Source organism: Chryseobacterium sp., from assembly GCF_019236175.1.
Lineage (GTDB): Bacteria > Bacteroidota > Bacteroidia > Flavobacteriales > Weeksellaceae > Chryseobacterium.
Map to the genome: position 1 here is coordinate 288357 of NZ_JAFAJM010000024.1, position 57671 is coordinate 346027.

At 37.1% G+C, this 57671-nt stretch carries 36 protein-coding genes (2 of these 36 cut by a window edge); 28 read left to right on the forward strand and 8 right to left on the reverse strand.

Annotation, left to right across the window (positions count from 1 at the left end):
* The 9 genes from JO178_RS21255 to JO178_RS21295 form a co-directional block, all read left to right on the forward strand.
* Positions 1-179: the 3' end of a hypothetical protein gene (locus tag JO178_RS21255; protein WP_291940309.1), read on the forward strand. Its footprint begins 262 nt before the window's first position; 179 of the gene's 441 nt are visible here — the last part of the coding sequence; its start codon lies beyond the left edge, outside the window; the stop codon is at positions 177-179.
* Between the two features lie 135 nt (positions 180-314).
* Positions 315-1109 (forward strand): thymidylate synthase, encoded by a 795-nt coding sequence (locus JO178_RS21260; protein ID WP_291940311.1) that lies wholly within the window; start codon positions 315-317, stop codon positions 1107-1109.
* An 81-nt stretch (positions 1110-1190) separates the two neighbouring features.
* The gene (locus JO178_RS21265) at positions 1191-1409 is read left to right on the forward strand and encodes a hypothetical protein (protein ID WP_291940313.1); all 219 of its coding nucleotides are present in this window, start codon (positions 1191-1193) and stop codon (positions 1407-1409) included.
* 23 nt (positions 1410-1432) lie between these two features.
* Complete coding sequence (locus JO178_RS21270; protein ID WP_291940315.1) at positions 1433-3943, forward strand: M1 family metallopeptidase; 2511 nt, start codon at positions 1433-1435, stop codon at positions 3941-3943.
* 172 nt (positions 3944-4115) lie between these two features.
* Entirely contained in the window at positions 4116-5444 is a 1329-nt protein-coding gene (locus JO178_RS21275; protein ID WP_291940317.1) for a hydroxymethylglutaryl-CoA synthase, read from the forward strand.
* A gap of 415 nt (positions 5445-5859) precedes the next feature.
* The gene (locus JO178_RS21280) at positions 5860-8733 is read left to right on the forward strand and encodes a SusC/RagA family TonB-linked outer membrane protein (protein WP_291940319.1); all 2874 of its coding nucleotides are present in this window, start codon (positions 5860-5862) and stop codon (positions 8731-8733) included.
* A gap of 18 nt (positions 8734-8751) precedes the next feature.
* The gene (locus tag JO178_RS21285; protein ID WP_291940321.1) at positions 8752-10188 is read left to right on the forward strand and encodes a RagB/SusD family nutrient uptake outer membrane protein; all 1437 of its coding nucleotides are present in this window, start codon (positions 8752-8754) and stop codon (positions 10186-10188) included.
* A gap of 687 nt (positions 10189-10875) precedes the next feature.
* Positions 10876-13800, forward strand: a complete 2925-nt coding sequence (locus tag JO178_RS21290; RefSeq protein ID WP_291940323.1) for a SusC/RagA family TonB-linked outer membrane protein — start codon at positions 10876-10878, stop codon at positions 13798-13800.
* Between the two features lie 22 nt (positions 13801-13822).
* On the forward strand, positions 13823-15220 hold the full coding sequence (locus JO178_RS21295) for a RagB/SusD family nutrient uptake outer membrane protein (RefSeq protein WP_291940325.1): 1398 nt from the start codon (positions 13823-13825) through the stop codon (positions 15218-15220).
* A 157-nt stretch (positions 15221-15377) separates the two neighbouring features.
* Here the strand turns inward: JO178_RS21295 and JO178_RS21300 are convergent, their stop codons facing one another.
* A complete protein-coding gene (locus JO178_RS21300) occupies positions 15378-16304 on the reverse strand; it encodes a helix-turn-helix domain-containing protein (protein WP_291940327.1) in 927 nt (308 codons plus the stop codon).
* 179 nt (positions 16305-16483) lie between these two features.
* Between JO178_RS21300 and JO178_RS21305 the strand changes: the two genes are divergently transcribed.
* The 3 genes from JO178_RS21305 to JO178_RS21315 all read left to right on the forward strand — a co-directional run bounded on the left by JO178_RS21305 (position 16484) and on the right by JO178_RS21315 (position 19719).
* Complete coding sequence (locus JO178_RS21305) at positions 16484-18013, forward strand: aldehyde dehydrogenase family protein (protein ID WP_291940329.1); 1530 nt, start codon at positions 16484-16486, stop codon at positions 18011-18013.
* Positions 18014-18221: 208 nt separating this feature from the next.
* Entirely contained in the window at positions 18222-19256 is a 1035-nt protein-coding gene (gene adhP, locus JO178_RS21310) for an alcohol dehydrogenase AdhP (RefSeq protein ID WP_291940332.1), read from the forward strand.
* A gap of 79 nt (positions 19257-19335) precedes the next feature.
* On the forward strand, positions 19336-19719 hold the full coding sequence (locus JO178_RS21315; RefSeq protein WP_291940334.1) for a DUF779 domain-containing protein: 384 nt from the start codon (positions 19336-19338) through the stop codon (positions 19717-19719).
* 23 nt (positions 19720-19742) lie between these two features.
* On the opposite strand, the gene JO178_RS21320 is transcribed toward JO178_RS21315, so the two are convergent.
* Complete coding sequence (locus JO178_RS21320) at positions 19743-19904, reverse strand: hypothetical protein (RefSeq protein ID WP_291940336.1); 162 nt, start codon at positions 19902-19904, stop codon at positions 19743-19745.
* 358 nt (positions 19905-20262) lie between these two features.
* Positions 20263-21462 carry a dicarboxylate/amino acid:cation symporter gene (locus JO178_RS21325; RefSeq protein ID WP_291940338.1) on the reverse strand — a complete coding sequence of 400 codons (1200 nt, stop codon included), beginning with the start codon at positions 21460-21462 and terminating at the stop codon, positions 20263-20265.
* A 93-nt stretch (positions 21463-21555) separates the two neighbouring features.
* On the opposite strand from JO178_RS21325, the gene JO178_RS21330 reads away from it, so the two are divergent.
* From JO178_RS21330 to JO178_RS21340, 3 genes are read left to right on the forward strand one after another with little or no spacing between them, the layout of a single operon-like run.
* Complete coding sequence (locus tag JO178_RS21330; RefSeq protein ID WP_291940340.1) at positions 21556-22467, forward strand: J domain-containing protein; 912 nt, start codon at positions 21556-21558, stop codon at positions 22465-22467.
* A gap of 3 nt (positions 22468-22470) precedes the next feature.
* Positions 22471-22773 (forward strand): chaperone modulator CbpM, encoded by a 303-nt coding sequence (locus JO178_RS21335; RefSeq protein ID WP_291940342.1) that lies wholly within the window; start codon positions 22471-22473, stop codon positions 22771-22773.
* Between the two features lie 35 nt (positions 22774-22808).
* On the forward strand, positions 22809-23339 hold the full coding sequence (locus JO178_RS21340) for a hypothetical protein (protein WP_291940344.1): 531 nt from the start codon (positions 22809-22811) through the stop codon (positions 23337-23339).
* A 51-nt stretch (positions 23340-23390) separates the two neighbouring features.
* On the opposite strand, the gene JO178_RS21345 is transcribed toward JO178_RS21340, so the two are convergent.
* Together JO178_RS21345 and JO178_RS21350 are read right to left on the reverse strand one after the other, a co-directional pair.
* Complete coding sequence (locus JO178_RS21345) at positions 23391-24374, reverse strand: pyridoxal-phosphate dependent enzyme (protein WP_291940346.1); 984 nt, start codon at positions 24372-24374, stop codon at positions 23391-23393.
* A gap of 120 nt (positions 24375-24494) precedes the next feature.
* Complete coding sequence (locus JO178_RS21350; protein ID WP_291940349.1) at positions 24495-25724, reverse strand: FtsX-like permease family protein; 1230 nt, start codon at positions 25722-25724, stop codon at positions 24495-24497.
* Positions 25725-25728: 4 nt separating this feature from the next.
* Between JO178_RS21350 and JO178_RS21355 the strand changes: the two genes are divergently transcribed.
* Entirely contained in the window at positions 25729-26925 is a 1197-nt protein-coding gene (locus tag JO178_RS21355; RefSeq protein WP_291940351.1) for a DUF1343 domain-containing protein, read from the forward strand.
* Here the strand turns inward: JO178_RS21355 and JO178_RS21360 are convergent.
* The 3 genes from JO178_RS21360 to JO178_RS21370 are packed head-to-tail and all read right to left on the reverse strand — an operon-like array spanning position 26922 to position 28952.
* Positions 26922-27128 (reverse strand): hypothetical protein, encoded by a 207-nt coding sequence (locus tag JO178_RS21360; RefSeq protein WP_291940353.1) that lies wholly within the window; start codon positions 27126-27128, stop codon positions 26922-26924. The two genes, JO178_RS21355 and JO178_RS21360, sit on opposite strands and share 4 nt — an antisense overlap.
* 4 nt (positions 27129-27132) lie before the next feature.
* The gene (locus tag JO178_RS21365; protein ID WP_291940355.1) at positions 27133-27759 is read right to left on the reverse strand and encodes a DUF3575 domain-containing protein; all 627 of its coding nucleotides are present in this window, start codon (positions 27757-27759) and stop codon (positions 27133-27135) included.
* Positions 27760-27776: 17 nt separating this feature from the next.
* Positions 27777-28952 carry a thioredoxin fold domain-containing protein gene (locus JO178_RS21370; protein WP_291940356.1) on the reverse strand — a complete coding sequence of 392 codons (1176 nt, stop codon included), beginning with the start codon at positions 28950-28952 and terminating at the stop codon, positions 27777-27779.
* 240 nt (positions 28953-29192) lie between these two features.
* Between JO178_RS21370 and JO178_RS21375 the strand changes: the two genes are divergently transcribed.
* From JO178_RS21375 to JO178_RS21430, 12 genes are all read left to right on the forward strand, one after another.
* A complete protein-coding gene (locus tag JO178_RS21375) occupies positions 29193-30776 on the forward strand; it encodes a histidine kinase (RefSeq protein ID WP_291940358.1) in 1584 nt (527 codons plus the stop codon).
* 130 nt (positions 30777-30906) lie between these two features.
* Entirely contained in the window at positions 30907-33471 is a 2565-nt protein-coding gene (locus JO178_RS21380; RefSeq protein ID WP_291940360.1) for a zinc-dependent metalloprotease, read from the forward strand.
* A 6-nt stretch (positions 33472-33477) separates the two neighbouring features.
* Positions 33478-36816 (forward strand): SusC/RagA family TonB-linked outer membrane protein, encoded by a 3339-nt coding sequence (locus JO178_RS21385; RefSeq protein ID WP_291940362.1) that lies wholly within the window; start codon positions 33478-33480, stop codon positions 36814-36816.
* A gap of 12 nt (positions 36817-36828) precedes the next feature.
* Positions 36829-38151: a RagB/SusD family nutrient uptake outer membrane protein gene (locus JO178_RS21390; protein ID WP_291940363.1), complete on the forward strand. Its 1323-nt coding sequence runs from the start codon at positions 36829-36831 to the stop codon at positions 38149-38151.
* 74 nt (positions 38152-38225) lie between these two features.
* Positions 38226-38987 (forward strand): LytTR family DNA-binding domain-containing protein, encoded by a 762-nt coding sequence (locus JO178_RS21395; RefSeq protein WP_291940366.1) that lies wholly within the window; start codon positions 38226-38228, stop codon positions 38985-38987.
* A 122-nt stretch (positions 38988-39109) separates the two neighbouring features.
* Entirely contained in the window at positions 39110-40567 is a 1458-nt protein-coding gene (locus JO178_RS21400) for a hypothetical protein (protein WP_291940367.1), read from the forward strand.
* A 352-nt stretch (positions 40568-40919) separates the two neighbouring features.
* On the forward strand, positions 40920-41426 hold the full coding sequence (locus JO178_RS21405) for a M15 family metallopeptidase (RefSeq protein WP_291940368.1): 507 nt from the start codon (positions 40920-40922) through the stop codon (positions 41424-41426).
* Between the two features lie 331 nt (positions 41427-41757).
* Positions 41758-43905 (forward strand): hypothetical protein, encoded by a 2148-nt coding sequence (locus JO178_RS21410; RefSeq protein ID WP_291940371.1) that lies wholly within the window; start codon positions 41758-41760, stop codon positions 43903-43905.
* A gap of 29 nt (positions 43906-43934) precedes the next feature.
* Complete coding sequence (locus tag JO178_RS21415) at positions 43935-45710, forward strand: hypothetical protein (protein ID WP_291940373.1); 1776 nt, start codon at positions 43935-43937, stop codon at positions 45708-45710.
* Positions 45679-46257: a hypothetical protein gene (locus JO178_RS21420; protein ID WP_291940375.1), complete on the forward strand. Its 579-nt coding sequence runs from the start codon at positions 45679-45681 to the stop codon at positions 46255-46257. Before JO178_RS21415 ends, JO178_RS21420 begins: the two co-directional genes overlap by 32 nt.
* A 418-nt stretch (positions 46258-46675) precedes the next feature.
* On the forward strand, positions 46676-53524 hold the full coding sequence (locus tag JO178_RS21425) for a hypothetical protein (RefSeq protein ID WP_291940377.1): 6849 nt from the start codon (positions 46676-46678) through the stop codon (positions 53522-53524).
* Between the two features lie 14 nt (positions 53525-53538).
* Positions 53539-57671: the 5' portion of a hypothetical protein gene (locus JO178_RS21430; RefSeq protein WP_291940380.1), read on the forward strand. It continues 2044 nt past the right edge of the window; the window shows 4133 of its 6177 coding nt (coding positions 1-4133); its start codon is at positions 53539-53541; its stop codon lies beyond the right edge, outside the window.

The window sequence follows — 57671 nt, forward strand, 5'->3', positions numbered from 1 at the left end:
TAAAAACCAATAAAGGACTTTTTTATGTAGGGGCTTCAATCGGAGAAATTGTTTCTGATAATCAGAAGATCATGACCGTATCAGCAGAATCACCGCTTGTTAAGATGATGTATGGTAAAAAGGTTGGTGAGTCATTCACGATCAATACTATTGATCAGCATATCGAAAATATCTGGTAATATATCATTGATCTACACGCCAGATATACAGTTGTTTAATAGAAATTGGATATAGCATTGATAAAAAGCATTCATAAAAATGAGTGCTTTTTTTGATGGTTTTTACTAAATTTGGAGCATAAAATTCCTTTCAAAATGCAAAATTACCTGGACCTTTTACAGCATATTTTAGATAATGGCACCGATAAAACCGACAGAACGGGTACCGGAACGAGAAGTGTATTCGGATATCAGCTGAGATATGATCTGTCAAAAGGCTTTCCTTTGGTGACGACTAAAAAAGTGCATCTGAAATCCATTATTTATGAGCTGCTTTGGTTCCTGAAAGGAGATACAAATATCAAATACCTTAAAGATAACGGAGTAAGCATCTGGGATGAATGGGCGGATGAAAACGGTGACCTGGGTCCGGTATACGGAGCACAGTGGAGAAGCTGGAATGGAGCAGACGGAAAAATTGTGGATCAGATCTCAGAAGTGATTGATCAGATTAAAAAGAATCCGGATTCAAGAAGACTCATTGTTTCTGCATGGAATGTGGCAGAAATTCCGAATATGGCACTGGCTCCCTGTCATGCATTATTTCAGTTTTATGTAGCAGATGGTAAATTGTCTTTGCAACTGTATCAGAGAAGTGCAGATGTTTTCCTTGGTGTACCTTTCAATATTGCAAGTTATGCCCTTTTACTGATGATGGTGGCACAGGTTTGCGATCTTGAAGTAGGAGACTATGTGCATAGTTTCGGGGATGTTCATATTTATAATAATCATTTTGAGCAGGTAAACAGACAGCTTTCAAGAGAACCAAGATCCCTTCCGGTTATGAAGCTGAATCCTGAAATCAAAGATATTTTTGATTTTAATTTTGAGGATTTTACATTGGAAAATTATGATCCGCATCCGGGAATTAAAGCTCCGGTAGCTATTTAATATCAATACATCAATATAAAGTGGAGCTGTAAACTCCACTTTTTTTGTACCTTTAGTAGCGAATATCTTACCTATGTTATCATGAAATATTTAAAAGTAAATCTTGAAGAAACAGCAGACGCTGAGGTCTTAAAAAATACTTTACTGCAATTGAAAGGAGTTGCTTCAGTTGAAATTGTAGATGATGAAAATCCTGAAAGCGAGCTGAAAAAAGCTTTTGCCAAAACAAAAGAACAGCTGAAGAAGGGAGATTATGAAACCCTGGTCAATGATATTTTTGAAATCATAATTAAAAAATAATTCTAAAAAAATAAAATAGACGAATGAAAAAAGCCATTTTATCCATTGCTATACTTGGAGTTTTATTTTCTGCCCATGTATCGGCACAAACTGATACTTCAGGGAGAGAAAAGGTATACAGAGCCACTCATACCAAACTGACAGAGCTTAAACATACTAAGCTGAAAGTGAATTTCGATTATCAGAAAGAACAGATGAACGGAGAAGAATGGCTGACAGCTTCGCCTTATTTTTATCCTACGAATGAATTGACACTGGATGCCAAAGGAATGCTGATTCATGAAGTTGCGCTGGATATCAATGGAAAAAGAACTCCTTTAAAATATGATTATAAAGATGAAACTTTAAAAGTTACACTGGATAAAACCTATCAGAAAAATCAGGATTATACAGTTTATATCAAATATACAGCGCGTCCCAATGAGGTAAAGCAAAAAGGGAGCATGGCTATTAACGATGCAAAAGGATTGTATTTCATAAACCCGCAGGGAACAGAACCTGATATGCCGACGCAGATCTGGACGCAGGGGGAGACTGAATCTTCTTCCGCATGGTTTCCTACAATCGATAAACCGAATCAGAAAACCACTCAGGAAATCTATATGACAGTTCCTGATAAATACGTAACGCTTTCGAATGGTATTTTGAAGGATTCACAAAAGGAAGCAAACGGGTTGAGAACGGATCACTGGGTAATGGATAAGAGGCATTCCACTTATCTTTTCTTTATGGGAGTAGGAGAATATGCCGTTGTTAAAGACAAATGGAAAAATATTCCGGTAGATTATTATATCGAAAAAGATTATGAGCCTTATGCTAAGCAGATCTACGGGAATACACCGGAAATGATCGAATTTTTTTCCAAAAAAATGAATTATGATTTCCCTTGGGCAAAATATGCGCAGATCTCAGGAAGGAACTATGTAAGCGGTGCAATGGAAAATACAACAGCAACGCTGCATGGAAGTGATATCCTTCAAAAACCGGGACAGCTGATTGATGAAAACAAATGGGAAGATACCATTGCTCATGAATTATTCCACCATTGGTTCGGTGATCTTGTAACGGCAGAAAGCTGGAGTAACCTTACCGTAAACGAGTCGTTTGCCAATTATTCGGAATACTTATGGAATGAATACAAATACGGAAAAGATCAGGCAGATTATCATCAGATGACAGACGTTAATATGTATATTCACAATCCGTCTGATTTTAAGAAAAACCTGGTCCGATTTAATTATGATTCCCGTGAAGATGTTTTTGATCTGGTGACTTATCAAAAAGGAGGCGGTATCCTTCATATGTTAAGAAACTATCTTGGAGACGATGCGTTCTTTGCCGGAATGAATGATTATCTTAAAACCAATGAATATCAGAACGCAGAAGCCCATCAGCTGAGGCTGTCTTTTGAAAAAGTTTCCGGAAAGGATCTGAACTGGTTCTTTAATCAGTGGTATTTCGGAAGCGGAAATCCAAAGATTAATTCTTCGTTTACCTTTGAACCTGTGAAAAAGCAGGTTGCTGTAACCATTAATCAGACTCAGGATCAGCCTTTCGAGTTTCCGCTGGCAATTGATGTCTATGATAACGGAAAACCTAAAAGATATAATGTCTGGGTGAATGCTGAAGCAAAGAATACATTTAACTTCGATGTATCTAAAACACCGGATCTGATCAATATTAATGCAGATGGTATTTTAGTGGCTGAGGTTACCGATACAAAAACACCGGAACAGAATCTTCTTCAGTTTACAAATTCTAAAGAATTCAAGAGCAGATATAAAGCATTAACCGGAGTTAAAGATCAGGTTGGAAAAAATCCTGCAGCAGTAAAATTGTTGTCGGCAGCTTTAAAAGACCCGTTCTTTAGGGTAAGAATCAAAGCACTGGAATTGATGGATCTTTCCAATCCGGACCAAATGAAAGCATTGGGGGCAGATGTTGAAAAACTGGCTTCCGGAGATCCTAAAACATTAGTTCAGGCTGCAGCAATAGGAGCTTTGGCTAAAACAAAAGATAAAAAATACCTTCCGGTATTCGATAAAGGGCTCAATGCAGTTTCCAATGCCGTTAAAGGAAGTTCTTTAAGCGCTGTTCTTACCGTTGATCCTTCCCGTGCTAATGCACTGGCAGACAAGATTGATCTGGATGGTGCTTCAGACGAGCTACAGGCGCAGCTGGTTCCCATTATTGTAAAGAATAAAGTAGTTTCTCAAATGCCAAAAATTGCTCCTATTGCCGCATTTTATCCGTTTATTAAATTCCAGAATCCGGATTTAGGAAAGGCGGGAGAAGATGGTTTCAACTGGATTATGAGTTCGGATAATCTGAAAGCTACCGAGAGTGTTACCAAAATTTTAGGCTATGCCAAAAATCAGATGGGAGACAATCCGCAGGCTAAAATGATGATTGTTCAGATGCTGAAAGACGGACTGAACAAAAAGATGGATCTTCTGAAGCAAAATCCGCAAAATGCTGCGAGTATCAATAAGCAGATTGATCTTATCAATAAAGCCATTGAAAATTTTAAATAAATCCACAGAATTTATTGTTCAAATCATAGCAGTATCACCTTAGGTGATGCTGTTTTTTTATGAGTCTTATCTCTGGGAAATAGTAAAACTGTTATAAAATAGGTAAAAGTCATAAGATATTCAACGATTATTCAGGCTACATTCTCTAAATTCGTATAAAAATTAGAATAGAATGACATTTGGAATTGAGGCGGCAAGCTATTATGTACCCGGTTTGTATTTAGAAATTAAGGATTTAGCTGAAAAAAGAGGTATAGAACCGGCAAAGCTGGAAAAAGGATTAGGTTTACATAAGATGGGGCTTCCCGATGTTCATGAAGATGCAGCTACATTTGCGGCTGAAGCACTCTTAAAGCTTATCAAAGATTATCAGATAGACCCAAGGGAAATTGCAAGAGTGTATTTGGGAACCGAGAGCGCTCTGGATGCTGCCAAACCTACAGCATCTTATGCCGTACAAATGGTAGAAAAAGTATTGGAAGAAGAATTTGGACCAAGATGCTTTAAAAACTGTGATATGGTAGATCTTACTTTTGCATGTGTAGGAGGAGTGGATGCATTGCATAATTCTCTTGATTTTGTAAGAGTAAATCCGGATAAAAAAGCGGTGGTCATCGCCAGTGATTATGCAAAATATGAATTGGCTTCATCGGGAGAATATACCCAGGGAAGCGGAGCGGTTGCTTTACTGGTTTCATCAAAACCGGACCTGCTGGAAATTGAAAATAACTGGGGAATAGCTTCCGAAAGTGTTTTCGATTTTTTTAAACCCAGAAGATCTTATAAAAAAGAAGACCTGAATAATGCACCTCAGGCTTATCCGGATACTATTGAGGTATTTACTGATGAACCTGTCTTTGACGGACAGTATTCCAACCAGTGTTATCAGGACCGGATCAGGGAAGCATATCAGCATTATAAAGAGATTACAGAAAAAACAAAACCTTATGAAAACTGGAAATATATTGTTTTCCACCTTCCGTATGCTTTCCACGGAAAAAGAATATTTACAGAGATCTATAGTATGGAGAATGAACTTCCCCATACGACCGCAGATGAACAGAAAACGGTGGCAAAATCAGAAAGTTATCTGAACCTGATCAGTAATACAATAGAGAAAACGCAGAGGGCTTCTTCTGAAATAGGAAATATGTATACCGCCTCTATCTTTATGGCGCTTCTTTCTGCATTGCAGACTTCTTTCGATGACAACGAAGAGCTGTCAGGAAAAGAAATCGGATTTTTCGGATACGGAAGCGGTTCAAAATCAAAAGTATTTGCCGGAAAAATATCTGAGAACTGGAAGAAGGTAGCAGAAAAGTGGAACCTGTTTGAGCATCTTGGTAACAGAACTTCTATCAGTTTTGATACTTATGAAAAGTTACACAGAAAACAATTGTCTCAATCTGTCAATGCAGATTATAAGGGATTCGGACTTACTTCCATAGAGAAAGAATCTCCTGTTTTAGCCGGAGCAAGATATTATACTTATCAGGGATAACATCCTTATGAGAAATTGCATAAAGCATTCCAATTATTGGGATGCTTTATTTTTTTTGTCTTTTTTAGGTGGTTTTTTTGTTTTTTATGTATGTATTTTACTGTTTTTATATTGAGATTATATAAAGTGAATGTTTGTTTTTTTTATCAGAAAGGTTGATTGTGTTATTTTTTTTTATTGATTGTATGAAATCAGTGTAAGATGAAGGAATTTTTAATGCTTGTTAATATTTTGTTAATGTGCTGTTGTTTTGAATTTTTTAAACTCTTTTTGTAAAAATACCAGTTGATGTAATGAAATAGGATGATATAATTGAAATTAATACTTTTTAACTCATTGTTTTTCAGTCTTTTGTGTTTTGCTATTTTTTGTTCTTATTAACATATTTGTCATTGAATATTAAAATATGTTAAATATGAATGTGAAATTACGGGTATTAAGTGCCGGAGTGCTGTTCTTTATAGGGCGGGCTTCCTATGCACAAAAAATTAAGAACGATACTATTTCTAAAGAGAATAAGATTGATGAGGTATTCATTACCGGGGCTTATGGAATTAAAATAACTCCTGAGCAATCTACAGGTTCTCTTGTTAAAGTATCGGGAAGTATACTTGATAAACCATCTGCTGTTTCCGTTGATAATATTTTGCAGGGCACTGTAGCGGGATTAATGTCAAATGCCAACTCAGGGCAGCCAGGAGCATCAACCATTACATTGATTCGAGGAATATCTTCATTGACATCTGGAAATGACCCATTATATATTATTGATGGAGTTCCGGTTCAGTCAGGTGATATTTCCGGAGCATTAACAACTCAAAATGCTTTGTCATTAATCAACCCTGCTGATATCCAGGATGTTCAGGTGTTGAAAGATGGTGTTGCAACTGCTATTTATGGGTCAAGGGGAGCTAATGGAGTGATTTTAATTACGACAAAGTCAGGTAGGAAAGGTAAATCCAGCTTGCAGTTTGTCAGTGAGATAGGGACATCAAATGTTGCTTTTGATAAACTAAATTTATTAAATGCTCAAGAAAATGTAAACTATTTAGGTCAGGCATTGTATAATAGGTACCCCAATACAGATCCTATAAAGGGTTTTGTTAATCTTAATAGTGCTATTGCCTATGCTAAATCTGATATTTTGGAGTGGGATGGAGTGACAGACACTGATTGGAGAAAATTAACAAGAAGAAATTCTCCGATAATGAATCGATATAATTTAAGTTATTCCGGAGGCTTTAAAGATTTTACTTTATATGCCTCATTAGGATATTTAAAACAGGAAGGATTATCATATGATGCAATTTTTGACAGGTATACAGGAGCAATTAAAGCAAACTGGAAAGCTACAGATAGATTAAATATTACTTTTTCAACAAACTTGTCAAGAACGATACAGGCCGGACCATCTGATGCTTCATCTTTTTCGAACCCTGTTTTCTCAGGAACTCTTCTTTCTCCTACGCAAAATCCTTATTTGAGTGATGGAAATTATAACCTAAACCTGATTTATTTAAGCCCTCAGTTTAATCCACTTGCATTAACAGGGACTAATGTAACCAAGGGAGCATTTGATAAAATATTGACCTCTATAAATGTTGATTACAAAATTTTTCCTTATTTAACTTTTAATTCCAATTTTGGTATTGATAATACTTCAGGAGATGAATTTACTTATTGGAATCCGGATTTTGGAGACGGATATGAACCTTCTAATGCAAATGGTAATGGATATTATTATAAGAGTATAAGGAATTTTTTTACTTGGAACTGGTATAACTTTTTAAACTTTAACAAGACATTTGCTGGAATACATGATATTTCCGCATCGCTAGGGATAGAATCTACAAAGAGAACATCAGAATATAACACATTTTCAAAAAGAGGATTTCCAGCAGGTACGAGAATTAAATATGCCGATGCTGCAGCTAATGTTACCGGAGCAACAGGTAGCACTGAGGCATGGACGCTTGTAGGCTATATTGCAAGAGCCTCATATACTTATAATAAGTTTGCAACCATTACTGGGTCTGCAAGAAGAGATTCTTATTCAGGATATACAAAAGCAGGGAATTTTTTTGGGGTAGGAGTTAGCTTTGATTTAGGAAAAATGAATTTCTTACCGTCTTATATTAATTCATTGAAACTTAGAGCAAGTTATGGAGAAAATGGTAATCAGGCGGTATCTCCATATGCTAAATATCCACAATATACTTTAGTTGGAAATTATCTTCAGACCAATGCAGGATATATCTTAACCCCGGGCGCACCTGATGGATTATTATGGGAAAAATCTAAAAAAAGAAATATTGGATTAGATTTCTCATTAGGAACAATAGGAAGTATTTATGGTACTTTTGATGTATATTCTAATATTAACCCTGATCAGGTGTATAATGTGCCAATTTCTCCTTCTACAGGATTTAGTTCAATCATCAGAAATCAGTCGGAGGTAAAGTCTAATGGTTTTGAAGCTTTATTAGGCTACAGAAAAAGTTCAGAGTCAATTACTTGGGATATCAAAGTGAATTATTCTTATAATAATTCCAAGGTAACATATATAAAAGGAGACTCTACTCCTACTGTTATTGACGGATTGAAAGCATTTTTTCCTGGCCATAACCCAACTGAGTATTATACAAGATTATGGGCAGGGGTAGACCCTTCAAATGGGGATCCGTTGTGGTATACGGACGCATCAAGAACTGCGACTACAAATGATATGAATAAAGCACAATTATCATTTACCGGTCAGAAAGCTTTACCTACGCACATCGCCAGTCTAATCAATGAATTTACTTATAAAGGTGCAAAACTGTCATTTATGATAACTTATCAGGGGGAGTACTCTGTATGGGACAGTTGGGGATTCATATATGAGTCAGATGGGAAATATCCGACGGTGAATACAACACCGGAATCTTTGTACGATTCCTGGAGTCCTTCTAATCCTAATGCCTCAAGACCTAAACAAATATATGAAGGTAACAGATCTTCCAATGCAAATTCAACAAGATATTTATATAAAGGTGATAATATCCGGTTAAGAAATGTTGAATTAGGGTATACATTTAAAGGTTCTGAGCTTAATATCTCCGGCGTTAAAGGAATCTACGCTTACGTAAGAGGTGTTAATTTGTATACGTATGCGTTCGATAACAAGTTACGTTTTGATCCGGAGGCTAATTCAAGAGCCTTTAAGTACACGGTGTCGAACTTAGGCGTTTTTGATATGACTCAACTCAATATGAGACAGTTTATTTTCGGTATTCAGGTTGATTTCTAATAATTTAAATTTAAAAAAATGGAAAAAATAAAAATCTTATTAATAATATTAACAGGACTTGCGGTAAGTTCTTGTAAAAGTGAATTTTCAGAAGAGTTGCCGCCGGTTACGCTTCCTTTGGATCAGGCAATTACCAATGAGAAGGTATTAAATACGGCTGTAAATGGATTATATGGATTATATCAGACATATTATGATCAATCTAGTGAATCCCTTAATTCTTATGGAGCTCTGATTCCTACTTTGCAGGAATTACTTGGAGATAATGCTTTCGTAGTATTAATACACTCTAACAGATTTTCTGCAACAAAAGATCCCAATCTTACTTTTTATACCCAGAACAGTGATGATATAGCAACAGTATGGAGAACTTTATATAGAATTATTGGTAATGCTAACTTTGTACTTAACTATGAAGGAAAAATTACTGATGATCCGAATACGCCGGGTACGCCGGAGAATCAATTTGGTCAGGCTTACGCGGTAAGAGCTATGGCTTATTTTACATTGGTAACATTATTTAGTGACAACCTGAATAGCTCAAATCCTGACGTTGGAGTTCCTATGCCTTTAAAGTTTAAACCGGGAACAAATCTTCCACGATCCAGTGTGAAACAGGTCTATGATCAGATATTTACTGATTTAACAAGTGCAAGCACCAGAATTGGGACAGGTAACGGCAATAAAAAGTTTAATGCAGCGGCAATAGATATGTTATTCTCAAGATATTACTTGGCCATTAAAAACTATGCCCAGGCTAATACCTATGCTCAGAAAGTTCTTGACAATACAGCCTATACTTTATTACCTTCTTCAGGTGTTGCAGATTTTTTTTCTGTAGGAGGAGAAAATAATAATGAAATTATTTTCCAGATAGATTATAATGCACTGGATTTACCGGGAGACAATGATGGTATTACGGCTACATGGTCATCAGTAGGAAGGTATAAACAAAATTTTGCTACTCAGGCATTCTTTAGTAAACTGGGACCAAAAGATGTAAGAAGAGGTACTTGGTATAGAAATACAGGCTACGTTCAAACGCTGAATGATGATCCTAAACCTATAGATGTGATGAAGTATACTGTAACAGATAGAGATATTGTTGTAATAAGAAAAACAGAAGCCGTATTTAATCAGTTAGAGGCTTTATATTATACCAATCCTGCGGATGCTTTATTCAAGTTAAATGCTTGGATGAAAGCAAACAGAGATACTGATTATGCTTATGTGGGCACAGGGATAGATTTATTAAAGGAAATTTTAATACAGAAGAATCTTGAAATGTTTTTGGAGGGTTTCAGATATAGTGATTTAAAAAGAAATGGGTTAGGCTTTAAAAACCCTCAAACTCAGGTAGAGCTTACCCCATCTATGGTCCAGTTTAAAGCCTTTCCGGTATCTCAAACTGAACTAAATACTAATACATTGTTATCTCAATATCCTGGTTATTAAGAAATAGAGTTTTATAATTGTTTCAGAGGCTGCCTTTTAGGCAGCTTTTTTTATGGGCTTATGTTTCGGTATTTCGGGAAGCGTGATTAAAAATATATAATCCGTTTTTATTAAAAAGAAGGGATAATTTTCAAAATGCGATAGGTTGATATTTTTTATAATTTTTTAAGTCTTAATTTTATTAAATTCTTAATTATTGTTTAAAATGTCTGAAACCCCTTTCAATACTGGGTTTTTTTATAATTATCACGTTTTCAGATGTGAAATTATTTTTTTTGAAAGGCTTGAGGATTTTTCTAGTGAATGATGTTTTTTATGGTTTTATTAAGTATTTTTAGGTAAAATATGTAGAATTTTTATCGCATTTACTATTTTGATTGAAATATAACATGTTGATTTTAATTAATATTTTAAATCATATTTGATTTAATGGTTAATATTTTTCGTTAAAATTAATTATTTAATTAATGAATGCTGTTTTTTTAACCGGGCTGTTTTTTCGATAAAAAATTTTATTTGGCGATTTTACTATGTATATTTTTGTTAAAAAAAGTGTTTTAGGTGTATTTTTTACATTTTTTATGTTTTTATTTTAAATTTAATTTATTAACCGATTTGTTTTTTAAAATTGAGAATATTAATATTTATTAACATATTTGCTTATTGAAAATATTAAAATCTGTTAATATGAATGTGAAATTACGTGTATTAAGTGCAGGAGCACTGTTTTTTTTAGGACAGGTTTCCTATGCACAAAAGGCCAAAAAGGACACTGCAACTACTCAGATTGACGAAGTAGTAATGGTAGGGTTTGGTCAAAAAAAGACAGTAAAGGAACTTACGGGAGCAGTAGGAACTGTTTCAGGAAAAACATTAGCCCAGAGTTCTTCATCTGCCTCAATTGAAAGAGCCTTAGCAGGAACAATTGCTGGTGTTCAAACAGGAGCAGCATCAGGACAGCCTGGAGGATTTGCCTCTATTCGTGTAAGAGGGGTGAGCTCAATCAACGGTAATAATAACCCGATCATCATCATGGACGGAGTTAGAATTAACCAGGGAGATTTGACTCAAAACTCTACAACAGCGAATATCCTTGCTAACTTAAATAGCTCAGACTTTGAAAGTGTTACCATCTTAAAAGATGCTGTATCTACAGCGATCTATGGAGCTGATGCAGGGGCAGGGGTTGTTATTATTACAACCAAAAAAGGGACTAAAGGAAAACCTAGGTTCAATTTAAGCTTTGAACAAGGTGTTGCGTATACGGCAATTAAAATGCCAAAAGGACTAAGTACGCAGGAATGGAAAGATTTAATGGCGGTTCAGCTGGCCAATAACCCATCAAGAGTAGCTGCCAATCCGGGATTAACCGCAGCAATGGTACCAAGCTTAGCTCTTAATGGTAATTTTGGTGGTCTATACCAATATATCTATTCTCAGGATCAGGATACAGACTGGTTAAACGCAATCCAGAATAAAGGAGGTGGACATTTCCAGACTTTTAACGGTTCCATTGCCGGAGGAAATGATAAAATGTCTTACTACTCTTCATTAGGATACTATGATCAGAACAGTATTGTGAGAAACTCATACTTCAAAAGAGTTTCCAATACCAACCGTATCGAGTATAAAGCAACGGATAAATTTACCCTTTCAACGGATATCCAGTTGTCTTATTCAGAGATCAGTACGCTGAATACAGGGGGAGCATTCTCAAACCCGATGATTGCTTACCTGTTCAACTATCCTATCGATCCGGTATATAACCCGGACGGAAGCTACAACCTGGGAGAGCAGGGAAGTCTTTCCAATGGACTATTCAACTCTGCATTCCTACAGACTGTAAACTATCAGAAAGCAAAAACAGCAAGAGCTTTTGCTAACCTTCAGGCTGAATATAAAATCTTAAACAATCTAACATACAGATTCGTTTTTGCACCTGAATACATCAACATCGAGGAAGATTCTTATAACTCTCCTCTACATGGTGACGGATACAACTACAAAGGAAGATTGTACTCTTATGATACAAGATATTTCAACTTCAACGTACAGAATATCTTATCCTATAACACAACTTTCGGAGATAAGCATAACTTCAATGCCAGTGCAATCCAGGAAGCGTATTCCAGCCAGCAAAGAACAATCGGAGGGGGGGCAAGTACTGTAGGTGCTCCTTTCTTGAGAACATTAGACAGTTTTGTAACTCCAATTGCAACAATTGGAAACAGATATAAAAACTCGAGAGCGGGATATGCTTTAACAGCTCACTATGACTATGATAAGTTATTATTGTTAGATGCTTCCTTAAGAAGAGATAAGTTATCTAACTTCTGGCCTGGACAAAAAGCAGGTACTTTCTGGTCAGTTGGAGCAGGAGTAGATTTAGCAAGATTAGATGTATTGAAATCTTCTAAGACTATTTCTCAAATGAAGTTTATCATTTCATACGGTCAGGTAGGAAACCAGCTGCCTAACTATATGACTCCATATACGCTTTACAGATATACAACCAACTATGATGATAATGCAGGAGCATCTATTATCAATGTTGATAATCCAAACTTAAGCTGGGAAAAAGTAAATCCGTTTAACGTTGGATTGGATGTAGGATTATGGAATAATAATTTAACGATCAGCGCAGCGTACTACAACAAAAAGACAAAATCTTTAGCGACGTTTGTACCACTTTCTCCTTCTCAGGGAGGTTTATCTGAAACATCTCCTGGGGGAGGTACCGTTTCAAGTGCAAGAATCGAGAACGTTGGAGATATGGTGAACAAAGGATTTGAATTAACAATCAATGCTAATATCATCAATAATCCTGACGGATTCAGCTGGAAATTAGGCGTAAACGGAACATTTAACAAGAATGAGATTACAAGCCTTTACGGAGGATCTGATGTAATTTCAGGAACGAATATCTTAAGAGTAGGAGAGGCAGTGAACTCTTTCTATATGAGAAAATGGGCAGGAGTGGATCCTTCTAACGGTAACCCGCTATGGTATATCAACGGAGTAGACGGAGCTACTACTTCAGATTACAACCAGGCGCAAAGAGCTGTTCAGGGAACCAGAATGCCTAAGTTCTTCGGTGGAGCTAATACACAGTTAGCTTACAAAGGATTTACAATAGATGCACAGATGAGTTTTGGATTTGGAAACAAAATCTATGATTCTTGGGCAAACTACCTATTCAGTGACGGACAATATACTTCCAACTATCCTGGATACGGAGCACAGTTAGATTACTGGACCCCTAACAACCCTAACGCTCTGAATCCAAAACCTATCGAAGGTGGAAACAGAGGAACAGGAACTACAAGAGCTAACTCAGCATCTTCAAGATTCCTATACAAAGGTGATTACTGGAGATTAAGAACTTTAAAAGTAGCATACAACTTTAAAGGAGATCTTTTAAGAGGTACAGGTTTGAATAACGTAGAAATCTATTTATTAGGAAATAATATCTGGACAAGCTTATCAGATAAGCATCTTCAGTACGATCCGGATCTTCAGTTAGGAGGAACATCTACCGCTTTAGGGGGAACATCCAACTTGGATTTACCGGCATTGAAAACGTACAGTTTAGGTGTTAACTTAACTTTCTAATGTAAATTTTAAATCAAAAAAAATGAAAAAACTATTTTCAGCTAGTATATTAGCCCTGTCTTTGGCACTTGTCACTACTTCTTGTAGTAATGACTTCGTAGAGACAACTTTTTACCAGGAAAAACAAGCTGCTCCTATTGGAAGTATTGAAGAATTAACTTCTTTTATCAATGGAACATTTGCTAAAATGAGGTCTATCAATTATTATGGAAGAAACTTCCTTGCCTATGCTGAAGTTCACACAGACGAAGCATATACTACAGGAGCTTCAGGACGTAACGTAGCCTGGGGAACGTATTCTTTCACATCTTTGGATGGTGATGTAACCGCTACCTGGAGAGATATTTACTTAACTGTTGCCAATGCCAATGTAGTTATCAATACCCCTGATACAGGTTTAACTTGGGGAGAAAGCTCAGATCCGGCAGTTATTAAAGATATGACCAGATATATTAAAGGTCAGGCATATGCAGTGAGAGCTCAGGCTTTCTTTGACTTGCTAAGATTATACGGTCAGCAGTATTCAGGAGGCAGTCTGGGAATCGTATTGCCTTTGGTGTACGACCCTAATGCCAAAATGAAGAGAGCTAGTATTGCAGAAACACAGGCTCAGATTGAGAGTGACTTTGCTAATGCTATCCTTTATATGAATGATGATACTGAAGAAAATAACGGTTCTCCGGTATATCTTAACCCATACAGTGTTAAGGCATTAATGTCAAGATATTATCTTTATAAAGGAGATTATGCTAAAGTGAGACAGTATGCTGGAGACGTAATCGCTTCAGGAAGTTATTCTGTAATCCAGTCCGGAGATCTTTTAAAATCATTTGCTTCTAATGCCAATTCAAATAGTGTTTTTGAAATTGCAGTAGGTACCGCTTCAGCGCTTTCATTTGATAGTTATTCTAACCTTGTGAATAGTGGCGGATATCAGAATATCAGAGTATTGCCAAGTGTGGTAAGCTTATACAGCAGCAATGACCCGAGACTGAAATTATTAACGTCGAGATATTTAAATGGAAAGTTCCCTGATATTACAGGAGCCGGAAATATTAAAATGGTAAGATATGAAGAAGTATTGCTAAATGCTGCAGAAGCTGAACTGAACGGAGGTTCTGCTGCCAATGCACTTACTTATTACAATACCCTGATCCAGGCTAGAAGCCAGACTCCTGCAGCAGCAGTTACCTTGAATATGGTGAAAACTGAAAGAATCAAGGAATTGGTAGGAGAAGGATTCAGATATTGGGATTTATTAAGATGGGGACAAACAATTCCTTATTATAATACATCCGGTGTTGCCGATGCAGCACAAAACAAAACGATTCCGGATAAGAAATTAACATTCCCTATTCCGCAATCAGAAACTAACGTAGCAGGGACTTTGGTAGTATCAAACCCTGGTTATGATAATTAACAAATTTTAATTTAACCCAGAAGAGGCTGTCTTTTTAAAAGGCAGCCTTTTTTATTTGGATAGAGTGTTTCGTTTTTGAGCATCATCTTATTCCTGATATCTTTAAAGATAACAGGAAAACTGAAGACACTATATGATCAGATATGGGGAAGTAAGTCTATTCAGAAATAATGATCTTATTCTGATAACTTTTAGGAGTAGTGCCTTCCAGTTGCTTGAAGACCCTTGTGAAGTAATTGGTATCGGAAAATCCGGTCTGATAGGCAGTTTCTTTTATACTGTTCTGATCTGCCAGCAGCTCTTTAGCTCGGTTGATTCTTTCCTGAAGAATAAATTCATTAGGAGAAGTTCCCAGCTCATCCCTGAACATTTTAAAGAAATTGGATTTGCTGACATACGCCAGTCTGGCTATACTGTCAATAGAAAGCTTCTGATGAAGATTTTTTTTGATATAATCTACTACAAAACCTATTCTGGATTTATTCTTTACCACATTTTTTTCTACCATGCTTCTCGCCTGCGTTTGCATCAGGCGGATTAAAAGTTCTTTGAGAGCAAAATCAGCCATGATGTCTTTCTGGGAATTATCATCCATAGCAATTCTCATAATGTTATTGGTAGCAGAAGCTAATGCCTGATTGTTGAAAAGGAAATATTCGTCCAGCTGGATATTCCACTGTGAAGTTTCATCCACTTTGGGAAGATGGTAGTTCAGGTGATTGAGAGAGTCTTCAATAAAATCAGGGTTTAAGCTTAAAGAAATACACTGAGTAGGAGTTTCGTCGGCCTCAGGAAAATTAATTACCATGGTTTCTCCGGGAGCTACCAGAATGCTTTCTCCGGGGAAGTAATCAAAATAATTGGTTTTATTGTCCAGCTTCATATGTTTCTTGCCTCTGAGCATAGCGGTAAATGCAATATTTTCAAAATGAAGTTTTACATCAAAAGCCGTTTTGTGGGTCTCATATATACTGAATTCACAGTTGTTTAGATTGAATTTCGTCTGATTTTCAATAATGTTTACTAATCTGTTTTCCTTAGTTAATTCAGGAGTATCTAATAAATATTTATTATTGTTATTCATTTCTAAACATTTTTAAGGAGCACGTAACTCAAATATAGAGATTTTGACCCGATGTTGCTGTTAATAAAATTATAAAATTGAATTTCTGTAGTATTCTGCACTTTTTTTATACGATTGTGCTATAGGTTTCTATGCTGTACGTGTAATTTGGCATTACAGAAAATTTTAAAAATACTAATATGAGCACGATTACAGAACCGAGATCAGAGACCCTTCTACAGCGTCCTGAATTCAAAAACAAATATGATAATTATATTGACGGTACATTTACACCACCGGTGAACGGACAGTATTTTGATGTCGTTTCTCCCGTAGATGGTAAGAATTTTACCAAAGTAGCCCATTCCTCCAAAGAAGATCTTGAACTGGCTGTGAATGCTGCTGAAAAAGCATTCCGGTCCTGGAAAAATACCTCATCTACAGAAAGAAGTATTATCCTGAATAAAATCGCAGACAGAATAGAGCAGAATCTGGAATATCTCGCTATCGTAGAAACAGTAGACAACGGTAAAGCAGTAAGAGAAACACTGGCGGCAGACTTACCACTGGCGATTGACCATTTCAGATATTTTGCATCAGTGATCCGTGCAGAAGAAGGATCCCATAACGAACTAGACAAAGACACCGTCTCTCTTATTGTTCACGAACCGCTGGGAGTGATCGCACAGATCATCCCATGGAACTTCCCGATTCTGATGGCTGTATGGAAACTTGCCCCCGCATTGGCAGCAGGAAACTCTGTGGTTTTAAAACCTGCAGAAAGCACCCCGGTTTCCATTATGGTCCTGATGGAACTCATCGGTGATCTTCTGCCCGCAGGAGTTGTTAATATCGTTAATGGCTTCGGAGCAGAATTGGGAAGAGCACTTGTAACCAATCCGAAAGTGGCCAAAGCCGCATTTACCGGATCTACCGCTACAGGGCGTCTTGTGATGCAGTATGCCACAGAAAATATCATTCCTGTAACCCTCGAACTGGGTGGGAAATCACCAAATGTTTTCTTTAATTCAGTGATGGATGCAGATGATGAATTTTTAGATAAAGCCATTGAAGGAGCCGTACTGTTTGCCCTCAATCAGGGAGAAATCTGCACTTGTCCGTCAAGGCTTCTCGTACAGGAAGGCATTGCAGATGCGTTCATCGAAAGGGTAATCGAAAGAGTAAAAGCCATTAAAGTAGGAAATCCGTTGGATAAAACCGTGATGATGGGAGCTCAGGCTTCTCAGATTCAGAAAGATAAAATACTCTCTTACATCCAGCTCGGAAAAGAAGAAGGTGCGCAAGTGCTGGTGGGCGGTGATGTTAACAACCTGGGTGAAGATCTTGATAAAGGATTCTATATCCAGCCCACGATTTTCAAAGGAAACAACAGGATGAGAATTTTCCAGGAAGAAATTTTCGGCCCTGTACTCGCTTTTACCACCTTTAAAGACGAAGAAGAAGCGGTGAAAATTGCCAATGATACCATTTATGGACTTGGAGCCGGAGTATGGACAAGAGATGCTCATCAGCTGTACAATATTCCGCGTCAGATTGAGGCCGGAAGAGTATGGGTCAATCAATATCATTCCTATCCGGCGGGAGCCCCTTTCGGAGGATATAAGCAGTCCGGAATAGGAAGAGAAAACCATAAAATGATGCTTGATCACTATCGCCAGACTAAAAATATGCTGATTTCTTACAACAAAAATAAATTAGGCTTCTTTTAATATTTATTTAGGACGTGCCCGGTTTGCCCTGATCAGAATCAGGGCAAACGGTCGGGCTATTCAGGGCTCCACTTCGTTTCGGTGCTTTGCACCGGCTCGTTCCTCGCCGCCCTTACTATCCCTCACGCAGAAAAATACCAGACTTTCCGGTATTTTCAGTCCTGAAAAAAATAATAACCCCAAATAAACGCAATCCAAAACATACAATATGATTCCAAAAACAATGAAAGCTGCCGTAGTTCAGGGCTACGGGCAACCCCTGAAAATTGAAGAAGTGCCCGTAAGAGAACCCGGAAGATATGAAGTACTGGTAAAAGTAATAGCCTGTGGCGTTTGTCATACAGATTTACATGCTGTAGACGGAGACTGGCCCGCAAAACCTAAAATGCCGCTGATCCCCGGACATGAAGGAGTAGGAATCGTAGTAGCCTGCGGGCCGGAAGCTTTCGTAAAAGAAGGAGATGCCGTAGGAGTTCCCTGGCTCTACAGTGCCTGTGGATGCTGTGATTATTGTATCACGGGGTGGGAAACCCTATGTGAAGCCCAGCAGAATGGTGGCTATAGCGTAGATGGCGGTTTTGCAGAATATGTTATTGCAGATTCCAGGTATGTAGGGCATTTAAAATCAGATGTCAACTTTCTGGAAATAGCTCCCATTTTATGTGCAGGAGTAACCGTGTATAAAGGATTAAAAGAAACAGAAACAAAACCCGGAGAATGGGTCGCTATTTCAGGAATCGGAGGATTGGGACATGTCGCTGTACAATATGCAAAAGCAATGGGAATGCATGTTGCAGCCATTGATGTTGCAGATGATAAGCTCGATCTGGCGAAAAAATTAGGCGCAGATCTTGTGGTTAATGCCAAAAATACGGATCCCGGAGAATATTTACATAAAGAAGTAGGCGGAATGCATGGTGCACTGATTACCGCAGTTTCTCCAATTGCTTTTAAACAAGGAATTGATGTATTGCGAAGAAAAGGAACCATCGCACTCAACGGGCTTCCTCCAGGATCATTTGAACTTCCGATCTTTGAAACCGTATTAAAAAGAATAACCGTGAGAGGCTCTATTGTGGGAACCCGCAAAGATCTGCAGGAAGCACTGGATTTTGCCAATGAAGGACTGGTAAAAGCTACCGTAACCTCAGCAAAACTGGAAGACATCAACGAAGTATTTGATAAAATGAAGAAAGGGCAGATTGACGGCAGGATCGTGCTGGATATTGCCGGCTCAAATTAGCCATGATGGATAACGAAGTCCGGCTTATGGAATGCCGGACTTTTATTATTGTTGTACAAATCATGAAAAATAATTAAAAATGGAAGAAAAAACAGCAAGGCTTTCCGCAACAGAAAAAGCCCTTGAAGTCATCCGGGAACTTGAAAATAAATACGGTCCCCTGATGTTTTATCAGGCCGGAGGTTGCTGTGAAGGTACACAGCCGCAATGTTTTGAAAAAGGAGGGTTCTTCCCCAGAATGAATGATGCCATGATCGGAACAATCAACGGACATGAATTCTGGATAGACAGAGATTTATTCGAATACTGGAAATATTCGCATTTCACACTGGATGTTACAGATGGTTTCGGCCCCGGAGGTTTCTCCCTGGAAACCCCGTTGGGAAAAACGTTTAAAGTTCAATACAGACTTTTCACTCCCGACGAATATAACAATCTGGAACCGGTAAAAAGAAGCGAATAGAATACTAATAAACCGTCTCTGGGTTAGGGTTTTTGAGCAATATAAATAAGTTCTCTCTCGAATTCATATTTTCCTCTTGCAATGCCTCTTTTTAAAATAAAATACCGGAGTATTGCTATCGCTGTTACAATGACAACCACAAAAATATCCTGATCATCTCCTGCATTGGAAAAAGCGATCAGCATACAAAAACAGAAAATGAAAATCCCGTTAAGAATTTGGAATGCCGACGGATGTACTTCCAGACTGACTGATGACTTTCCGTTTCATCTGAAATACTTCCGTGAAAAACAGGATTACTTCTGTTTATATCAAATAAACGCATCCTTCTTTTCATCGTAAAACAATCCTCATCTATCATTCCCCGGTATTGAAGTGTCTTTTTCCATTGAGATAAAAGAGGTGTTGGTTTTATAAGTGATCTTCCGCAACTACTGAATCAGTGCAGGTTTACCGATATTCACTTCAATCCTGGAGCTGTCATAGAGCCCGATACCTTTAAAAAAAAGAATTCATTTCAAAAATAATAGTTACAAATGATGATCAGACCTTCACAAACCGGTTGACAAACATGGCAGCTACAATATCTCCTACTGCATTCAGTACCGTTGCCAGAGGATCTACCAGTGTTCCGATAATCATTACAGCAGGAATGGCTTCCTGAGGAAGTTTATATACTGAGATCATCAGCATTTCGCCAATATATCCGCCATTGGGAATTCCTCCGGCTACAATGCTTACAAAAACCGTAATGCCTAAAGCCAGTAAAAGATTAGACGGATCAAAAAAATCTTTTCCTATAATGAGAAAGGCTACATAAATTTTGATAATGGAAGACATCGAAGACCCGTTTTTATGAAGGGTTGTTCCAATAGGTATCACCAGATTGGCAATAGAATTCGGAATACCAATTTTAGAAGCCGCCTGTAAATTAGCCGGCATTGTCGCAAAACTGCTGCATGTACTTATTGCAGTCAGGGTAGGATAAATGGCATTTGTCCAGAAACTTTTTATCCCTTTATAGCCATTAGCCATAAAGGCGTATAATGAAAAGAATACCAGAAAATAAATAATTCCGGCAATATAATATAGCCCTAAAGGTTTAGCATAAAAACCGAAAAGCTGAGGTCCCAGCGTGGCAACCTGATAAGCGAAATAAGCTCCCAGACCCACCGGAGCCAGTTTCATAATCAGTAAAAGAAGCTCCTTCATCACTTCGTATCCGGAAGCAATAAAAATTCTGAACGGTTCTCCTTTTTCTCCTGTCTTTCGGGCTGCAAACCCCGTCATAAAAGCAAATATAAGAAGTGCCAGCATATTTTGTCTTGAAAAGAGTGCCGTAAATTCTCCCACTGTGAAAAAACCTACGATTCTGTCACCCCAAGTATCGCTGTTGGCCGTTTCGGTAATCATTTCAGAACTTCCCGAAACTCCTGATACAGGAAAAAGATAAACGGCACAAATGGTAAAAACGGCAGCTGTCAAAATAAAAAATAAAAAGGTGAGGGCCATGATGAAAATAATCTTCCCGAATTTCGATTGTTGTTCTAAGGAAGCAATCGAATTGGAAACAGCAAAGAATACCAGAGGAACTACACTCACGAAAAGAAGATTAAGGAAAATATCGCCTAAAGGTTTAATGTAGTCTACAATACCGGGAGCTGTAATGCCTATAATGCTTCCCACGGTAATTCCTAGGAGTAAAAATATAATTCCTGAATAGTTTTTTAAAACCTCGTTCATGCGGTGCTTTTTATCAAAGATAGGTTTATTTTTAACATTTTCTTATATACCTTTCAAAGGTAAATTTCATAAATTTGGGTAAACATCGTTTCTATGGCTTATATAGATTATTATAAAATTTTAGGCGTAGATAAAAGCGCAACACAGGATGATATTAAAAAAGCCTATCGAAAACTGGCCAGAAAACTACATCCTGATCTCAATCCGGACGACAAAGAAGCAGAAAGACAGTTTAAAGAACTGAATGAAGCTAATGAAGTCCTCAGTAATCCGGAAAACCGGGCAAAGTATGATAAATACGGAGAACACTGGAAACACGGCGAAGAATACGAAAAAGCCCAGCAACAGCAAAGACAGTATCAGCAGCAGAATAATTATAACGGGGGATACTCCGGTGCTGATTTTGGAGAAGGTGAAGATTTTTCAGACTTCTTCCAAAGCATGTTCGGCGGAGCAGGAGGTTTTGGTAAGAGCTCAAGAGGCAGTGCTTCCGGAAAATTTAAAGGACAGGATGTTCAGGCAGAACTGACCCTGAATCTCAGAGATGCTGCCAAAACACATCCGCAAACCTTTGAAATCAATGGTAAAAAAGTGAGAATTACGATTCCTGCAGGGGTCTATGACGGGCAGCAAATTAAATTAAAAGGACATGGAAATCCCGGTTTTAACGGAGGCCCTCAGGGAGATCTGTATATAACCTTCAATATTCCTGTGGATCCCGATTTTGAGAGAATAGGAGACGACCTGAAAACTAAAGTCACCATAGATCTCTATACTGCTGTTTTAGGAGGAGACGTTAAAGTGCATACATTAGACGGTAGTGTCAGTCTTAAAGTAAAACCGGGAACTCAGAACGGAATGACGGTAAGACTGAAAGGAAAAGGATTTCCGGTGTATAAAAAAGACGGACATCATGGTGACCTTTTTGTAACCTATGAGGTAAAGCTTCCGGTAAACCTTACCGATAAACAGAAAGAACTTTTTGAACAACTAAAAAATTCCTAAGCTATGAGTGAAAGAATATCACGGGAAGAACTCGTAAAAATTTATAATATAGAAATTACTTTTTTTAATGAGCTTGTGGATTATGGTTTGCTGAATGTTCAGATTGAAAATAATATCCATTATCTGATGTATGAAGATCTGCCGGATCTTGAAAAATTTTCCAACTGGCATTATGATCTGGATGTTAATCTTCCTGGTCTGGAAGTGATTTATCATATGCTGAAAAAGCTGGATACACTGAAAAAGCGAAATAGAGAGCTTATGCACAAACTTTCTGCAATAAGTGATCAATATGAAGATATTTAGTTTAGCTTTGTAACTTTTTAAAGCAAACTATAAATATGAGTGAGGAAAAGGTAATTATTATAAGACCTGACAGAAAGACTTTTGAAGATATTTATTTTAGTGGTAACCAGGGGAGTCTGCTTTTCTCACCCACTACTAAAAGTAAAACCATAACCACGACTGTTGCGGCAGTTATTTTATGTATAGCATTTCTTATAAAAGATAGTCTGAGTAAAGATAGTGTCGGGATTTTATATTTCCTGAGCTTTATATTTTTATTGTGTGCTATCTTTCTTTCAGTAAGCATTAATAAAGTTTCAAGATGGAAAAAACAGGTGGATCATTATCTGAATGTGCTTGAAAAGTGTAAAGTCTACGAAATAAGAATCGATTCTCTTTTCTTTACCGTTAGTATTGACGGAAATAAAGAAAACAGCGAGTGGAAAGATTTTGAGTATTTTGATTCCAATGATCAGTTTATAACGCTGGAAGGCAAATACAGCTATATGTTTCCCAAAAAAGCAATGAACGAAAAGGACTATAATTTCCTTAAAAAAATAATGAAAGAAAACGTTAATAAAGAATAAAAAAATCAGAGCCAGCAGCTCTGATTTTTTATTTTATGAAGATCACAGATCTTAGTCTAGCCATCCCATTTCCTTCATCCATTCGTCATTGTAGATTTTCCCTACATATCTTGAACCATGATCATGAAGTAAAACAACAATAACATCATCTTTAGTAAACTGATCTTTCATCTGAACCAGAGATGCGATAGCACTTCCCGCAGAATAACCACAGAAAATCCCTTCTTCTTTAGCTAATTTTCTTGCGTAAACAGCTCCGTCTTTATCTGTTACTTTTTCAAAATGATCAATCACAGACATATCATAGTTTTCAGGAATGATATCTTCCCCGATTCCTTCAGTGATGTAGGTATAAGCGTGATCATAGTGAAGTTCTCCGGTTTCGTGGAACTCTTTAAGGATGGAACCGTAGGTATCCACCCCGATTACTTTAATATCCGGATTTTTCTCTTTGAAGAATGTTCCACATCCTGTAATGGTACCTCCTGTTCCGGCACCTACCACAAAGTGAGTCAGTTTTCCTTCAGTCTGTTCCCAGATTTCAGGCGCTGTAGATTCGTAATGAGCAGCTCTGTTTGATAAATTATCATATTGGTTGACATACCATCCGTTTTCTGTTTCTTTAGCCAGTCTTTTAGATACTGAATAATAAGAACGGGGGTCTGTAGGTTTTACATCGGTAGGACATACAATAACTTCAGCACCTACTGCACGAAGAATGTCACATTTTTCTTTGGATTGTTTAGAGTTGGTCACAAAGATACATTTGTAACCTTTGATGATCGCTGCAAGAGCCAGTCCCATTCCGGTATTACCTGAAGTCCCTTCAATGATAGTTCCTCCGGGTTTTAATCTGCCGTCTTTTTCAGCATCTTCGATCATTTTAAGAGCCATTCTGTCCTTTACGGAGTTTCCGGGATTGAAAGTCTCTACTTTTGCTAAAACCAGTGCAGGGAAATCTTCTCCCAATACATTATTAAGTTTTACCAGTGGTGTATTCCCTATAGTTTCAAGGATATTTTTTGCGTATTTCATAAATGTTTTATATGCGGTGCAAAGATAAGGCTTTTAAAATTATCTGTGCAGTGGATCTTAAGGCTGAGACCAGTGGAAAGCCATTCGAAAAGAGAATCTTTAATCAGCAACTATTCATTTTTAATTATACTTAATTGCTTTTACCGGAGAGATTTTACTGATCAGGTAACTTGGAATAATTAACGCCAGACCTGAAATAATAAGAATTCCTACAGAAATGGAGATAATTGCAATCGGATTAAGGTCTACGGGAACTGTACTTACATAATAATTTTCAGGATTCAGTTTGATGACTCCAAAGAACTTCTGGATCAGAATAAGTCCCAGTCCAATAGCGTTTCCGTATAAAAGTCCAGGAATCATAATAATCAGCGTATAGTTGATAAAAGTTGCTCTGATCTGAGAATTGCTTGCTCCTAATGTTTTAAGAAGACCAATTGAGTTTGTTCTTTCAATGATAAGAATTAAAAGAACCATAATAATATTGATAACGACTACAATCAGCATAATAATGATGATCAATGCGATATTAGTGTCAAAAATACTGATCCAGTCAGTAATTTGCGGAAATTTTTCAGTAGCTTTTTCAGCATAATTTTTATATCCGATCAGTTTTTCTATTTCCGGAAAATCTTTGTCGATATCGTTTACATTTTTCAGGAAAATATCAAGGCCGCCTATTTCATCAGGTTTCATATCCTGAATTTTTCTAACATGATTGATTCCGCCAATGACAAACTGATCATCGATCATTTTAATATCCGTTCTGTAAATTCCGATAATTCTGAATTTACGATACAATGGTTTTTGATCGGTTTTTAAAAAGACCGTAACAATACTGTCCTTCACTTTAAGGTGAAGATCATTGGCCACTTTTTGTGAAATAGCAACATCATTATTGAATCCTATTTCCGTTACTTTCGGAGTTGTTCCGGCAATAAGAAATTTCTTAAACCGTAAACTGTCAAAATCTTTCCCGATTCCTTTAAATATGATTCCTGCAAAATTATGCTCATTACGCATGACACCGGTAACCATAGCATATTTTTGAATACTTTCAACATCGGGAAGTTTTTTTATTTTCTGAATATCAAGTCCGTTATTATCCAGTATGGAAGTATTATAGGATGAATTAGACTGGGTAGATCTTACTGTAATATGACCGCTGAAATCTGCCAGTCTTTCTTTAATAGCTTTTTTGGAACCAAAACCGGTGGCTACGGTAATCAGGGAAACGATAATCCCTAAAGCTACGGAAAGCCTGCCAATGAAGATAATAACTCTTGAAAGGTTATTTTTGTTATCTTTGGATAATGCTATTTTTCTAGAGAAATATAAAGGAAATTTCAAGCTTATGAATTTAGATTTCAAAATTAAAAATTTACTTCTTATTTGCCTAATTTTTTTAGGAGGAATCAATCAATATTATTCTCAGACTCAAGTTCAATCGGATTTTAAAACCGGTGCCGATCAGCCCGAATTATATTTGCCATTGTTAAAAAATAAAACGGTAGGGGTAGTGACTAATCAAACGGGACTGATGAGTGACGGAACTCATTTGGTAGATTTTCTGGTAAAAAACAATATTAATGTTAAAGCTATTTTTGCCCCCGAGCATGGATTCAGAGGTGAGGCTGATGCAGGAGCAAAAGTGAAAAATGGAGTGGATATTAAAACAGGGATTCCTATTATTTCTTTATATGCCGCTAATAAAAAACCAAAGCCTGAACAGTTAAAAGGAATCGATATTGTTGTTTTTGATATTCAGGATGTAGGAGTGAGGTTCTATACCTATATTTCCACTTTAACCTACTTAATGGAAGCAGGAGGCGAAAATAATGTTGAAGTGATGGTATTAGACCGGCCTAATCCGCATGACGGGTATACAGACGGACCGGTATTAAGAAAAAAATGGACCAGCTTTGTAGGAATGCATGAAGTTCCTGTAGTTTATGGGCTTACCATAGGAGAGTACGGGAAAATGGTAAATGGAGAAAAATGGCTGAAAGATGGTGTTCAGGTAAAATATACGTTGATTCCAATGAAAAATTATCATAAAAAACAGCGTTATCCGATACTGGACAGGCCCTCGCCTAATTTACCGAACGATAAAGCCATCAACTTATATCCGAGTTTATGCTTTTTTGAAGGAACACAGGTGTCTGTAGGAAGAGGAACCGATCTTCCATTCCAGATATACGGGTCTCCATGGACGGAAGGCTTACCTTATCAGTTTACCCCAAAACCTAATTTCGGAGCTAAAGACCCCTTCCTGAACGGGAAGCTGTGCTATGGTGAAAATCTTTCGGATTATCCTACTGATCTTAGAGAACTGAACCTTGAATGGGTGATCAAAGCCTATAAAAATTATAAAAACCCTCAACAGGATTTCTTCTTAAAGAATTTATGGTTTGATACATTATCCGGAACTGATGAGCTGAGAAAACAAATTGTTGCAGGCAGATCAGTTCCGGAAATTAAGGCTTCATGGAAAAATGATTTGAATAATTTTGAAAAAATCAGAACCAAGTATATTATGTATGAAGACTAATCAAAATTCTGGGGCGGATTCTTGTCATTTCTACCTTTGTTAAGGATAAAAAGACCAATAGTTAACCCCACAACTCCTGCAAAAGCTGTCATCAGGGCCCGCTGTAATTTATCAGGAAGATCGTTCCCGATATAATTCATTAAAAAAAGGATTACAAACGTGATTACCGAAATGATAATATGATTTTTACCGAATGGTTTCATTGTATTATTTTAATTTGTACGAGATCATGACTCCCCCTCTGTAAGGGATGATTTCTCCGCTTTTATTGAATTTTTCTGCTCCGTCATAACGTTTGCCGGTTGTGCTGTCATATCCCTTATAAAATCCTTGAGAAGTTCCAACTGTAGCATAAATGTCAAGATTCCATCGGTCTGATAGTTGAAACTGATATCCACCCGTAACTCCAAGCATAACCGAATATCCCTTTTGGTAAATATCTGAATTTTTAACTCTATCGCCGTCATCTGTTAGAAAAACACCATCATTCCAATAATTCCATTTTTGGGCATTATAATATGCCATACTTAAATTTGCACCTATATACCAGTGTTTAAATGCTTCTTTAAAATAATATCGTCCTTCTACAGAAGCTGAATAAAACTGTAGTTTATGTCCTGCAAAAGATTTCCACGGAGAAATAAAAACATCTCCCTGAATGGTATATTTAGGACTCAGCTGTTTTTCTACTCCTACATTTAAAATTCCTATCGGAGCAAAGAGCGCATTGCCTTTCAGATATAAACTTTTATCCTGCCCTTGTTCCTGTTCCTGTGCGCTTATAGTTCCTGCAGCCAGGAAACCTAAAATACCTGCAAATAATTTATACTTCATCCGATCATGTTATTTTTTTATTTTATTTGGCTCAGCAAATCTTCAGCCAATTTTGAATCTTTATTATTCTGGAGAGCCATATTTTTTGACATTTCAGCATAATTCTGTGCCATTTCCTTATTTCCGGTCAGAAAATAAAGTCTGGCCAGAATATAAGTGTTTTCAGATGTCTCTCCGCGCATTACAGACTTTTCTGCCCATTCTGTAGCTTTCTTCAGTGATGAAGGTGTTTTTATATGATCGCTGAATACCCATGCGGCTCTCAAAAGCTCATTAGGCTCAAAAGCATCAGCATTTTTGTAATAGGCTAACGCTGCTTTTTCAAACTCGGGAAAATTGGCATTCTGCTCATAATAACTAAGTTTGGTCTGATTAAGTTTAGCCGTTGCAGCTTCTTTTCCAACCAGAGGTTCCGCAGCTTTCATAAAAACCTCATCATTGATTCTTTTATTTTTATCGTCAATAGACTGTTCTACTACTTTAGAGAGTCTCAGCTGGTTATCAAATTCTTTATAGGTCTCTTCGGGAAGAAATTTAATGATCTCCGCCTTTCTGGAAGCGAATACTGTATAGTTTTTGTCTTCTGTTGATTTTACAAAATAAAGCAGCAGATCTATTTCATCTTTTGAAAACTCCTCCGTCTTTTTTTTATTCTCAAAATATCTTTCAGAAGCTTTTTTCGCAAAATCGTAATCACTGCTGGAGTTAAGTTTCATTACATTAATCAGAAATTCAGGATCTTTTTCTCCATTGGCAAAACGTTCCTTTAAGGAGCCTTTTTTATTGCCGGGAGCATTAATGTCCTGTGCCATAGTTACAAACATTCCTGCATCCATATAACCGGTATTCTGAGAAACGAGATCTCCGTCACCATTTAAAAAAAGATAAGTAGGATAAGAACGTACTCCATATTTGGACGCAATATCTCTCCCTTCTCCCTTTTCCATATCAAATCTTGCATTGACGAAATTGGTATTGAAATAATCTCCCACATTTTTTTGAGTAAAAACATTTTTTTCCATCAATTTACATGGCCCGCACCAGGAAGCATAAGCATCGATGAAAACTAATTTCTTTTCCTTTTTAGCTTGAGCAATAATGTCCTTTAATGACTGGTCCTGGAATTGGATAGACTCCTGAGCGGAGATGATAACAGTACAAAAAATAGATATCCCGGAGATGATCTTTTTCATTTTCAAATAAGATTTGTAGGCGAAGATAATTAATTTTCAAAATATAAAAGGATGATTATCTGATCTACTATGCTATATTAACTAATTTTAAGACTTAAAGCAGCGCCCGTTTAATCAGGATCATATGAGTTCTCAAAATTATCCGAATCTAATTTTAATTCACCAATTGGTCCTGAAATCTTTGTTATATTTTTGCAAACGAATAATTTATCAGTAGGGAAATAACAATTTTAGAGAGATTTGAGTATTAATTTTAAACACACCTTATCCCAAAAATCCGCTTACATTGCCGCTTTATCTGTCTGTTTAATTGCAGTGATTGCATTTGCTGTTCTGAGTCTTTTAATTACCCGGGACAGCCGGAAAAATAATGAAGAATTTGCACGTAAAACTTTTGTCCGTAAATACGAGACGATAGAGAAGGAATTTAAAAATATTGAGGATTATCAATACCTGCTTCGTGCCTTAATTCAGAAAGACGGGTTAAAAAATTATCAGGAGTATTCTTCTGTTTTAAATGATCTCAACCGGAAAAGGGATTTACTTACATACAGCTGGTATTATTATAAAGACGGTTCCGCAAAATCTGCCAATACGGATATGTTATCCGATGTATTCAGAAATAAAGGGAAAGCGGAGAAGTTTGTTAAAATAAAAAATAGCGGGAAAGGGCATTTCAATGATTTTTTAATTACCCGTAAAGACAGTATTTTCTGGATAAGTTATGATTCTGTCGCCGTAGCTAAAAAAAAGAATACATTATATTATGGCTCTACTGTGAGTCTTGATGATCTTCACCAGTACTTTATCAATATTGACAAGATTCCCAATAATTATGCATATGTGTTTACCAAAGAAGGAATTTGTCTTACCCATCCTGAAAAGAAGTATTTAGGGAAAAATATTTTTGATTTTACAGATATCAAGCCTTCAGATACCATCTGCAGAATAACAGAGTTGGGATACACCGAAAGAAATACAAACTCTGAATATCTTAATGTTGAAGTGACAAGGTTTATAAAACCCCTGAAAACTGATAATTTTGAAGGATATGCGGTGGTGAATTCCGTTAATTTCCTTATTGATGAAAGCGTCAACAAAACCAGAACCTATACGGTATATATCTTTCTGGCGGCCTTATTTCTTATCGTCACTGTGTTTATTTTATTTCACAGGTCTACTAATATAGCCTATCAGGAAAAGGAAAAAATACAGTCTGAGAAAAATCTTTTGCTTATTGAGAATGAAAAGATGCACAAAGCAGAAGTGATCAATCAGCTGCAGCAGCTTAAAAACAATATCAATCCGCACTTTCTTTTCAATTCGCTCAATTCACTTTATATGCTGATCGGGATTAATAAGGAGAATGCACAAAAATTCACCATGAATCTTTCAAAGATCTACAGGTATCTTATTGTACCTCCAAAGGAAAATATTGTGCCTGTTTCACAGGAGATCAATTTTATCCGGCAATATATGGAGCTTTTGAAAAGCAGATTTGATGAAGAGCTGAGGTTTGAATTGATAATTACTCATGAAGAGAGTTTAGAAAAAAGAATTCCTTATTTATCACTTCAGATTGTTACAGAGAATGCAATCAAACATAATATTGCCACAATAGATCAGCCTTTAGAGATTGTTATTACAGTTGAAGAAAACGGGATTATCGTAAAGAATACCTGGCAACCTAAAACAGAGGCTGTACAGGGAGAGAAGTTTGGAATTGACTATTTGAATCAAGTTTATGGTTATTTTAAGAATGATTTTGTTAATATTTCCGTAAATGGTGAATATTTCATATGTTTTTTACCATTAATGAAGTGAAAATAAAAATCCATTCACTCCCGAAAAATTACCTCTCACTCCCTAATACACAGTATATGATTTTCTTTACCTATAGCTTTGCCTACTGAAACTAAGATATTTACTATTTGGAATGAATCGGACTATTTTAATGAAGAATTACAGACTGGCACTGTATTTAGGACTTGCATTGGCTTCACCATCAGTTCTTGCACAGAAAAAAGATACTGTAAAAACGACAAAAGAAAAAACTGATAAAACAGACATTTCTTCAAAAAAAACAAAAAAAATTGAAGATCTGATCAAGAAAGGAACTTATAAAAAAGGTCTTTTTAATACGATCCAGGTAAAGACGGATATTTATTTTGAAATTCCTGACAGCCTGATGGGACGTCAGTTTTTGGTCGTTAACAAATTATCTCAGGTACCTATGCAGGTAAATGAAGCAGGACTGAATAAGGGAATGAACTATGAAAATAAAATCATTTCTTTTCATCGTGATGCTGCAGCCAAAAAAGTCTGGGTCAGAACTTCCGAGGCTAAAGTGTCTTCTCCTAAAAATGACGCTATTACAAAATCTGTAAAAGATAATTTTTCGGAATCTATTATTGAGGTTTTTGATATTGAAGCTCAGAATAATGACTCTACCTCAGTGGCGATTAAAGTCAATAAAGTTTTTGACGGAAATCAAAAAAGCTTTAATGATGTTCTGGCTAATGTAGGATTAGGAGGATCAGTGAAATCAAGCCTTTCTTATATAGAAGGAGTGAAAACATTTCCACAGAATCTTGTTGTGAAATCTCAGCTGTCTACTTCTGTAAATGAAGGAGGTGTTGATTTACCGGTAACACTTGGTGTAACAACCAATCTGGTATTACTTTCTAAAACTCCGATGAAGCCGAGGATTTCGGATCCAAGGGTAGGTTTTTTCAGTGAAAAACACTGGTCATTTAACGATCAGCAGCAAAAAATGGACGAAAAGTTCTTCATCACAAGATGGAACTTAGAACCTAAAGATGAAGACAAAGAAAAATATCTGAAGGGGGAGCTGGTGGAACCTAAAAAACCGATTGTTTATTATATTGATCCGGCAACTCCTAAACAATGGCGTGAGAAAATCATTGCCGGAGTCTATGACTGGCAGGTAGCCTTTGAACAGGCAGGTTTCAAAAATGCAGTGGTTGCCAGAATGCCGGATGAAAAAGATGAAGATTTTGATATTGATGATGTAAGATATTCGGTGATTACCTATGCCGCTTCTCCTAAATCCAATGCGATGGGACCTTCTGTAGTAGATCCGAGAAGCGGAGAAATTATTGAAGCCGACATTATCTGGTGGCATAATGTAATGACTTCTCTTCATGACTGGATGAGAATTCAGACCGGTCCTATAGATCCGAAAGCAAGAGGAAATAAGTTTAGTGATGAACATATGGGAGAAGCGATCCGTTTCGTTTCTTCTCACGAAGTAGGACATACCTTCGGATTAAAACACAATATGGGAGCTTCTTTCGCTTTTCCGGTAGAGTCTCTCCGTTCAAAAGAATTCACAGATAAAATGGGCGGAACGGCTCCTTCTATCATGGATTATGCACGATACAACTACGTAGCTCAGCCTGAAGACGGGGTGACTGCTATTACCCCCAAAATAGGTATTTACGATAAATATGCTATAGAATGGGGATATCGTTGGTATCCTGATGAGTTCTCTGAGAAAAAGGCATTAAGAAATCTGATTGAAAAACATGAGGATGACCCTATGTATTTTTATGGAGAGCAGCAGAACTTTCTTGAGACAATTGATCCCCGCTCACAGTCTGAAGACCTGGGTGATGATGCGATGAAGGCCAGTGAGTATGGAATGAAAAACCTGAAGGTCGTTCTTGACAATCTTCTGAAATGGACTTACGAAGACGGTAAAGAATATACGGATGCAGGAAAACTGTATCTGGGTGTAATCGGACAATGGGATTTGTATACCGGTCATGTAATGGCTAATGTAGGAGGTATTTATCTGAACAATACGGTATTCGGTAATAAGAAAAAGGCCTATGAAGCAGTACCTGCCGAAACGCAGAAAAGAGCGGTAGATTATCTTGTTAAAAATGCAATTAACCTTCCGGAATGGTTATTCTTTAATCCGATCACAGAAAAAACCTATCCTGTTAAAAATTCCCCAATGGGGCCATTTGAACAGACTCCGTACACCTTGGCAAGAGGAATGCAGTACGCCAATATGTATTCTCTGTTTATGGATGACAGATTATTGAGACTGCTGGAAAATGAATTGAAACATGAAGTTTCAGGCTCGAAAGAAGAAATCTATACGGTAGAGAATTTATTTGATCAGGTAAGAACCGCCATTTTCAATAAAAGAGGAAGCCTTACTATTCTTGAAAAGATGGCTCAGAAAAACTATGTAGATGCTCTGATTGTTTCTGTCAATAAATTATTTGAAAAAACGGCAGTGAAAGCGTTAAAGTCAGATAATACCCTGAATATGCCACTGATCTGCAATTATCATGAAGAGGAGAATAAACTCAGAAACATCAATTATTCATCCATGAAAAGAGTTTCTGAAGTGACGACCTATAAAAGAGCAGAACTACATAAGGTACTGGATCTGCTAAACAGAACCAGATATAAAGGAGATGATGCTTCAAGAGCACATTACACGGACTTAATTATCCGTATAGAAGAGGCTTTAAATAAATAATCAGCTATGAAAAAAACTCTAATTCTTTTACCTCTTTTGGCTGCTAATATTGCATTGGCCCAACAAAAGAAAACCATCACAGGTAAAGTCCAGGACGGCAATACCTCACAAATAATTGCAGGAGCATCCATCAAAATTGAAACCCAGTCTGTTTCTGCAAAAACCAATCAGGACGGAATCATTGAAAGTGTTTCCATTGGTGCAATTACCGATAAAAACGGAAAATTTGTTTTAGAAATTCCTGCCGATACAAAATCAGTACTGGTCAGTTATCTTGGTTATGAATCCAGACTGATCCAGATTGATGAAGAGCAGACCAATTATAATGTTAACCTGATTCCTGTTGCAGGAGAGGTTTCTGACAAAAATAAGATTCAGGAAGTTATTATCACCGGATACCAGAAAATCGAAAAACGTAAACAAACTTCAGCGGTTGCTACAGTGAAAATGGATAATATCAACCAGGCCGGTGTAGCCAGTGTGGATCAGATGCTATCCGGTCAGATTGCCGGTGTGGTCGTTACTCCGGAAACAGGATCTCCGGGAGGTCCTGCGAAGATCAGAATACGTGGAACTGCCTCTTTATCCGGACCACAGGATCCCCTTTGGGTTATTGATGGTCTTCCGCTGGAAGGAAATGATGTACCGAACTTCAGCGATAAAGATAATATTGATCAGCTTCAGAACTTCTCTATCGCAGGACTTAACCCTAATGATATTGAAGATATCACTATTTTAAAAGATGCTGCGGCAACAGCCATCTACGGAGCAAGAGCAGCCAACGGGGTTATTTCCATTACCACTAAAAAAGGAAAAAGAGGAAGTATGAGATTAAACTTCTCGGCAGATACTTTCATTACCGCACGTCCGGATTTTGAAAAGCTTAACCTTTTGAACGCTTCTGAAAAAGTAGACCTTGAGCTGATGATGGCGAAACGTGCAGATCTGACCTACCGGGCTGATAAAGGAGAGGTAATGAGAATTCTGACTAAAAACGGGCAGCTTGATGCATTCAGAAACGGAGGATTTGATGCCATTAACGGTTTGTCCCAACAGCAGATCAACAGTCTGAGAAACAGCAATACAGACTGGGGAAAACTATTGTACAGAAATGCGATCAACAGACAGTACGGACTTAGCCTTTCAGGAGGAGGAGACCGCTCGGATTACTATTTCTCCCTTGGATACTATGATGAAGAAGGAACAACAATCGGAACAGGGTTTAAACGATATAACCTGACGCTGAAGAATAACTATAAAATCAGTGACAAATTAAATGCAGGAATCTCTATTTTCGGTACCCAGAGCGAGCGTTCATCATTCATGACTGATGCTGATGCAGCAGCCAGCCCTATTAATTACTCAAGAAATGCAAACCCTTATCTGACTCCTTACAATCCGGACGGAAGTTACAGATATGATCGTGATATCGATGGTTTTGCAGATCAGTACGTTCCTTTTAATTTCCTTGAAGAAAGAGAAAATACCGATTATACTCTGAAAAATCACTCTTTAAAGGCAATATTGGATTTAGAGTATAAAGTATCAAAAAGCCTGAGATTTACTTCACAGCTGGGTATACAGTATGATATCAATAAAACGGAGAAATATGCTGCCGAGAATACCTACTTTACCAGAAAGATGAGAGAAGGAACCCGTTATTATAAAGACGGAGCTTACCGCTATTTCCTTCCTGCAGGAGGGGTAAAACAAAACTGGGATAATGATTTTTTCCAATATAACTGGAAATTGCAGGGATTATACAGTACGAAAATCAATTCGGTACACGAAATTGATTTAATGGCCGGAATGGAAATCCGTAAAACAGAAGATAATACGACGGTGACCAGAGCATTCGGTTTTGACAAAATGACGAGAACATCTACTCCTATCATGTTCCCAAGTGCTAATGATGCAGCTAATAAAAAGTATGAAACCTACCGTGAAATGCCGCCAATAGAGAATGCTTATGCCTCTATGTTTGCCACGGCTTCTTACACCTATGACCAGAAATATACTTTTTTTGGAAGTGTAAGATACGACGGAACCAATTTATTCGGAGTGAATAAAAAATACAAATATCTTCCGATCTGGGCGGTATCAGGTTCTTGGCTGGTAACGAAAGAAAATTTCATGCAGAATATTACTGCGGTTTCTAACCTTAGATTAAGAGCATCATATGGTCTTCAGGGAAATATAGACCGTAATACATCGCCATTCTTCATCGGAGAATACAATTCGGCGGTTATTCTTCCGGGAGTAAAAGAAGATGTAATCAATGTGATCAGCCCGCCAAATGATAAACTGCGTTGGGAAAAGACAACCAATGTCAATCTGGGTATTGATTTAGGCTTATTCAAAAACAGAATCAACTTTACTGCTGATATCTACAGCAGAAAAGGAACTGATATGATCAGTATGAAAGAAACACCACTGGAGACAGGATTCGAATATACCATGGTCAATTGGGGAAGTCTTACCAATAAAGGTTTTGAATTAGCATTATCTACCAGAAATATTGATAAAGAGAATTTCAAGTGGTCCACTACAATTAATTTTGCACACAATAAAAGCAGGGTTCTTAGTGAGCAGCCGCGTGACAATGCGCAGCTTCCTTCCAGAGAAGGCCTTCCGGTGAATGCCGTTTTCGCTTTGAAAACCGCAGGAATAGATGAAAACGGAAATCCGATGTTCTGGAAAGGAAATGAAAAGGTAAAAGCTGAAGATTTCTTTAAATTGTATGATGTGTACGCAGATTTCCTTCCGGGAATGTTTGTACAATCGAAGTACTCAACAGCAGAAATGAGAGAGCTGTTCACATATATCGGAGACAGAGATCCGAAATTTACGGGAGGGATTATCAATACCTTTAAAATCAAGAATTTTGACTTTACCGTTTCCGCTACTTTCAATTTAAAACAGACCGTAATGAGATCACCATCTTACCGCGGAATGGATCTTGACAGGGGAAGAAATTATACGAGAGATATCTATCAGGCCGGATCTACACTTCCGGGAATCACAAGTCCCGATATGGAAAGCAATCCGGGATGGATGGCCAACAAATGGTTTGCAGGTAATGACTTCAATACCTACGGATTATTAGACATCTGGGCCAAAGAAATCAGCTATGTGAGAATCAGCAGCATCCGTTTAGGGTATACGCTTCCCAAAGCATTCACAAGTCCTATGGGAATCAACAGTCTGAGATTAAGCATTGAAGGCCGTAACCTGTTTGTTTTCAGTAACGGATATAAAGGATATTTCGATCCGGAAACCTATGGAAATATTTATGCGCAGCCTATTAGTAAATCTGTGACAATCGGATTTAATGTTTCTTTTTAAAACTTGAAAAAAATGAGAAAAATAACAACATTTATCGCGTTAGCAGCAATAAGCTTTATCAGTATCGGATGTGATAGATTTTTAGATATTCAGCCGGAAGGTAAAGTGATCCCGGCCACCGTTGAAGATTACAGAAAAGTGCTTACTTCGGCCTATGCAAAATATCCGGATCACAAATCTTTATTGGCTCTTCGTACCGATGAGACGAATATAGATGAAAATACCGATGAGTTCAATGTATACCGTGAAATTGCAATGTGGAAAGATGTTAATCTTGATCCGGCAACGATGGAATTTCCATGGGTGAATTTTTATCTGATCAATTTCTATCTGAATCAGATCATTAATGAAGGTAGTAAAACCATGAAAGAATCTCCTGAAAAGCAGCAGATCATGGCGGAGGCTTATGCTTTGCGTGCTTATATCTACCTGGATATGGTGAACTTGTACGGAAAGCCTTATAACAGTGCTACAGCATCTACAGACAGGGGAGTTCCCATCAATCTGGAAATTGATCTAGAGAAGGTTTTGAAACCTTCTTCTGTACAGCAGGTCTACGATCAGGTTCATTCAGATATGGAAAAAGCAGAAGGACTTATGATAGAACAACAACAGCCGACCGGAATTAATTACCGGTTCTCCAAAGTATCACTGAAAGCTCTTCAGGCAAGAACAGCTCTTTATCAGGGAGACTGGAACAGTGCATTAAGCTATTCAGAACAGGCACTGGCTATCAAAGGAGACTTAAATAATTTAAATACTAGCAATACACCTCCTAACCATTATGCTTCGCCGGAATCTATTCTGGCACTTGAAAATGTATTTAACGGTACGGTACAGAATAAGCTGACTTTTGCTTCACAGGAACTGATCTCAAAATATAATACAGCCACAGATAAAAGATTCGGAATTTATTTTGAAAAAAATAACAGCCGGTATAAGATTATTAAAAAAGGTCATTCTGATTTTAAAGTTTCTTTCAGAACCGCAGAAATGTATTTCATCAAATCTGAAGCATTATTAAAATTAAACAGACTTCCTGAGGCTAAGGAAACTTTGCTTACCATTGTAAAAAACAGATATACTCCGGAAGGATATATTACCGTACAAAACGATATCGCTTCAATGAACCCTGCGGATTTCATGAATTTTATCCTTGATGAAAGATTCAGAGAATTTGCTGCAGAGGGACAACGCTGGTTTGATCTGAGAAGAGCAAATCAGAAAAAAATCATTCATACCATTAATGGTCAGGACTATATCCTTGAGCAAAATGACGTAAGATATACCATAGAATATCCGCGTAGTGCAAGGAAAAATAATCCTAATTTGTAACACTTCATATTAACACACCCTGAAACCGCTTGAACTTGATCGTTCTAGCGGTTTTTTTGTACTTTTGCACTGTTATGAAAATTGCCATTATAGAAGATGAATTACTGGCTGTTAATTATCTGAAAAATTTATTGGATCAGCAACGTATCGTCCCTGTTACAGAGACGGTCATTCTTCGTTCCAAAAAACAGGCAATTGATTTCTTCCAAAAAGATTCAGCAGATCTTATTTTTATGGATATTCATCTGGGAGACGGAATGAGCCTGGAAATTTTTGAACAGGTGGAGCTTTTTACCCCGGTTATTTTTATTACGGCATTTGATGAATATGCCATGAGAGTTTTCAGGCATTTTACCATAGACTATCTTCTGAAACCTTTTGAAGAAGAAGATCTCCATAAGGCATTACAGAAGTTTATCTCCATCCGGAATAATTTTGATCCGGAACCCGTCCTCAAATCCATATCCACTCTGCAGCAGGGAGATGCTGAGGTGATGAGACGTTTTATGGTAAGAGAAGGAAATAAGCTTAAATCCATAGACGAACACAGCACTGCCTATTTCTTTGCATCAGGAAAATATCTCTTCCTTACAACCGTAGATCATCAGACCTATATTTATGATGATACCATTAAAGATATTATCCAGAAATTAAATCCGCAGGTTTTCTTTAAGGTCAATCGTAAGTTTATCATTAATAAAGAATCTATTACAGAAATCATCAAACATTCCAGTCAGAAAGTAGAGTTAAAACTTTCCCCGGAGCCGGAAGTAAATGCGGAGGTTTTTATCAGCAAAAGACAGATCACGGAATGTCTGGGCTGGCTGAACAGCTAAAACCAGCCCCGGTAAAGATGTTCTGATACAAAAGCAGTTCCGTTATTGATTTTCATATTTTCAATCGGAATACATTTTTTTTGTATTTTTCCTATTTCAATTATTACAGAATTATTGATACCATGAAAATATATCTATTTGTTACCCTATTGCTGTCGGGGCTGTTATTCTCACAGAAAATCCAGCTGAAAAAAGACAAAATTGTCTTCAATGAAAAAGAAGCAGGAATCCTGAAATCTCCTTACAGAGACCATTTCGAGTTCTATACTTTGGCCAATGAAAAAATATTTGATGCGGATCTTAAAGGAGTGACTCTGGCAAAAGATCAGTTCCTCTATTATCTGGATATGAAATCTGCAGACGGCAAAACCACGCAGATCCCTTATGAAGTTTTAATTACATCATTTAAACCGGACAGGATTGTGGCCCATCAGCTAGCCGTAAAATATAATCTTTTCAATGAAAACGGCTTTAACAAAGCTGAGGTGGATAAGTTCTTCGATACGCCGAGAGAAAATTTGGCAGATAAGTACCTTAAAGCTAAAACAAATAGTATTGCCGAAGATAACGAAAGAAAAGACAGGCTTGAAAATATAAGACGTATTTACAATCCAAGATTAGGATCCAACGGTGAAATTCTCATCAATAACGGAAACTATCCGGCCAAAATAATAGGCTACGCCAGAAGCTATACCTGTGTCGGGTTTAGTAACAGCGGGCCATGTCTTGAAATAAGTGATCTCGATGGAGTGAAAGTAGCTTCCATGTATCAGACCCAGGGAATTAAAACCTACGGAGTAAGAACTTTCGATAAGAACGAATTTACTTTTACGGCAACAAGACCTTATGCACAGTCAGATTATGCCTTTGTGAATGAATTTGTTGCCAACCTTTTTATTCAGGGGTACACGCTGGAACATCAGGCATATTATAAAAATCAGGAGCTTCATCAGGCAAAAGTAAATGATGCTATCAACCGTAGTATTAATTTATATGATGTTCCCGGCTATCTGGTTGAAAAATCAGGAAAGAAAACCGAAGGAGCCATCACCATCTGGTTTGAAATGCTGGATACGGAAAGAACGGGCCAGAAACTTCCTGAAGGCGGAGCAGATCTCTTCGGACAGAGAGTCACTTTAAAAAAGCAATTACCCGGAATGAGAAGCATGGCTACAAAAATATATGATGCCGAATCAGGGGTTCATTTCTGTGTGGCTCCCAATGGAAATGAAGACTGTTATTACGGGCTGGATGTAAAAGGAGAATTCATGAAAAAACTTCAGAATTACGAAAGCCTGCATGGGAACAATTCCTATTTCTACCGATTGATTGCCAAAGAAAATAAAATCATGCTCCTTCAGGATCCCGTGGAACTTCAGAAATATGTGATCAAAACGGATATTCAGCCTAAAGGGCAAATGCTTGATAATAGATCAAATGATAAGCTTTCCGAAAAACTGGCAGACTATCTTAAAGATTGTAAAAGCCTTTCCGATCAGCTGAGAAAAGAAAGTCTGGATCTTAAAAATGAGGACAATCTGATTCAGATTATTTCCGATTATAGCAAATGTAAAAAGTAAACCTTATACCCTACTATAAAAAAAGAATCATCCGGCAACAGTTTAGCCTCTGTTGCCGGTTTTTTTTAGGTCGCTATAATTATTTCCAAAAAAAAATAATGCGTCAAGTTTTGACGTTTTGTCGTGGTACTTTTGTTTCAGAATAAAACAATGCGCTATGAAGATGAAAAAACAGATCAGTTTTATGGAATTCATCTGTCCATCACATCTTATGTCTTATCCGGGTTTTCACAAAGAATTTTGTGATAAGACTTCTTTTTTGTTATTAAAATATAACACGTCAGGTTTTGACGTTAGACTATAATAGCTTTGCTTTACAATCAAACACCAATCACAAAATATTAAAAAAATCATGGATAAACCAAGTGAAAACAGAATAAAAAAGCTTCATCCGCTAGTGAGGGAAGAAGTCATGCAAATTGTAAAAGATTGTGATGAAGCCCTTACCGGAAGAGCAAAACTGAGGATTACCCAGGGATTAAGAACCTTCAGGGAACAGGATGCACTCTATGCACAGGGAAGAACAAAAGCCGGAAAAAAAGTTACCAATGCCAAAGCCGGACAAAGCATTCATAATTACGGATTAGCGGTAGATATCTGCCTGATTATCGACGGAAAAGTGGCAAGCTGGGATACTGCCAAAGACTGGGATAATGACGGAGTAGCCGACTGGTACGAATGTGTGAAGATCTTTGCCAAACACGGCTGGGACTGGGGCGGAAACTGGAAAACCTTTAAAGACCTGTCGCACTTCGAGCGCAGATTCATCTGGAAGGGAGAGCGTAAGATCAACGCGACCTGGAGAAACTTACAGAATTTACCAAAAGATAAAGACGGATATGTAGTTTTCACTCAATAATTCCGGAATTATTTACAGTGAAAATCAATAATACAATCAACGGGAATGATTGTACAGGAAGGGGTTTGTCTTTACCGGAAAAAATAAACCTCCTTTTATTGAACAGACGGTAAAACCTGAAAATAGTTTCTGAATAATGAAATTATGGATGCAATTAAGATACATGAAGAAAAAATAATCATACATTTTAAGGAAATATACTTAAAAAATACCAGGGCTTATCATTCTTAAAAGCCTTCACAGACCTTAAGGGTTCAGACTGTATTCAGGTCTTTATTTAAGATGAATATCAGAACCGTCTTATCTTTTATTAACACCAAAAAAAATATACATGCCATACGAAATAGCAGAGGGTACACCCGATGTATCCAAAAAATATATTGGCAGAAATGTCAGCAAGGACTTGATGCCTTCATCTTCCTTTTTTATTGATGTCAATACTGGTTACACTCAAACACCAGCTAATAAATTTGGGATTATAGGACAGGGAGAAAATTCAACATTCAGAACTACATCTAAAATTTCCTATACAGGAAGTGTATTTGCTGCCTGTCAGGGATTTGTCCTTATCCAACCCAATAGTGCAGATCCCAATAAGGTAAATCTAATTTTAAAACCTTTTTCTCAACCGATTAAAGGGCTTTCAATTAAATATTTTATTTACAGGGGACTTAATAAGAACAGCTTTTTTACTCCAGACGGAAAAGTGGTTTCAACTGGAGCCCTTTCAGAATTTGTAACATTAGTCAGAAAAGATTTTACTGAATTTTACCAGAAACTCAATGTTACCGTTCCTCCTTTTTTAGCAGAATATATTGGGTATCCAAGTTCAGATCCGAATATACCGTTTAATCAGCAGCAGAAGACAACAGATTTAATCGATGATTATTTTTTTAAAGCGGCACAAATTGAAAATGGAAATGAAAACGCAAAAGAAGCATACGATTTACCCATCATCCCTCGCGGAACACATTTAGGCAATGCCACCGGACAACTGGGAATTGATGTTGTTTTGGATGAAGGAGATTACTCCCTGGAAAATGATCCCAATCCGTTCCAGCTGAACCTGGGATTTGCCAGACTGGCAGACCATGTCTTAGATCCGGCTACGGCTTCAACTGTGTTTGAAAAGAAACTTTTAAAAGAGTCCGCAGCCAATTTTATGGATATTGCGGCCTTCTACGGAATGCATGCGGAAACAAAAGGGAAAATTTATACGGCTCCGAATACTTCGATTAAAGATAAAGATGCCATCTATAATTTAATCAAAGATTTTAAAACGAGCAATACTTTTTATCTTTATATACAAAGTAACAGACAACGCTCTTATAATTATTATGGGAACTATAAAACCCCAACCGGGCTTAATATTAAAATAGGTGATGATGAGAATAGTTTGCAGACTCAAACTTTTGAAACAGAAACCTGGCCAGTGAAAATTTTTGATGCAAGCTCTTATACCAAGTATTTTCTGAGCTTATTGCATGACAAGAATTACCGGGGGAATTTATTTTTTATCGAAGTCGGAAAGCAGAAAGGGAAAAATAAAAAGAACAATTTTGCTGTTGAAGGGGACTATATCAATTTCGCCACAAATGTTCAGTTGGATTACACGTTGCCAGTTGAATTTGAAATATCAGGTATTGCTTCCATTAACAGACTTATGTATCTGGGAGCCAACGTGACCTATGCAAACAATCAGAATACTCAGTATATTCATTACGACTACATAAAAGAACTGTATCCCGTTATCAATGTCAGAAGCCGATTTAGCGGAACAGATACCGATGATTTTTCTAAAATTTCATATTACCGTAATGCCGCAATTAATTTAAGTGATTACTCTAATACACAATACCATTCTATTATTCAGAATCAGTTAATATTCTACAATGGAAAAAAAGAAGAGGCTGGGAATGTTACAGAAAAGAGAAAAGTACTACTATTGGGTAAAAAGAAAGATAACCTAGACACTGTCAATGCAAATGATGTTTTAAGTGCTTTCGGATCTGTTAATAGTTTTACTGTAAAACATAATGATAAGGATGATTATCTGAAGTTTTTGATTTTTGGTAACAGTAATTTTTCTATCTATCATAGGGAAATTACTGAAACAGAAGGGGATGTTGCATTTAAAGTTTTGAATATTAAAAAAGATAAAAGAGATGAACGTGCGTTTTTTTCGATAGGTGTTACTCATACAGAATTTCAAAACATTATGAGTGCCGTTCCTCAAAATTCAGCCAATGTAAGATACTTTTTAAAGATTGTTGCTCCAAATGTAAGAGCTGATATTCATAATATAGGATATTATAAATATTCTCTTGGAGTTTCCTATGATAGTGCTCAAGGATTAGGTGTATCATTTCCTGCTAACGAAGTGTTGATCTATGGCGACAGACTCAACTTTCTTTGTTCTAAGGAGTTTTCTGAGTATGAATGGGGGACAGTTCCGGAAGAAACAGTTCTGGATGAGTAAATTTATCAAAAACCAACAAAATATTAAAAATGAGCGATCAAAATTATAGAGCCATTAAATTATTGGAATATATAAAATACAAAACCGTTAAGAGGCAGATTGATCCCAATGTCATTGAACATCTTGGTTTCAGCGGAATGGGGGAATCAGATATTTATGTTTCAAAAGATTCTGATTTGGTAATGCCGGAAGGTTTTACAATTAATTTTAAACTAATTCGGTTCAATTGGGCAAGTACAGCTTTTGACGGAGCTGGAAATAGTATTAATGCTAGGAAAGCCCTTTACTTTGAATTCAGTAATGGAACTAATGGTTTACTGAAAGAAAATTGGTATAAAATCTTCACACGTAATGGAGTAGAATACAGAAGGTATATTTTTAATTCGAATTTTTATAAAGAGCAGGTCCAGAAAGATCCAAACGGAGTAGCCAATTGGATCAATACCTATGATAACCAGAATTATATCGAATCAAACGACGGTGGTGGAGATTTTCCAATGTCAGCGGTCATCACAATTAAGAATGATGAGGTAAACAGGGTAAGATTTGAACAGTTTATGAAGATGAGCTATACGGACTGGTCTGTATATTTTAATAATAAACTTCAGCGCTTTTTACTGAATGGTGAAGCTGGATTATTTGATTTTTATCCAACCCAGGTTATTGTAAGCCATCTTTCAAAAGGTACTGCCGGAAATGTAGATAATTCTAAACTCATTCAGGTTTTACAAAAAATTGGCCATGGATGGGGAAACAATATTGGTGAGCTTGGTGGAGAAAGAAGAACCCGGATATTACTGGATATACTTTCTCAGATAAAAACAGAAAATGCTAAAGATATTTACGATGAATTCTTTAAGACACCATCTGAAATATTTTACAACAGTATTTTAGGCTATATGGCTGAGGAATATAGAATTCAATTCATCTTAATGTTGTTAAGGCTCTTTTACAAACAAATGTCGCAACAGGATTTACAGGCTTATGAAAATAAGATTGTGAACTTACCAAATGATCATATCCTTCCATTTATAAAAGAGAATAAAGGGAATGTTTGGGGAGCTGCTACTGTAATAGATAGAGGACCTTCTCCGGAAGTAGAAACATCCGGTTCCGGTATTTTACTTAAAAGGGTCAGATTTTATACTTATACAGCAGGAGCCTTGTCGAGCAAAGAATTAATAGGTGCGGAGAATCCATTTAATCATTTACAAAATAAGACCTATGGTTTAAATGAGGTCATTGGAGCACTGGCATGTTTTGATAACCAAGAACTTGGCTTTATGCAGCTTAATGTCTATCCGATACCTGCATTTGCCTATGAAACTTTTCATAAAACCACGTCTTCATACTATAAGTTTAAAGATCTTATCAATGAATTAGCAATAAGTGCATGTATTATATTTCCATATTTTAGAATAGTTCAACTTGAAGCTGCTGCAAGTAACATTATATCATTAGTTTTTGGTGGGTTTGGTGCAGTTCTGACAGATGATTTTAAGAATTACCTAAATAATTTATCAAATACTCCTAGTGATCCTAATGGATATGGAAAAAAATTTGTACTTATGTATACTCTTTGTAGTAATTTTTGGGTAATTAAAGATCTAACGATAGTTGCCATAGAAAACGCGAAGGATTTAATTGATGTAGAAAATTTATTAAGTATCTGGGGATTATTACAAACAGCCGACAGTTTTAAGAACAGAGATCAGCAGCATGAACAGGCTTTTCAGGAAGTTATTAAAACTATGGATATAATGAAATTAAAATATGAGATTGCGAAAAAGAAAAATAAAATATAACCTAGGGTTAGCTTTATTACCATTATTGATAGTATTTTCATGTAATTCTTTAGACAAAGATGAATACAAAATTCTGAATACAGTTGTTGATATGCATATTCATCCCGAAATGGATACGGCTCGGCTTAGAGAAATGTTAAAAATGGATTATCCTGTATTCATAAAAGAATTGAATCTTGCTAAGGAAGAAATGTCAAAAAATCCACATACTTTTGCGCTTTCCGATACTATATATCCTGTCATATTACCTCCTTCTTTAAAAGAGGATCTTCATACGAAATTGTTTTTCTCTGAAATAGAGAACAGATCTGATAAGCCTATTTTAGCTGATTTTAATCAGTTGAAATTCAAAAAAAATCTGACAAGAATTCCTAAAGCTGTGAAGGGTGCTAATTATATTGGACAATTTAAGCTACACAGAGTGCTTTTTGATAAAACAAAAGAGAGAGCTTATGTACAGATTGAAACCCCTCTTAATAATTATCCTTCATTCATTGGGATTCCATTTAAAAAAGTAAAAGGAGAATGGGTTGTAGGTGATCAATAAACAGTTATTAAGCAATTAATAACGATTTATTCTCTTTAGATATTTTTTCAAATAATGATCAATCATAGGTAGAATTTACCTAAGGATGCATTCATACTGTCTAAAAACGACGTTAAAAAGTAAATGATCAAATCCTCTTTAAATATTGAAAAAATAAGGTAAGGTAAAGAGAATGTGATGATTACGACGATCCAACAAAGGGTGCAGATCATTAATGCTATGAAATCCTTTGATGGAATAAATTTCATATGCATCTATTTCTAATGATAATCATTAATTTATCAAATCTGTAAACTTAATGTTCAAGAAAGAAAATGGAAGAAAACAGATATTCGGGAATTGAATATCGTGATTGCTTTCATTATTTAATTATTGTATAGGCTTGCTTATACATACTAAACCAAATACAAAATATTTTATGCCAAACCAACCAATAAAGTATAGGTATTATCCTAGACTCTCATCCGTCATTTCCGAAAATGACATTCCAGATATCCTGGGATTCGTGAAGGATGGGATTGTTAGTTTGCTTGACCACATCTATTTTAAGGATATGCAGTCAAGTAAAAGTCCAAAAGGAGACTCAGCTTTTTACAGCTTATCTATTGTTTCAAAAAAACTTCAAATAGAAATTCCGGGTACAGAGATTGCTCTGGTACTGAACCCGGATTCTGTTGGAGGTAATTCAAATATTTCATCATTTCCTATTACTGTAGAGTATCAATGGAAAGTACTTGCATTTTTAAGAATGTTCAGTGTAGGAAACTTTTCATTTGATCCACAACAGATATTTGAAATACTACTTACCGTTCTTAATATTTCGGAAGAACAGGCAATTGAAAATTTTATAGAAATTTTTGTTACCCCTGAAAATCAGAATACAACAGCTCTACAACAGCTTGTAAAGGATTTAAATAAAGCAAATCCGGGATGGGCAACTCCCATTCCTCAACCTTCAGGCTCAACATCCATTGCAGAGGTTGTGCAGCAAATTATTTCTAAGGAAGGAAAAGAAGCTGCTATGGTAGCATTTGCTGCCTATATTCTCAGTAATAGTTCGGATTTGAGCCTGGAAAAAGTCAAAATCTTTTTCAATAAATTTCTTCCGCATGATCTTGATGAATTTATTAAAGAAGTAGTTCTGCCTAAATTCAGAGCAACACTGATGTTGTCTGCAGCGATTGAGTTTCCGAGAAGTATTTTAAAACCTGTATACCCGGCCAAACATCCATCAACACCCTTGGAATTATTACCGGAGGACAGTAATGGCGGGCCAAAAGTAAGTATTAGCTTCGGAGAAGCCTTATTCTATGCAGATACGGAAAGAGGATTCGGATATAATATGGACATGGTTCTCAATATGAGTTATCCTGCTCAGATTGGAAATACAGGATTCGTCATTGATATTCATAATCTGAAAATTGACCTTAGCAAAAAGGAAAATATTGCAGAAGCTGATGCTGATGGAAGACCCAAGGAATTCATGGGGGTCTATATGGAGTATACAGAAATTTTCCTCCCTAAAAAATGGTTTAATAAGCAGCAGACCGGACAGACCATTGGAATCTCTGCAAATCATCTTTTGATCGGAACCGGAGGGCTTTCCGGAAATATTGCAATCCGCCCAACCTACAGTACGGAGACTGTAGGAAATACTGTTGAAGTAGTGGATTATTTTGGAGATTTCTTTTCTCTCGATTATACAAATCTGTGGGTGAAACCCATGGATGGAGCCACAAGCCTGCAGATTGGCAGTAAGGCCCAATTACTCACTTATATAAACAACCTGCCTTCTCCTTCCCAACTGAAATTTGAGTATCCTCTTAAAGTGATCACATTATCAGGTGATCATAAAACTTTTAATAAAGAAGAAGATTATTTAAAGTTTATCAGCAGCCTGAAAATTGAAGATCTTCAGGATCTTAAAAAAAGAACGCTTTGGTTTAATTTAGGAAAAGATAAAGAAAAATCCTGGGAGTTAGGATTCTCTAATTTTGATATCGATTTCCATCAGGGACAAGTAGTACGTTCTTCCCTGAATGCCGGGCTGAAGATCAAGAAGTTTAAAGGGTATGAAGGAAATGGCGACTTAATTATTAATGTGGTCGGAGAATGGGAAAGCAAGGAAAACTTTAAGCTTTCCGCAGCATTCCTTCCCGATGGGCTTGCCATGAATCTGTTTGATATTCTTAAGTTTAAGCTTCAGAGAATCGAGATCGGTAAGAAAGACGATAACTTCTATATTGAAGCAGATACAGCCATTACTTTCCCGAAAGATACATTTGGAGAAAAACTATTTGGAGAGCAGGGAATCGACCTTCCTTCGGTACGCTATTATGCCAGTGGTAAATTCGAACTGGGAGGCGGAAACTCAATTATTCCTGTTAATCTGAATCTGAACATCGGCCCTGTGACGATGGGGGTATCAGCTATTCATATCGGAACCGTACAGAAAATGTTCAAAGGCGTGATGCGTCAGTACAACTACATCGGATTTGATGGTGGAATCAATGTAAACCCACTAGGAATCGATGTCAGAGGAAACGGAGTGAAATACTACTATACCAATGATAACGACGAACACGATGGAGTTAAAGATCATTATTTCCATATCTCAACGCTAGAAATTGACTTGATGATTCCGGGAACAGCAAGTGCAGAATCTGCATTAGCAATCATTAAAGGATCCTTAACGATTCCAGAACCTGGAGTTTCTACGGAATACAGAGGAAAAGTATCTCTTCAGCTTCCGAAAATGAAAATTTACGGATCTGCTGAAATGGCTTTTGACCCTAAATATCCGGGGTTCTTTATCGATGCGAATGTGGAGTTCCCATTTGTCATTCCGTTAGGATCTTTTGGGATCTTCGGATTCAGAGGATTGCTCGGGTATCGTTATGTGGCTCATAAAAAGGCCCTCGGAATGAATGATAATGATACATGGTATGACTACTATGTTCATCCGGAACGAGGAATTCATATGGATAAATTCATCGGGCCTCAGTTTACGAAGGATATGGACTTCCCTTTCTCTATTGGAGCAGGAGCTTCACTGGCAACCTTAGACGGACGTTTAGCCTCACTTCGTGCGATGGTATTATTGTCTGTACCAAGTATGTTTGCTATTGATGCCGGTTTAACCATTATCAGTGAACGTCTTGGCCTTGCAGAAGATGATCCTAGAATTCCGCCATTCTATGCATTCGTTATTGTCAGCAGTGATTCCCTGGAAATCGGAGCCGGAGGTAACTTCCAGCTAAACAGGAAAAACGGTTCGTTTATCGATATTAAAGCTGAAGTTCAGATGGGATTCTTCTTCAAGAATCAGCGTCCTTGGTATGTGAATTTCGGTACTAAAGAAAAACCGATTACAGCCGCTTTATTTAAAGACTCCATCAATATCAAAGCGCAGGCCTATCTGATGATTGCCGGAAAGGGTATTGAAGCGGGAGCAAGGGTAGATTTCAACCTGAATCTTCTCATTCTGAAAGTTTGGGCAGCCATTGAAGTAGGAACTAAAATCAGCTTTGAACGTCCTCAGGTAGGTGGTTACGTCTATGTGGAAGGAGGTGCGGAAATTAACTTGTTTATCATTAAGGTTTCCCTGTTTATTTCCATTTATTTCAGAGTTGAACTGGTGAAACCGTTCCTGATCCTTGCTGAATTTAAGCTTGAATTGAAAATTAAGGTATTCTTCGTTAAGGTTAAATTTAAAATTCATTTAACGATTAAATGGGAGAAAAACGATCAGGTAGATACTGATCCGGTACCTCCTATTACTTTTGTCTCTGATACCGATGAGGCCGATTATCCGAAAGTAGCCAGACTAGAAAGTGCTATTAAGGGAGTAAATATGCTTACCAATGAGGAGTTTATCCTTAAATCAGTGGGCGTCAATAATCTTCCACTTCCAAGTCTTGTAAGGAATAATAAAGAAGTAAATTATATTCCACTGGATACTTATGTGGATTTCAAAGTTGAAAAAGGAATGATTCCGACAACCTTTGTAGGTAAGAAAATTGGAGGACATACCAGTGGTGCAAGCGGATATACAGATCTGATACCCCCTGAGAAAACACAGCCGGGAGGTCACGTGATCAGACAGGTGAAACACCAGTATTCCCTGGAAGATGTACGTATTTTGATTGCTCAGGGCGAAAACTGGGTAGAATATAACCCTTACCGAGGAGTAGTATCTCAATCGCAGGCGAACAGCATCCCGGATATAGATAACTTTAAAATCGGTTTCTGGCAGAAAACCAACGAGAAATATGATACAATCAGGCTTCTAGCATCTACACCTTTCACATTCCTGGATGGCGGTCAGCCGGGTTGGTTCATTCCTGAACAGTACGGAATTACAGCATCTTCGTTATTCTGTACAGATCATGTACCGGTATGGCATCAATCCAATGTACTGGATAAACCGGCAGGAACAATGTATTATCAGCCAACTATGTATCCTAACGAATACATTAACGGAGCTTATTATAATATTCTTGGAACTACTACCAATGATGACTATATGACGGTTTCCAATGCTTCCAACCCACATGGTTTTGCAAAATCACTGAAGATTACCAATGGAAATACAATGGTAGTTCTTCTTCCGGAAGCTTCAGCGAAACTAAAATTAAAACTTTCCACACTGGCAAGCAGTGTGAAGATCAAACTTTATAAAGAAGTATTCTCCAATGCTATTTATCAGAATTATGAACTGATCACGGAAGTGGATAAAACAAAAGCTGAGCTTGCTACAGAATTGAAATTCGAAGAAGCAGACCTGTTTAATAAATATGTCAGCAAAATCGAGATCATTCCTTATCATGAAAACCAGGCAGTCATTGATGATATTAATACAATGATTGATCAGATCTGGTTAAATGCCACAGCCAATACAACCGGAGAAGTAGGTTCAGTCATTCTTTCACCAGATGAGCAGAATCTTTATAATGAACTGCTTGACAAACTTGAAAAAATGAAACAGGGAGGCTGTACGACTTCTCAATGTAATGAGCTGGATTTTGAAGTGATGGAGACCATCAATAACTATAACGGATTATTCGGTTCAGGTATTGTAAACTTTAATTTTTCAACAGTAGTGAATAACTGGCAGGAGTTTGAAAACCTGTATATGCAGGTCAATAATGGAGAACCTGCTCCATATATGGATTTTAACACGCATTCCGTGATCTTCCTGTATTTGCCAAACAATCATTTTAATACATTCATCGAAAGAAATAGTGTTATTTCCAAGATCTCCGAAAAAGCTGACGGTATCGATATCTGCTACTCAAGTGATTATCCTAAAGAACCGACGAACAAAGCGGTCATTATTAAAGTAAGCAAAGTGAATCAGAAGCCGATCGGACTGAAATTTACACCAGCTTGCGGATGTGATGACAAAGTGGAACCATGTAAAAAAGATACACAGCTTTGCGATTTCCTCAGCAAAATTTCAGCAAGTCTGTATAGCTGTGTGAACTATAATCTTAAACTGTATGACAACTGGAAATGTTTCCTAGGTCTTATGGATGCAATCTATAGTTTTGATAGAGCATATCCTGAATATAATCTGATCAGCGGTAAAGGATTGATCAGTAGTCTTATGAAAGATCTGGAGAATTATCCGAATACAGACGGAGCCACTCTGCAGGGCGCATTGGATATTGTGAAAAAAATCTTTGATACCATTTATGAAATCGGAAACTGCGGATGTACAGGTGTAGTAGCAGATACGGTAACAAACTGTTATACATTATTACATCAGGTTTCATGGATGACGGTTACTGATTATGAATATGAGCAGACTATTCCGGCACAACAGGCAGTACAGCAGGATATGCAGTTGATGCTTGATGCCATGTCACAAGTTGTTCAGCCGATCTGGAGACCTAATGCAACGTATTGTATTCACATTAAAACGAGAGATACGGTAAACGGAGATTCACCAACTGACTTTAATTATTATTTCGCTTTCAAAACTGCCGGTCCTATCGGGCATTTTGAACAGACATATCCGGATTATATCGACTGGATCAGGGATGATAAAGGAGTGCCTGTTGTTCCTCCTAAAAAGAAAAATAAAGAAGAATACCCGATCACATCTCTTAAATCATATATCGATATGAAGAGATCATATCCTAATGCAAATGGAGATCTTCTGATGTCAAAACCATTATTCTACGGACATGAAGAATGTGAAATTCACCTATTCTTTAACAAGCCTTATGTTTATAACATGCTTAAGAATTGGGAACCCGGACAAGGTCTTGGCCTGATCAAAGGAGAAATGAATATCATGATCAAAGATCCTGTAACCAATGTTGTTATTCCGTATCCGTTACCTGAACACTGGACTCATGAAACAGTTCCTGAAACCATTGTGGAATGGGTAGGTGATAATGATCCAAACTTACCTTTAGGAATTCAGCAGATGATGAACTACGTGAATTATGTGAATTCTTCCAACAGTACATTAAACTGTAGCATTAAGTTAGGCAAAGCCGTAAAACCGAAAGCCAACAGCTATTCTGTAGTATTGGATAACCTGAATCCGGAAAAGCTTTATACAGCTATTGTATCCAATGCATTTGACAGTAATGAAAGCGGTCAGTTTGCACCTTATACAATTTCACCGGATAGAGTTTATGAAGAAAACCCTTCAGTACATGAATTTGTATTTAAGACTTCAAGATATATGAACTTTAAAGAACAGGTGGAGAGTTACAAACTGAAAGAATATGATGATCATAATGTAATCATTGGAGAGAAAAATGCCGTATATCAGTTGAATACAAACTTTACTCAGCAAAAAATTGATGATCTGTATACATTGGTATCAGAAGGTGTTGAAAATACCCATCTGAAAGGTCTTGCCAATACCTACTCAGAAGTCTTTGACCGTGCTTTTGAAGGGGTAATGGGCCTAAAACCGCTTGATCCGCCAACGAATACAGAATTTGTGAAGATTATTGATACCGCTACGAAAAATGTAGTAGCAATACTGGTCAGAAACCCTGAACCTTTCAATGATCCGAGAATTCCTCTTACAGATATGAAAAATTGCTTTGAGGTGCTCAACCAAGCCGGGGTAGAGGATATTCAATTCAGGGTATTATACTCAAAAGATTATTCCCAGTTCCTGGTGATGCATGAAAGCAAAAAAATTACCAATTCAAAATTAAACTGCAGATTCAGATATAAATCTTGGAACGGCCAGGCCTACAAGGAAAAATCTGTTGTTGTAAATGAAATCCAATTATAAAATAAAATTAAAAAATGAGTTTTTTTAAATACCATAACTATAATACTGTTTCCAGTTCAGTAATTAACTTTACATTTCATCAGAATGGAAATACATTTAATGTAGGGAGCGTAGATCGTTCAGCATCTATGACCGTACTTGATGTTAATGGAGGGCTTATCTTGAACAAAATTTACAGTTTCCGCGATAAGCTGATTACTTGCAGTAAGATTATGCCTTTGAAGAGCGATTATATGCTCCTGGGTTTTGAAAATTCTACAATTCCCTTCCTGATGCTGGTTTCAGCGGACGGAAGTGTAAAATGGTACAAAAGTTTCCCTGACGCAAACGTCAGGGGGCGTTTGTACGCCACTACTTATGAGGATCGTGTTTTTGTAACGTATTATGACGTCAAACTGACCACATCCTATATCATTGCTGTTGATCAGAATGCCAGAGTTCTCTCAAAGAAAGAGATTGCAGTGGGAGGAGCTGTAGAGAATCCTTTTGAAGTAACGGGAATAACGATGTATGGAAGAATGCTGGCGCTGTGCGGAAACCATACGGTGAAATCACAGGTAATCGGAGCTTTTCTTACCGCGGATTTGAATCTTAATCTTTCTGACTCAAGATATACCTACACCGCAGGTGGTGGCACTCCAATGTCACTGGATGGAATCTATTATGCCAATAATAAGTTGTTTGTTTCGGGATTGTGGAATCAACTGCCGATGCTGATGCTTGCTTATGAACAGTTGGGTATCTCTTATCGTGAAAACTACAATAAAGCACCGAAATATGTTTTCGGAGACAATTTTTTTCTGATCTATAACAATCAGAATGAAATTATCAAATCTGACTATGGCTTCAACCACGAATACATGAAGCGTATGGATGTCAAGTCATTTTCCATTGACCAGATTTATAAAGATGAGGTAGTACTTCACGGAATTGACGGTGAAAGACACTTTTCAGGATTTTTCGGAAATCAGTTCGACAACTGTAAAACAACGCCTTTACAACCGTGGAGAATTTCTTATTTTGAACAAATGCCTGAAGTAGCAGGATTTAAGTTAAACGAAGTACCTTATAAAGAATACACCCCAAAACCGGCAAGTTCAAATTTTGGATATAAAAATGAAGGCGTTTGTGATACGGGAGGTTCAACGATAGATTTTAATGATTTATCAGGGCTTCAGACCCCTAATTTTTATGTACAGGCTGCCGGTTCAAAAGGAGAAGACAGTACAAAAGGAATCCATTTAAGGTGGTCATTGGGTGGAAAGCTGGGAGAAAATCATTTACCGAAAGGAAATGATGCTTCTACTTCTTATAACTTCAACAAACCTAATGACTTCGTAAAGCTTTACAGAACACCTTATGTGAAGTCTGTATTTTCACTGGATTTTTCGGTAGCTCCACAAATGGTGGACGACAGCCAGAAAATGTGGGTGTATAAATTTAACAATAATACAAGGCTGATCTATGTTTATTTTAAAAACAAAAATGTATATACGCAGGTAAGACAAATCTATAACCCGCTTACACAGCCACTTAAATTTATTGAAAAATACGGCAGTGAGCTGATTGAAGTACAATCTAAAACAGATTTGTTTTTTGCAGCTTCTTTAAAGCTAAATGATGTACAGGGCTACACAAACCTGCAGCTGGAAGCTCTATCTGTAACCGATAATAACTCTGTTTCACAGCAGCATCTTACTTACAGAAAAGAATTCTACGGACTTGAAGCAGGTTCCAATTATTTTAATGCTGAAAACGGAAAAACAATTCGTTTTAAGGCAATTACCGGTTTTGTTACGGCGGTTAATTTTGAGTTTTATTCAGATTTTATCATCAATACCAACCAGTCTCAGGCCTGGAAATTAATGGGAGAGTTTTCTCTGACATCCGATACTAACGAAGTGTTCAACAGACTGGATCCTCTTCCGGATTCCAATCCTGTACATGGAGCATGGCTTAGATATAATGATAAAGCTTTTGTCAATACTGAGAATTATAAAGCAAAATGGGAACACGCATCGCAAGGTCCACTAGACAGGGATATTCTTACCGTTGTCAAAAATTATGTGAGTTTAAGTAATGCTCAGCAGAATCCAAAAGCAAACGAAACCCTTGATCTTAACCTTGGAGCAGGACAGAATGACCCTAATGTTGTCATCAGTACAGATCCTGTACAGGATGGGCAGACGGAAGTTTCCAACCTGGACATTCTGAATATTGCATCTCTGGATTATCACGTAGCAAGGATGTTAGGATTAGGCTACCTGGATATTAATACTGATGTTGAAGGAAAAGAATTCATTTACATTGCAGAGTATTTTACAAATAAAAACCTGGATATTAACAGTTCTGATAAAACTTACCAGCTATTATCCATGTCATTACCGGTGTCAACGGAAATTGAAAGATTGTCACTTCCTGTAGATCTTCTTAAACTTGCAAAAGGAATGGAAGGAACCAATCCTAATTCTGCTAATCTGTATAACAGTGAAGGATATTCTCATGATGGTAAATACAGATATATCAGTATCTATAATAATCAGATTCCAGACTTTCAGGTAAACCCAACGTTCTTTGATTCCAGTTATAAGTTTGATGCGTCTTCATTCACCAACCCAGTATATGCCGGACTTGAATCCAGACTGGTAAAACCGGGGGAAGCAGACAGCTATATCTGGACAAAACCTGAATTATGCCATGATCCTCAATACCTGAATATAGATTCTGCAAGTGATTCTTTTGAAACACTTCCGATTCAGATTCCGGATGGCTATACTCCGCTGTATATGCATAGACAGGATAAAAGCGGAACATATTTTTACAAAGGATATGGAATCAACTGGTTCTCAAGAGCTCAAAATGGAGAAAAAGAACTTTCAATTGATACCGATATCAAACCTGCCAACAGACTGTTGCCTCCTTCGGGAACCAATGCATTTAATATTCAGAAAGAATATCCGTTGACATTTACCACTCAAAATGAACAGGAACGTTTAAAAGCAATTACGGATGATGATAAAACATTGGTAAGGCTTGCCTATGATTATCATATTTATCAGGATATGATTGGGTACTCAATCCCGTTTGATTCTGCAATTTCAACCAGTACTTATGTACAGGATCCTGAAAGCTTGTTCCCTGATAATAAAGAAGTCTTTGCAGATGATGTGGAAATATTCTACAGAAATTATACCCCTAAGATTATTTCTGCTCAGGCTTACGAGGTTCTGCCTCACACGAATCAACTGATGGCAATCATTAAAACCAGAAATTATTCGGTTCCGGGATCAGGTGCTCAGAACAATGGGGTTACACAACCTTCAATCCCGACACAGACCTTAAAATCTGAAATTCCTGCAGGAACTACAGTAAGCGATTATATCGGCGGAATTTTCCTGATGGATTCTGACAGCTATATCATCAACGGAATCGATCAGACTCCGACAGGTCTTCATTTTACCGTATTTAAAAAAGCGGCCAGTGAAGCTATAATCGCAGGGACAACTCCATTGATTGATCAGACAAGCTTAACATTGCCTGTCATTAATCCTGCTACAGAAGGAGTATTCAATGTTACAGAAAATATGCAGAATACTCCAACATGGGGTGTTAAAAATCCGAATTCACTAAAGGTGAAAATCGGTACTAATGATTGGACCGTTCACAGAGAAGTTATTGAAACTCCATTAGCTAATGGAGGAACACAAAGATACCTTGAAAAGAGCAGAGGGTTCTGGAAAACAGCCAGAGTCAACAAACATTTTGAAGAACTTACCGTCTACCAGAACAGCCAGGGAACAGTAATCGACTATCCGAATAAACCTCTTGTACATAAAGGTGTTTATAAAATTACATTCCCAGGATTTAAAATGGCCCAGCATTCACAGTTTAATGCCGGATCTCATTCTGTAGAATGGCAGAATGGTATTGTAAGAATGTTCACCAACAAAGATTATAATAATGGAAATCCTGTAGAAGGAAGATCGGTTTTCAAAATTGTGAGAACAGAAAATATTGGGACCAATAATGATCTGGTACTGTACATCTATGATGAGAATTTTATTATTGAAGAAGATGCTAATCATCAGCCTGAGTTCCAGGTGCCAAGCGGAGTTTATTCAGTGAAAGATTCTGACCCTGTCGTAGG

Coding starts and splice junctions, on each gene's coding strand:
- JO178_RS21345 (WP_291940346.1), bottom strand. CDS start 24,374: ATGAAATACGCAAAAAATATCCTTGAAACTATAGGGAATACACCACTG.
- JO178_RS21385 (WP_291940362.1), top strand. CDS start 33,478: ATGAAAAAAACTCTAATTCTTTTACCTCTTTTGGCTGCTAATATTGCA.
- JO178_RS21390 (WP_291940363.1), top strand. CDS start 36,829: ATGAGAAAAATAACAACATTTATCGCGTTAGCAGCAATAAGCTTTATC.
- JO178_RS21415 (WP_291940373.1), top strand. CDS start 43,935: ATGAGCGATCAAAATTATAGAGCCATTAAATTATTGGAATATATAAAA.
- JO178_RS21330 (WP_291940340.1), top strand. CDS start 21,556: ATGGCTTATATAGATTATTATAAAATTTTAGGCGTAGATAAAAGCGCA.
- JO178_RS21425 (WP_291940377.1), top strand. CDS start 46,676: ATGCCAAACCAACCAATAAAGTATAGGTATTATCCTAGACTCTCATCC.
- JO178_RS21395 (WP_291940366.1), top strand. CDS start 38,226: ATGAAAATTGCCATTATAGAAGATGAATTACTGGCTGTTAATTATCTG.
- JO178_RS21295 (WP_291940325.1), top strand. CDS start 13,823: ATGAAAAAACTATTTTCAGCTAGTATATTAGCCCTGTCTTTGGCACTT.
- JO178_RS21290 (WP_291940323.1), top strand. CDS start 10,876: ATGAATGTGAAATTACGTGTATTAAGTGCAGGAGCACTGTTTTTTTTA.
- JO178_RS21300 (WP_291940327.1), bottom strand. CDS start 16,304: ATGAATAACAATAATAAATATTTATTAGATACTCCTGAATTAACTAAG.
- JO178_RS21340 (WP_291940344.1), top strand. CDS start 22,809: ATGAGTGAGGAAAAGGTAATTATTATAAGACCTGACAGAAAGACTTTT.
- JO178_RS21355 (WP_291940351.1), top strand. CDS start 25,729: ATGAATTTAGATTTCAAAATTAAAAATTTACTTCTTATTTGCCTAATT.
- JO178_RS21315 (WP_291940334.1), top strand. CDS start 19,336: ATGGAAGAAAAAACAGCAAGGCTTTCCGCAACAGAAAAAGCCCTTGAA.
- JO178_RS21270 (WP_291940315.1), top strand. CDS start 1,433: ATGAAAAAAGCCATTTTATCCATTGCTATACTTGGAGTTTTATTTTCT.
- JO178_RS21280 (WP_291940319.1), top strand. CDS start 5,860: ATGAATGTGAAATTACGGGTATTAAGTGCCGGAGTGCTGTTCTTTATA.
- JO178_RS21365 (WP_291940355.1), bottom strand. CDS start 27,759: ATGAAGTATAAATTATTTGCAGGTATTTTAGGTTTCCTGGCTGCAGGA.
- JO178_RS21405 (WP_291940368.1), top strand. CDS start 40,920: ATGGATAAACCAAGTGAAAACAGAATAAAAAAGCTTCATCCGCTAGTG.
- JO178_RS21305 (WP_291940329.1), top strand. CDS start 16,484: ATGAGCACGATTACAGAACCGAGATCAGAGACCCTTCTACAGCGTCCT.
- JO178_RS21285 (WP_291940321.1), top strand. CDS start 8,752: ATGGAAAAAATAAAAATCTTATTAATAATATTAACAGGACTTGCGGTA.
- JO178_RS21335 (WP_291940342.1), top strand. CDS start 22,471: ATGAGTGAAAGAATATCACGGGAAGAACTCGTAAAAATTTATAATATA.
- JO178_RS21360 (WP_291940353.1), bottom strand. CDS start 27,128: ATGAAACCATTCGGTAAAAATCATATTATCATTTCGGTAATCACGTTT.
- JO178_RS21260 (WP_291940311.1), top strand. CDS start 315: ATGCAAAATTACCTGGACCTTTTACAGCATATTTTAGATAATGGCACC.
- JO178_RS21265 (WP_291940313.1), top strand. CDS start 1,191: ATGAAATATTTAAAAGTAAATCTTGAAGAAACAGCAGACGCTGAGGTC.
- adhP (WP_291940332.1), top strand. CDS start 18,222: ATGATTCCAAAAACAATGAAAGCTGCCGTAGTTCAGGGCTACGGGCAA.
- JO178_RS21275 (WP_291940317.1), top strand. CDS start 4,116: ATGACATTTGGAATTGAGGCGGCAAGCTATTATGTACCCGGTTTGTAT.
- JO178_RS21420 (WP_291940375.1), top strand. CDS start 45,679: ATGAGATTGCGAAAAAGAAAAATAAAATATAACCTAGGGTTAGCTTTA.
- JO178_RS21380 (WP_291940360.1), top strand. CDS start 30,907: ATGAAGAATTACAGACTGGCACTGTATTTAGGACTTGCATTGGCTTCA.
- JO178_RS21320 (WP_291940336.1), bottom strand. CDS start 19,904: ATGCTGATCGCTTTTTCCAATGCAGGAGATGATCAGGATATTTTTGTG.
- JO178_RS21410 (WP_291940371.1), top strand. CDS start 41,758: ATGCCATACGAAATAGCAGAGGGTACACCCGATGTATCCAAAAAATAT.
- JO178_RS21325 (WP_291940338.1), bottom strand. CDS start 21,462: ATGAACGAGGTTTTAAAAAACTATTCAGGAATTATATTTTTACTCCTA.
- JO178_RS21370 (WP_291940356.1), bottom strand. CDS start 28,952: ATGAAAAAGATCATCTCCGGGATATCTATTTTTTGTACTGTTATCATC.
- JO178_RS21400 (WP_291940367.1), top strand. CDS start 39,110: ATGAAAATATATCTATTTGTTACCCTATTGCTGTCGGGGCTGTTATTC.